We start from the raw sequence: 57,248 nt of genomic DNA, 5'->3' as shown, positions 1-57,248 counted from the left end.
GCTGTTAATACTGCTGGCTTCACCGCCGGGAACGGGAACCTCAGTACCAATCACGTAGGTTAGCGCCGCTTTTTGTTCTTCAGTGGCTGTCTCTTCTGCGGCTTTGCACAGTCGGGCGGCACGCTGTGCCACCACCCCTGGCGGGAGTGGGACAGGATCGTCTGCACAGGACATTGAGGCGTCCAGGTGGATCTTGCTAAACCCCGCCGCGATATAGGCTTTGATCAATGCGATGGATTTCTCCATCGCCGCGTCTGCCGGTTCGTTTTGCCAGCAGTTTGGCCCCAGATGATCGCCACCCAGGATCAAACGTTCATGCGGAAAGCCCACCTCTTTAGCGATCTTCAGAACAAAATCACGGAAATCAGCGGGTTTCATACCGGTGTAACCGCCGAACTGGTTCACCTGATTTGAGGTAGCTTCAATCAGTACCTTGTTGTCGGTATGCAAATCGAACCGCAATGCGGCTTCGATTACTAGCGGGTGCGCTGAGCAAACAGAGCAAATACCGAGATCTTCTCCCGCTTTATGGCGGGTAATAATATCTTTCACGTTTCCTCCTGGTCAGGACTTCAGGCTTTCGTATTTAGAGCTTTCCTTCACAACCACAATCGTTAATAACTTTACGTACCACCTCTTTCATGGCGCGTTTGGCGGGCACCATGTAATGACGCGGGTCACTGGTTTCGGGATGTGAAGCGAGATAGGTTTTCAGGGCATTCGAGAAGGCGATTTTGAGTTCTGTGGCAACGTTGACCTTGCAGATACCGAGGCGAATGGCCTGAAGGATATCGGCCGTAGATAAACCGGAAGCGCCGTGCAGCACCAGCGGGATATCGACCTGATTGCGGATCTCTGCCAGACGTTCAAAATCAAGTTTCGGCGTGGCAGTGTAGAGGCCGTGCGCGGTACCGATGGCGACGGCCAATGAGTCGATACCCGATAATTCAACAAACTCGCGTGCCTGTTGCGGGTTGGTGTAAAGCGCATCTTTGCTTTCGACCACCAGGTCATCTTCCTGCCCGCCAAGACGGCCAAGTTCAGCCTCCACGCTCACATCGTAACGGTGGCAGTAGTCTGTCACTTTCTTCACCAGGGCGACGTTTTCAGTGAACGGATGATGAGATCCGTCGATCATCGCCGAGCGGATCCCGCTCTGGACTTTCAGCGCGATATCGTCGAAATCTTCGTGATGATCGAGGTGGATCGCCAGCGGTTGGTTGTACGTTTTGGCCAGATCGCTGGCGATGGCGACCACGTTACCGGTTCCTGCATAGCTGAATGTGCCGGGCGTACCCGCCACGATCAGCGGAGATCGCATCTCAGAGGCCGTTTCAACGACCACCTGCAGCGTTTCGAGATTATGAATATTGAATGCCGGTACGGCGTAACCTTCGCGCTGTGCTTTTAGCAGCATCGCTTTCGATGAGATGATGAACATCTTTCCTCCGAAACCTTTCGTTTTATTTATGCGAAAGACAATATAGGGTTTCGGAATGTTGTTTTGTGATTGATATCTTAAAAATGAAAGAATCGAAATGAAAGGTAAGGATGCGAAAGAAATGAAAGCAAAAAAAAGCATGGCCGAAGCCATGCTAAGCGAGGTTTACAGCAAACTCACGTCACCGGTGCCGGGTTAAACACCGCCAGTTGGTTGTGCAACCCCCACTGATCCGAAAAGGTTTTTTTCCGCCCGCTGGCGACATCCAGAATAAAATGGAACAGCTTCCAGCCCACGTCCTCAATACTCTCTTCCCCGGTGGCGATGGTGCCCGCGTTGATATCCATTAAGTCATACCAGCGGTTTGCCAGCTCGGTGCGGGTCGCCATTTTGATCACCGGGACCGCCATCAGCCCGTACGGCGTGCCGCGCCCGGTGGTAAAGACCTGCACTGTAATACCGGAGGCCACCTGCTGGGTGCCGCACACAAAATCGCTGGCAGGTGTTGCCGCATAAATAAGGCCGCGCCTGGTTGGCCGCTGGCCCGGAGAGAGCACTTCCACAATCGCGCTCTGACCGGATTTGGCAATCGAACCGAGGGCTTTTTCCACCACGTTCGCCAGGCCGCCTTTCTTGTTACCCGGCGAAGGGTTGGCGCTGCGGTCGGTTTTGCCCATATCAAGATAATTATCGTACCAGGCCATCTCCTCCAGCAGGCGTTTGCCCACCTCTTCGTTGACTGCGCGCGGCGTCAGCAGATGGATGGCGTCACGCACTTCGGTTACCTCGGAGAACATCACCGTGGCGCCGCAGCGAACCAGCAGATCGGACGCATAGCCCACTGCCGGGTTGGCCGTCACGCCGGAAAACGCATCGCTGCCGCCGCATTGTGTTCCCACCACCAGTTCCGATGCCGGGCACGTTTCACGCTGGCGGCGGTTGAGTTTGTCCAGATGATGCTCTGCTACCTGCAAAATATCGTCGACCATTGAACGAAAACCAACGTGGCGCTCGTCCTGCAGGCGCACGATGCTGGCCCCGTCTGCCGGGATGGCTTTGGCATCCTCGGTACCCTGCAGCAGACGTTCTGGCTGCAATTTTTCACAGCCGAGACCGATTACCATCACCTCGCCGCCAAAGTTCGGATTCAGGGCGATATTGTGGATAGTACGGATCGGCACGACCGCCGCGGGCGCGTTGATCGCTACGCCGCAGCCGTACAGGTGGTTAAGACCCACCACGCCGTCGACGTTCGGGTACTTGGGCAGCAGATCGCGTTCAATGATTTTCACCACGTAATCCACCACGCCCGCCACGCAGTGCACGCTGGTGGTAATGCCGAGCAGGTTTTTGGTGCCGACGCTACCGTCCGCATTGCGGTAGCCTTCAAAGGTATAGCCCTCCAGCGGCGGCAAAGCTTCAGGAACGCGGGTCGCCAGCGGAAGCGTATTCAGCGGCGGTGCTTCTGGCAGCGCCACCAGCGACTCCTCAATCCAGCTACCCTGCGGAATAGCGCTTACCGCATAGCCGATGACTTCGCCGTAGCGTACGATTTCACCGTGGGCAGGAATATCGACCAACGCGACCTTGTGCCCCTGCGGAATATGCTCAATCAGCTCCAGCCCGTCCGGGAAGCGGGTGCCTGCTTTTAAGCCATTGTCGTTGACAATAATCGCCACGTTATCCGTATCGTGAACCTTAATATAAAACGCCGTCGGGGGTGCCTCTCTAATTGCAATATCGGTCATTATTCACTCTTCTCCGGCAAAGTTTCAGCTATGAAAAATAACTCGTTGGATAATCGTTTTCTTAACGTAGAAATAAAGCATGTCAGGAGAAGAAAAGTGAAAATGTGATCGCGATCGTTTCAGGCGGACTAATCCTTGATTCTGTGCATTAGCGCCCACTGCTTTGTGCATATGCTCAAAATAGCATTGAGATGTAACGCAATACTTGAGCATCAAAACAATGTGCTGACGTGTAGAGCCGATTATACTGAATGACGATTTTATAACGCCACCATTCAGTCAGAGAAATAAATATAAAGAATCTGTTCTGGAATAAATATTACTGGCTAAAACTGCGGAATTAAAAAAAGGGTTAAGTGATGAATAACGATATCTTCCCGAATAAGTTTAAAGCTGCCCTCGCGGCGCACCAGATTCAGATTGGCTGTTGGTCCGCGCTGGCAAACCCTATCAGCACCGAAGTGTTAGGCCTGGCCGGATTCGACTGGCTGGTGCTGGACGGCGAACACGCGCCGAACGATATCAGCACCTTTATTCCGCAGCTGATGGCGCTGAAAGGTAGCCCCAGCACTCCGGTGGTGCGCGTGCCAACTAACGAGCCGGTGATTATCAAGCGTCTGCTGGATATCGGTTTCTACAATTTCCTGATCCCGTTTGTGGAAACGGAAGAACAGGCGGCGCTGGCCGTGGCCTCAACGCGCTATCCGCCGGAAGGGATCCGCGGCGTCTCGGTATCGCACCGCGCCAACATGTTTGGCACCGTGCCGGACTATTTCGCCCAGTCCAATAGCAACATCACTATTCTGGTTCAGATTGAAAGCCAGCAGGGTGTTGATAACGTCGATGCGATTGCAGCCACAGACGGCGTGGACGGTATCTTCGTCGGTCCAAGCGATCTGGCTGCGGCGTTTGGGCATCTGGGCAACGCCAGCCACCCGGACGTACAGCGCGCAATACAGCACATCTTTGCCCGCGCCAAAGCGCACGGCAAACCGTGCGGCATTCTGGCGCCGGTTGAAGCCGATGCTCGCCGCTACCTGGAGTGGGGAGCCACGTTCGTTGCCGTCGGCAGCGACCTCGGCGTGTTCCGCTCAGCGACGCAGAAATTAGCGGACGCTTTTAAAAAATAACCATCATTGAGGAAACAGATTATGACGCTGAAAGTGGGTTTTATTGGTCTTGGGATCATGGGTAAACCAATGAGTAAGAACCTGATTAAAGCAGGTTACTCACTGGTGGTATCCGATCACAATCCACAGTCTGTGGCTGAGGTGATGGCGGCGGGCGCGGAAACAGCTACTACCCCTAAAGCCATTGCTGAGCAGTGCGATGTCATCATCACCATGCTGCCAAATTCCCCTCACGTCAAAGAGGTCGCGCTTGGGGAGAACGGCATCATCGAGGGTGCGAAGCCGGGCCTGGTGCTGATTGATATGAGCTCTATCGCCCCGCTCGCGAGCCGTGAAATCAGCGAGGCGTTAAAAGCGAAGGGCGTAGAGATGCTGGATGCGCCCGTCAGCGGCGGCGAGCCGAAAGCCATCGACGGTACCCTGTCGGTGATGGTGGGCGGCGATAAGGCCGTGTTCGATAAATACTATGACCTGATGAAAGCGATGGCAGGCTCCGTAGTGCATACCGGAGACATTGGCGCGGGCAACGTTACCAAGCTCGCGAACCAGGTGATTGTGGCGCTGAACATTGCCGCCATGTCTGAGGCGCTGACGCTGGCAACCAAGGCGGGCGTCAATCCGGACCTGGTTTATCAGGCAATCCGTGGCGGTCTGGCGGGCAGTACGGTGCTGGATGCCAAAGCGCCGATGGTGATGGATCGTAATTTCAAACCCGGTTTCCGCATTGATCTGCACATCAAAGATCTGGCGAACGCGCTGGATACGTCTCACGGCGTGGGTGCACAGCTGCCGCTGACCGCTGCGGTTATGGAGATGATGCAGGCGCTGCGGGCGGATGGCCTGGGTACGGCCGATCACAGCGCGATTGCGTGCTACTACGAAAAACTGGCGAAGGTGGAAGTGGCGCGTTAATAGCATCTTGCCCGCACCTGAGGGTGACAGCGGCGCGCAAACCCTCTATACTGCGCGCCGAAGCTGACCAGACAGTCGCCGCTTCGTCGTCGTCCCTTTCGGGGGAGACGGGCGGAGGGGAGGAAAGTCCGGGCTCCATAGGGCAGGGTGCCAGGTAACGCCTGGGGGGGAAACCCACGACCAGTGCAACAGAGAGCAAACCGCCGATGGCCCGCGCAAGCGGGATCAGGTAAGGGTGAAAGGGTGCGGTAAGAGCGCACCGCGCGGCTGGTAACAGTCCGTGGCACGGTAAACTCCACCCGGAGCAAGGCCAAATAGGGGTTCACATGGTACGGCCCGTACTGAACCCGGGTAGGCTGCTTGAGCCAGTGAGCGATTGCTGGCCTAGATGAATGACTGTCCACGACAGAACCCGGCTTATCGGTCAGCTTCAACTTCTTCCAGAACCCCGCTTCGGCGGGGTTTTTGCTTTTAGGGTTTCGTAGCCCAGGTATGCGCATCGCTACCCGGCAACTCGCACAAACGACATCAATTCTCATATTTGCGACATTAAGCACATTTCACTGTATGACCCTTTCAGGCATCGCTATGCCTACCGCAAACGATCACTATCACAAAATTTCACCCTAAAAAATGGTGAATTTACAGTATTGTTAATTTGTTGCGAATGTTAACTGAACGATCGCAAATATTTTCTTATTTGATATAAACATATTGAAATTAAAAACGTTCAGGCTATGAATGTGTGACGTATTCCACTGTTTATAAAAAGCTGTCCAAAAATCCTCTGCAAAATTTGATAATTTGAAAGAATGTTTAAAAGGAATAACGGTTATTTATTGGTCTTTAATTGTCTGAAAGTTCGTCTTTATTGATTTATTTAACGTAGAGAAATTTATCAAGGTTATCGCCATAAAATAAATTTATTACTGCTGATTTTATTGATCGATATCAGCGTAATGGTGTGCTTTTAATTTCGTATCATATTGATTGTAAAGTGTTTTTTAGGTTATTGTTGTGCCCGTAAAATGCGCGGGGAAGCAAATTGTGAGTAACAGCACATACCCCCTGAAACATTATTGGGTAGAATCCGCTGCGTCATAGGGAAATAATCGCAGAATATTATGAACACTATTATTCTACCGAAAACACAGCACCTCGTGGTATTTCAGGAAGTCATTAAAAGTGGCTCCATAGGTTCTGCCGCAAGACAACTAGGCCTGACGCAACCCGCCGTCAGCAAAATCATCAGCGACATCGAATCCTACTTCGGGGTGGAAGTGATGGTGCGTAAAAACACCGGCGTAAAACTCACTGCCGCTGGTCAGGTGCTGCTGTCATACGCTGAGTCGATCACCCGCGAAATGAAAAACATGGTGAGCGAAATCAACAGCCTAAGTTTCAGTACCGTCATGGACGTCTCCTTTGGCTATCCGTCGCTGATTGGCTTCACCTTCCTGTCTGAGATGATCAAAAAATTCAGGGAAGTGTTCCCGAAAGCGCGCGTCTCCATGTATGAAGCGCAGCTCTCTTCATTCCTGCCCGCCATTCGCGACGGTCGGCTGGATTTTGCCATCGGCACGCTGAGCGACGGAATGTTGCTTCAGGACCTTCACGTTGAGCCACTGTTTGAATCTGAGTTTGTGCTGGTGGCGAGTAAATCACGAACGTGCACCGGCCCGACCAGACTGGCATCACTTACGCATGAGCAGTGGGTGATGCCGCAAACCGATATGGGCTACTACAACGAACTCCTGACCACCCTGCAAGACAACCGCATCAGCATTGAAAACATCGTCCAGACCGATTCCGTCGTCACTATCTATAACCTTGTCCTGAATGCTGATTACCTGACGGTGATCCCCCGCGACATGATTGCGCCGTTCGGCTCAGACCAGTTTATTGTGCTGCCCGTGGAAGATGAATTACCCGTGGCGCGCTATGCCGCCGTGTGGTCGAAAAATTACAGTATGAAAAAATCGGCGTCAGTATTAGTTGAACTGGCAAAACAATATTCGTCGATGGATATCGATAAACGACGATAGAAATAATTAAGTTTTAAAACACCCGGAGCGACGCTTTTTAACGCTCTGATACCCTGACTTTGCCTGAAAACAATGAATTATTATAACGAGGATATTATGCACATTACTTACGATCTCCCGGTGACCATTGAAGATATTCAGGACGCCAGAAAACGCCTGGCGGGAAAAATTTATAAAACCGGCATGCCGCGCTCAAATTATCTCAGCGAACGCTGTAAGGGTGAGATATTCCTGAAATTTGAAAATATGCAGCGTACCGGTTCGTTTAAAATACGCGGGGCGTTTAATAAGTTAAGTTCATTGACGGACGCAGAAAAACGCAAAGGGGTAGTGGCCTGCTCCGCAGGAAACCACGCTCAGGGGGTGTCGCTCTCCTGCGCCATGCTCGGTATCGACGGCAAAGTGGTGATGCCGATGGGCGCGCCAAAATCCAAGGTCGCCGCTACCCGCGACTACTCCGCCGAAGTGGTGCTGCACGGCGAGAACTTCAACGACACCATCGCTAAGGTGAGCGAAATCGTCGAGATGGAGGGGCGCATTTTTATCCCGCCTTATGACGATGCGAAAGTCATTGCCGGCCAGGGCACCATCGGCCTCGAAATTCTCGAAGATCTTTACGACGTGGATAATGTGATTGTCCCTATCGGCGGCGGCGGCTTAATTGCGGGGATTGCGACAGCAATTAAATCCATCAACCCGACAATCAATATTATCGGCGTACAGTCTGAAAACGTTCACGGCATGGCGGCTTCCTGGCAGGCCGGAGAAATAACCAACCATCGCGTTACCGGCACATTAGCCGACGGCTGCGACGTGTCTCGTCCGGGTAAATTAACCTTCGAAATTGTTCGTGAACTGGTCGATGACATTGTGCTGGTGAGTGAAGACGATATTCGCAACAGCATGATTGCCCTTATTCAGCGAAATAAAGTGGTGACGGAAGGCGCGGGCGCGATGGCCTGCGCGGCGTTATTAAGCGGCAAGCTTGACCACTATATTCAGGGCCGTAAAACCGTCTGCATTATTTCCGGCGGCAATATCGATCTCTCCCGTGTTTCCCAAATTACCGGCTTCGTTGACGCATAAAGGTGACCTATGAGCAACACAGAAAGCATTATCGTTGGCCAGACAAAAACGTCCTCCTGGCGTAAGTCTGACACCACATGGACGCTCGGCCTGTTTGGTACCGCCATTGGCGCAGGCGTGCTGTTCTTCCCCATTCGCGCAGGCTTTGGCGGACTGATCCCCATCCTGCTGATGCTGGTACTTGCCTTCCCGATTGCGTTTTACTGCCACCGCGCGCTGGCGCGCCTCTGTTTGTCCGGCAGCAACGTCTCCGGCAACATCACCGAAACGGTGGAAGAGCACTTCGGGAAAACCGGTGGGGTGGTGATCACCTTCCTCTACTTCTTCGCCATTTGCCCGCTGCTGTGGATTTACGGCGTCACCATTACTAACACCTTTATGACCTTCTGGGAAAACCAACTCCAGATGCCTGCGCTGAACCGCGGCGTGGTGGCGCTGTTCCTGCTGCTGCTGATGGCCTTTGTGATCTGGTTCGGGAAAGACCTGATGGTGAAGGTGATGAGCTACCTGGTGTTCCCGTTCATTGCCAGCCTGGTGCTGATTTCCCTGTCGCTGATCCCGTACTGGAACTCGGCGGTGATCGACCAGGTCAACCTGAGCGATATCGCTTTTACCGGTCATGACGGCATTCTGGTCACGGTGTGGCTGGGGATCTCCATCATGGTCTTCTCCTTTAACTTCTCGCCCATCGTCTCCTCGTTCGTGGTCTCCAAACGCGAAGAGTACGAGCCGGAGTTCGGGAAAGCATTCACCGAGCAGAAATGTTCCAAAATCATCGGTCGCGCCAGCCTGCTGATGGTGGCGGTGGTGATGTTCTTCGCCTTTAGCTGCCTGTTTACGCTCTCTCCGCAGAACATGGCGGATGCCAAAGCGCAGAACATTCCGGTGCTCTCTTACCTGGCGAACCACTTTGCCTCGATGTCGGGCAGTAAATCCACGTTCGCCACGGTGCTGGAATACGGCGCCTCCATCATCGCGCTGGTCGCTATCTTTAAATCCTTCTTCGGCCACTACCTGGGCACGCTGGAGGGGCTGAACGGCCTGATCCTCAAGTTCGGCTACAAGGGCGATAAGAAGAACGTCTCCGTCGGTAAGCTGAACACCATCAGCATGATTTTCATCATGGGCTCCACCTGGATTGTGGCCTACGCCAACCCGAACATTCTCGACCTTATTGAAGCCATGGGGGCGCCAATTATCGCTTCTCTGCTGTGTCTGCTGCCGATGTACGCCATTCGTAAAGCGCCCGCGCTGGCGAAATACAAAGGCCGGACCGAGAACATCTTCGTGACCGTGGTCGGCCTGCTGACCATTCTGAATATCGTTTACAAACTGTTCTAACCCAAAGCTCAGGAAGAGCGGAGTAACACATGACTGAATTTCCGGTAGTACTGGTTATTAACTGCGGATCGTCCTCCGTTAAGTTTTCGGTGCTGGACGCAGCAGGCTGCGATGCCCTGCTGACGGGCATTGCGGACGGCATCAACACTGAAAAAGCCTTTATTTCCGTGAACGGGGGTGAGCCGGTCAGACTGGCTCACCAGGACTACGAAGGGGCGCTGGCCGCCATCGCCCTCGAGCTGGAGAAACGCGACCTGATGAGCAGCGTGGCCCTGATTGGCCACCGCATCGCTCACGGCGGCGATCTCTTCAGCGAGTCGACCCTCATCACGGAAGAGGTTATTGAGCAGATCCGTCTGGTTTCCCCGCTGGCGCCGCTGCATAACTACGCCAACCTGAGCGGCGTGGAAGCCGCAGAGCGCCTGTTCCCCGGCGTGCAGCAGGTGGCGGTATTTGACACCAGCTTCCACCAGACCATGGCGCCGCAGGCGTATCTGTACGGTCTGCCGTACCGCTATTTTGAAGAGCTGGGCGTGCGCCGCTACGGCTTCCACGGCACCTCTCACCGCTACGTGTCCGGTCAGGCGCACGCGCTCCTCGGGCTGTCCCCCGAGGACAGCGGCCTGGTGATTGCCCATCTCGGCAACGGGGCGTCCATCTGCGCGGTGCGCAACGGTGAAAGCGTCGATACCTCAATGGGGATGACGCCGCTGGAAGGGCTGGTGATGGGCACGCGCTGCGGCGACGTGGACTTCGGCGCAATGGCGTGGATTGCCCAGCAGACCGGTCAGTCGTTCGAGGATCTGGAGCGCGTGGTCAACAAAGAGTCCGGGTTGCTTGGCATCTCCGGTATCTCCTCCGATTTACGTGCGCTGGAGAAAGCCTGGCATGACGGCAATGACCGGGCGCAGCTGGCGATAAAAACCTTTGTCCACCGCATAGCGCGGCATATCGCCGGTCACGCCGCGTCTCTGCACCGTCTGGATGGCGTGATCTTCACTGGCGGCATCGGTGAAAACTCCACGCTGATCCGCGCGCTGGTGGCGGAACACCTGAAGGTGTTTGGCATCGCGCTCGACGAGGCGAAAAACGCTCTGCCGGGCAGCGCGGGTGCGCGCGTCATCTCCACCGAGTCGTCCCGCGTGACCTGCGCGGTTATCCCTACCAACGAAGAAAAAATGATCGCGCTGGACGCCCTCCGTCTTGGGAAGGTCACCCCGGCTGCGGCTTACGCCTGATAAAGCGAGAATCACATGAAAGTAACAATCGATACGGGCGTCGCGCCCTACAGCGACGCATGGGCCGGGTTTCGCGGTGAAGAATGGAAAAACGCCGTTAACGTCCGCGATTTTATTCAGCATAACTACACCCCTTATGAAGGCGATGAAGCTTTCCTCGCGCAGGCGACGCCAGCAACGACGGCGCTGTGGCAGAAGGTGATGGTCGGCATTCGCCAGGAGAATGCCACCCACGCCCCGGTGGATTTCGACACCAACATTGCCACCACCATTACCGCCCACGGACCGGGCTATATCGACCAGGATCTTGAGACGATCGTCGGCCTGCAAACCGACAAGCCGCTCAAGCGCGCCCTGCATCCGTACGGCGGGATCAACATGATCCGCAGCTCGTTCGAAGCCTACGGGCGGGAAATGGATCCGCAGTTCGAATACCTGTTTACCGACCTGCGTAAAACCCACAACCAGGGCGTGTTTGACGTTTACTCCCCGGAGATGATGCGCTGCCGTAAATCTGGCGTGCTGACCGGTCTGCCGGACGGCTACGGGCGCGGGCGCATTATCGGCGATTACCGCCGCGTGGCGCTGTACGGCATCAGCTATCTGGTGCGCGAGCGTGAACTGCAGTTTGCCGATCTGCAGGGCAGGCTGGAGCGCGGCGAAGATCTGGAGGCGACGATCCGCCTGCGCGAAGAGCTGGCGGAGCACAGGCGTGCGTTGCTGCAGATCCAGCAGATGGCGGCGAACTATGGCTTTGATATTTCACGTCCGGCGATGAACGCGCAGGAAGCGGTGCAGTGGGTCTATTTTGCCTACCTTGCCGCAGTGAAATCCCAGAACGGCGGGGCGATGTCGCTGGGGCGCACGGCCTCGTTCCTTGATATCTACATTGAACGCGACATGCAGGCGGGGCGGCTTAACGAGGTGCAGGCCCAGGAGCTGATCGACCACTTCATCATGAAGATCCGCATGGTGCGCTTCCTGCGCACGCCGGAGTTCGACACGCTCTTCTCCGGCGATCCGATCTGGGCCACGGAAGTGATCGGCGGCATGGGGCTGGATGGCCGTACGCTGGTGACCAAAAACAGCTTCCGCTACCTGCATACCCTGCACACCATGGGGCCCGCGCCGGAGCCGAACCTGACGATCCTCTGGTCTGAACAGCTGCCGATCGCGTTTAAGAAATACGCCGCGCAGGTGTCGATCGTCACCTCGTCGCTGCAGTATGAGAACGACGATCTTATGCGCGCCGACTTCAACAGCGACGACTACGCGATTGCCTGCTGCGTCAGCCCGATGGTGATCGGCAAGCAGATGCAGTTCTTCGGCGCTCGCGCCAACCTCGCCAAAACGCTGCTGTACGCGATCAACGGCGGGGTGGACGAGAAGCTGAAGATCCAGGTCGGCCCGAAAACCGAGCCGCTGCTGGACGACGTGCTGGATTACGACACCGTGATGGCGAGCCTCGACCACTTTATGGACTGGCTGGCGGTGCAGTACATCAGCGCGCTGAATCTCATTCACTACATGCATGATAAGTACAGTTACGAAGCCTCGCTGATGGCGCTGCACGATCGTGACGTCTATCGCACCATGGCCTGCGGCATTGCCGGGCTGTCGGTGGCGGCGGATTCCCTGTCGGCGATTAAGTACGCCACGGTGAAACCAGTGCGCGACCACAGCGGCCTGGCGGTGGACTTCGTCATCGAAGGGGACTATCCGCAGTACGGCAATAATGACGATCGCGTGGACAGCATCGCCTGCGACCTGGTGGAGCGATTTATGAAGAAGATCCAGGCGCTGCCGACGTATCGCAACGCGGTGCCGACTCAGTCGATCCTGACTATCACCTCCAACGTGGTCTACGGCCAGAAAACGGGCAACACGCCAGACGGACGCCGCGGCGGCACGCCGTTTGCGCCTGGCGCCAACCCGATGCACGGTCGCGACAGGAAAGGGGCGGTGGCTTCGCTAACGTCGGTCGCCAAGCTGCCGTTTACCTACGCGAAAGACGGGATCTCCTATACCTTCTCCATTGTGCCGCAGGCGCTGGGCAAGGATGAACTGGTGCGCAAAACCAACCTGGTGGGGCTGCTGGATGGGTACTTCCATCACGAAGCGTCTATTGAGGGCGGGCAGCACCTGAACGTCAACGTCATGAACCGGGAGATGCTGCTGGATGCCATTGCCCATCCGGAGACCTACCCGAACCTGACAATTCGCGTATCCGGCTATGCGGTACGGTTTAACGCTCTGACGCGCGAGCAGCAGCAGGACGTGATTTCGAGGACGTTTACGCAGGCGATGTGACGCAGGCCAAATAATCCGCCCCCTTCAGATAAGGGGGCTTTTTTGTCTGCTAAAAATCATGCAGATGTTCGTTCATTCCATGCATCAGAAAATTGAATATTGCCATCGCAGTAAGTCCAGATTGCTTTTTCGTATCTCAACTGAATGGATTCAAGATGGCCCGTACCGGGACAGTTACGTGTATCGTTAACAATAGGGGAGATTGATACGACCTTTACACCTTCCAGTTCAGTTCTGAAGTATTCAACTTCCCTTCCCGCATCGTTAATTCGATAATATCTTATCTCAACTTTTTTTAGGTTTTGCCCTGTAGCCACAGCCTTATAAAGATACGGAGATGAACTATCTATCTCCTTCTCGAACAAGAAAGGGGCATGTTTGCGCGTTCCGGTTAATCTCCCGGAAAGAGGATCTGTTGGAATACTTAAATTATGGGTTAACCCTCTAATTTCAACACTCCCTTCCCGATCCTGTACATCACTTGAACCCTTAATAAGTGAGCCGCCATCGTCAAAAAACCAAATATGAACCGGTACAGCCATAAATCATGCTCCTTTCGAAAATCAGTGGTGGATCCATGTGCCTGCTTTTACCGCCTCAGCAAACATTCTTACGGTTAATGGCTTCGATATTTGTTTAACGGGTTCTTGCGTAAACCATTTTCTGAAAAACCAAGTTTGAGTCCAGGGGAAATAGTTTTGCGTGGGCACATTGATAAGATACTTTTTCTCAAACTTCTCAATGACATAAACGATATCATCCAGATCGGTGTAATCCTGTAAAACATCGTCTAACTCGAGCGGGATCCTCTTGCCCGTAAATGTTCCCTGTTCTGGTAAATTTTCCCTGAAGAACTTCAAAACATCATTTTCACTATTCATATTCACCAAATCCGATCTTTAGGGTGAGCAATCGTATTATATCGTGAGAGTGTTTTGTAACTTATCGTTGCGAGATCAGCAGCAAGTATGGTTATCCCCAATGCAGGGATCCATCGACCAATGAATGCACCTAAGTTTTTGGTATAGATTGGTTTTCGGTATTTAAAGCTTGCGAGGGTAATCGTAGGTAATCGGTGTGGTAGCTGTACATTCAGAAGATCACGAAGATACTTAGAAGCCACGGAAGTACCTATAGTAGCCGTTTCTGGCTTTGTTCTGGTCTCAAGTATAGGTAAACCAAGGATCATAGTAGCCATCATTACTGCATCTTTTTATCCACCGAACTGTTCATCGGTAGTATCAAGGAAAATCCAAAAAAATAACTCAGACGCCGAGATATTACATACACCTTTATAGAAGTATGTTCCATTGAGCTCTTCAACGGTATCCATATCATAGCCATAATAATAGAGTGGTTTCAGTGATGCTATCGTATAAAAATTTGAAGGCATAAAGTAGAACAATCATCTTTATAAATTCCTAAAAAAGATCCATTTCTTAAATATATTGATTCTGTGAAATGCGTCACTTTTAGAATTTTTTACCAAACATCATTAAAAATGAGGCGTTTTTTTCTCTAAATTTAGGAAGTCCGCATAAAGATTGTGACTTTTTTCTCCCGCGCTACGGATATGATCTTCCCATACCAACAACACACACCTGCACTCTCTGACTCGCAATCGCTGGCGATCGGAACCTAATAAAAACAATTGTTTACCCTACAAAATAAGCGAGTGCCCAATGAATATGGCAACAAACAGCAGTGTGATTGTGAGTGATTCCCCTGCGGCAAGGCGGGCGGGAATGAGCGAAAGCGAATGGCGAGAGGCGATCAAATTCGACAGCACCGACACGGGCTGGGTCATCATGAGTATCGGGATGGCTATCGGCGCGGGTATCGTTTTTCTTCCGGTGCAGGTTGGATTGATGGGGCTGTGGGTCTTTTTGCTCTCATCGATAATTGGCTATCCGGCCATGTACCTCTTCCAGCGATTATTTATTAATACGCTGGCGGAATCCCCGGAATGTAAAGACTACCCGAGCGTGATTAGCGGTTATTTAGGTAAAAACTGGGGCATCTTATTAGGTGCGCTCTATTTCGTGATGCTGGTCATCTGGATGTTTGTCTATTCCACGGCTATCACCAACGACAGCGCATCCTATTTGCACACCTTCGGGGTCACCGAGGGGTTGCTGTCGGAAAATCCCTTCTACGGCTTATTCCTGATCTGTATTCTGGTCGCCATCTCTTCGCGCGGTGAAAAGCTGCTGTTTAAAGTCTCCAGCCTGATGGTGCTGACCAAATTATTTGTGGTGGCGGCGCTGGGGCTTTCAATGATCGGCCTCTGGCATTTAGCCAACGTGGGCATGCTGCCGCCGATGGGGTTGCTGATAAAAAATGCCATTATTACGCTGCCCTTTACCTTAACCTCCATTCTGTTTATCCAGACATTAAGCCCGATGGTGATTTCCTATCGTTCACGGGAAAAATCCGTTGAGGTGGCGCGTCATAAGGCGCTGCGGGCGATGAATATCGCCTTTGGCATACTGTTTGTCACGGTCTTCTTCTACGCCGTCTCTTTCACCCTGGCGATGGGACACGACGAAGCGGTGAAAGCCTACGAGCAGAACATTTCCGCCCTGGCGATTGCGGCGCAGTTTATCAGCGGCGACGGCGCGGGCTGGGTCAAAATCGTCAGCGTGATCCTCAATATTTTTGCCGTGATGACCGCCTTCTTCGGCGTCTATCTCGGCTTCCGCGAAGCCACGCAGGGGATCGTGATGAATATCCTGCGCCGTAAAATGCCGGCTGAACGTATTAATGAAAGCATCGTCCAGCGCGGGATCATGCTGTTCGCTATCCTGCTGGCCTGGAGCGCGATCGTGTTAAACGCGCCGGTACTGAGCTTCACCTCTATCTGTAGCCCCATCTTCGGCATGGTGGGCTGCCTGATCCCTGCGTGGCTGGTCTACAAGGTACCGGCGCTGCATAAATATAAGGGCGTATCGCTGGTGATTATTGTCATCACCGGGCTGCTGCTTTGTGTTTCTCCTTTCCTCGCATTTTCCTGAGGGCAAATAAGGTCGTAACGATGTCTGAGCAAACTCATCCTTTATGGAATCAATTTATTCGCGTAGTGCAGGAAGAAGTTAAGCCTGCGCTGGGGTGCACCGAGCCCGTTTCTCTGGCCCTTGCCTGTGCGATTGCCGCAGAGCAACTGCCTGGCGACGTCACGAAGATTGAGGCGTGGGTATCGCCGAATCTGATGAAGAACGGGCTTGGCGTAACGGTGCCGGGCACCGGCATGGTCGGGCTGCCCATTGCGGCGGCGCTGGGTGCCATCGGTGGCAATGCGCAGGCGGGGCTGGAGGTGCTGAAAGATGTCACCGCCGATGCGCTGGCGCGGGCCAAAACAATGCTTAACGCCGGTCTGGTGCAGGTGAAATTGCAGGAGCCGTGCGATGAGATCCTCTATTCACGTGCCTGCGTCTACGCCGGTGAGGCCTCGGCCATGGTGACCATTGCGGGCGGACATACCCGCGTGGTGGAGGTGGTTTGTCACGGCGAAACGCGCTTCAGTCTTGACGAGCGGCAGGCCGAGGTAAGTAACGATCCGCTGGCGGTACTGTCAAATACCACGCTCTCGCAGATCCTGGAGTTTGTCGAACAGGTACCGTTCGAGGCGATCCGCTTTATCCTGGAAGCAGGGCAACTGAACGACGCGCTCTCTCGTGAAGGGCTTAGCGGGAAGTGGGGGCTACACATTGGCGCCACCCTCAATAAGCAGCGCGCACGCGGATGGATGGCGCAGGATCTGGGTTCAGACATCGTTATCCGCACCAGCGCGGCCTCGGATGCCCGCATGGGCGGCGCGACGCTGCCGGCGATGAGTAACTCGGGCTCCGGGAATCAGGGGATTACAGCCACCATGCCGGTTGTCGTGGTCGCTGAACATGTTCAGGCCGATGACCAACGGCTGGCGCGGGCGCTGATGCTCTCGCATCTGTCGGCTATCTACATCCATTACCAGCTTCCGCGTTTGTCCGCGCTGTGTGCGGCGACAACGGCCGGTATGGGGGCCGCCGCAGGGATGGCGTGGCTGATGGGCGGAAGCTATCAGACGATTGCAATGGCCATCGGCAGTATGATCGGTGACGTCAGCGGGATGATCTGCGACGGGGCGTCTAACAGCTGCGCCATGAAAGTCTCGACCAGCGTCACCAGCGCCTGGAAAGCCGTGATGATGGCGCTGGATGAGTCGGGCGTGACGGGCTACGAGGGGATTGTAGCGCACGACGTGGAACAGTCTATCTCTAACCTGTGCGCCCTGGCGTGCCGCTCAATGCAGGCAACGGACCGGCAGATTATTGAGATTATGGCGAGTAAGGTGTAGCGATTGGCATTCGTCCCTCTTCCCAAAGGGAAGAGGGACCGATCGAGCAACTCTTACACCGGCAAATCAATCAGCAGCGCGCGCAGCGGCGTATCTGCCACCAGGGTGATATTCGCTTCGTCACGAATAAACGCCCCGTCGCCGCAGGTGAGCGCTTCTTTCTCTTCCGCGTGCGTTACCGCATGCACCGTACCGTGAATGGACTGCAAATAGGCGCGCGGGCCGTGCAGCTGGAAGCTTGCCTGTTCACCTTTTTTCAGTTCGATATGGTGCAGCCATACCTGCTGTCGCAGCTGCAAGCTGTCCTTGCTGCCGTCAGGCGAGGCAATCAGCTGCTGTTTATCGCCCTTCAGATCTATTTTCTGCACCAGCGGGTTTTCTCGCTCAGGGCAGGCGTCGAGCCACAGCTGCATGCGCGTCAGCGTTTTGTCTTTGCTGAGGTTATGCTCGCTGTAGCTGATGCCCGGCTGCGTGGAAATTAACAACGCTTCGCCAGCCTTTGCCTGGACATGATTGCCCTCGCTATCGCGGTATTCTGCCTCGCCTTCCAGGATCAGGTTCAGGATATCGACTTTCGGATACGTACGCGGCTGGAAGGAGGCGCCCGGGGCGAGCACTTCCTGGTTCAACACGCGCAGTGAAGCGTAACCGAGGAGTTTAGGGTCAAAGTAGTGTCCAAAGGAAAAGGTGTAGCGGGCCTGCAGCCAACCGAAATCGGCTTGTCCGCACTGTTTCGCTGTTCTTGTCGTAATCATAAACTTGACCTCTCTTTACACTAAAACAATGGTAAAGGTATGGACGCTGCATTGTTAGCCAGATATTCTGCCCGGTATGTTCAAATTTCCTGAATGAGAACGAGATGGCTAAAGAGAGAGCATTGACGCTTGAGGCGCTTCGCGTCATGGACGCGATTGACCGGCGCGGCAGCTTTGCCGCGGCGGCAGATGAACTGGGGCGCGTTCCGTCTGCGCTAAGCTACACCATGCAAAAACTGGAGGAAGAGCTGGACGTCGTGCTCTTCGATCGCTCCGGTCATCGAACAAAATTCACCAACGTGGGGCGGATGCTGCTGGAGCGAGGTCGCGTGCTGCTGGAAGCGGCGGACAAGCTCACCACGGACGCCGAAGCGCTGGCGCGAGGCTGGGAAACCCACCTGACGTTAGTCACCGAAGCGCTGGTGCCGACCGAAGCGCTGTTCCCTCTGGTAGACCGCCTGGCGGCGAAGGCCAATACGCAGCTGTCGATCATCACCGAGGTGCTGGCCGGGGCGTGGGAGCGTCTGGAGACGGGCAGGGCGGATATCGTCATTGCGCCTGACATGCATTTCCGCTCATCGTCAGAAATCAACTCGCGCAAGCTCTACAGCGTCATGAACGTCTACGTCGCCGCGCCGGATCACCCGATTCACCAGGAGCCGGAGCCGCTCTCTGAAGTGACGCGCGTGAAGTACCGCGGCGTGGCGGTGGCGGATACCGCGCGCGAGCGTCCGGTGCTGACGGTTCAGCTGCTGGATAAACAGCCTCGTCTGACGGTCACGTCACTGGAAAACAAGCGGCAGGCGCTGCTGGCCGGTTTGGGCGTGGCGACGATGCCCTACCCGTTTGTGGAAAAAGATATTGCGGAAGGGCGACTAAGGGTGGTGAGCCCGGAGTACACCAGCGAAGTGGACATTATTATGGCGTGGCGCCGCGACAGCATGGGCGAAGCCAAATCGTGGTGCCTGCGCGAAATTCCAAAGCTCTTTGCGCATCACAACAAATAAGCGAGCAGGCCCGGTAAGCGTAAGCGCCACCGGGCAGTAATTTACGCGCCGATCTTAGGATCCGGACCAAAGCGGTTTTCGCCCGGCGTCCCGCTCTGACAGTTGAAAATTAAAATCACGATCCAGCCGACAAGCGGGATTAACAGCAACAGCAGCCACCACGCCGAACGATCGGTGTCGTGGAGACGACGAAACAGCACGGCCCATGAAGGCAGCAAAACCAGCAAGCCATAAATCGTAGTGAGTACGCCTTCACCGCCAGCGCGCTCCCAGCCGAGGATTTTATCCACGATGCCCAGCACCATAATCAGGACGAAGTTCACCAGAACGAACATCCAGTACTCTTTGCGGCGGGCGCGGCCACCAAATCCAACGTAGTTGCGCAGTACTTTTAAATACCAGTCCATTTTCCTTGCCTCTTAATCAGTCAATCACTTGTTTTCTAAGCGATCGAGGTAAGGATAGATGTATGCTGTGAATTAAAAAAGGGAATCAATTGATTCCCTAAATAATTATCCGAAACGCACGTCGCGCCCGTGCGGTTCATCCAGATCCTGCCACGGGCCAATGGAGATGATGCCCGTCGGGTTGATGGTCTTGTGGCTGCGGAAATAGTGGGTGCGAATATGGTCAAAATCGACCGTCTCCGCGATCCCCGGCATCTGGTAGATGTCTCGCAGGAAACCATACAGGTTCAGGTAGTCGCTGATGCGGTGTTTATCGCACTTAAAGTGGGTGACATAGACCGGGTCAAAGCGAACCAGCGTGGTCCACAGGCGAATGTCCGCTTCCGTCAGGCGATCGCCCGTCAGGTAGCGATGCTGGCCCAGGATCTGCTCCAGGCGCTCCAGCGATTCAAACACCTTTCCGACCGCTTCGTCATAGGCTTCCTGGCTGGTGGCGAAACCGGCCTTATAGACACCGTTGTTGACGTTGTCGTAAATCCAGCTGTTCAGCTCGTCAATCTTATCGCGCAGTTCAACCGGGTAGTAATCCCCGGCGCGGGCGCCGTGCGCATCAAACGCGGTATTGAACATGCGGATGATTTCCGCGGACTCATTGCTGACGATCGTCTGGTTTTTCTTGTCCCACAGCACCGGCACGGTCACGCGTCCGGTGTAGTGCGGATCGGCACGTAGATAGAGCTGGTAGAGGAAATCGTGGTGATACAGGTCATCACCGGTCGCAGCGGGGAAATCACTGTCGAACGTCCAGCCGTTTTCCAGCATCAACGGGTTGACGACTGAAACCGGAATGAAGGATTCGAGGCCTTTTAGCTTGCGCACGATCAGCGTGCGGTGCGCCCACGGGCAGGCGAGGGAAACATAAAGATGATAGCGATCTTTCTCCGCCGCGAAGCCCCCTTCGCCACTCGGGCCGGGTGCGCCGTCGGCGGTCAGCCAGTTACGGAAGGCCGAAACAGAGCGCTTAAAGCGTCCACCGGTGGATTTGGTGTCATACCAGACATCCTGCCAGACGCCGTCTACGAGTTGTCCCATTTTTTACTCCTCCGTCAGATAGCAAAAGCGAGGAGATGTCTCCTCGCTTTGTGTTTATTCAGTATAGCGTGCTTACCATTTCTTATTCAGAACGCGGTCGATGCTGTATGCGCCTGGGCCGGTAATCGCAAGCAGCAGGAAGCCACCCGCGATGGTCAGGTTTTTCATAAACATCAGTGAGTTCACGCCTTCAGCAAAGTTGCTGTGGAACAGGAACGCGGTCAGCAGGGTGAAGCCTGCGGTAAACAGCGCGGTGGTGCGGGTCAGGAAGCCGAACAGAACCGCCAGGCCGCCGCCAAACTCAAGCAGAATGGTCAGCGGCAGCAGGAACCCCGGAACGCCCATGGCTTCCATATACTGCTGGGTACCCGCATATCCGGTGATTTTGCCCCAGCCTGCCACGATAAACAGAATTGGCATCAGAATACGCGCGACCAGTACACCAACATCTTCTAATTTTTTCATTTTACTCTCCAGGAAACCACATAAGCGGCTGAACATTATTTGTCTGCAATTCCGGGTAGATACCGCGGCTCTGCTGTCGATGGAGAGGAGTGTAAACGGGGCGGGTAGCAATTGTTAGCAAGGAAAACTGTCAATCTTCTTCAAAGATATTGAGTAAGGGCAGGTGCGCGCTGGTGCCCTCAGCCCACGGGGAGAAGGGCAAAAACAAAAAACGGTAACCTAAGTTACCGTTTTGCGTTTATCACCGCAGCTGTTGTTGCCGCAGCGTTGCTTTGACCAGACGCCAGGCGCTCCAGGCACCAAAACCGCGTCGGGCCCAGCGGATGAGCATATTCGGATGACGAACCGTCCAGATAGCCATCACGCTGCTGCCGACCAGCGCCCACGAACGCAGGCTCAGGAAGGTATTCCAGCCACGGTCAAACCGTCGCGTCGCGTCGATCCAGTCACGGCGGCTGGCAGACAGATCCAGCCGCTGCTGCTGGATCTGACTTAACAGGTACGCTTTTCGCTTCTGACGTTCCGCTTTATCGCTCACGGCTTGTCATCCTCCAGCAGGGCGCGATCGTTAGCCAGTTCCTGGCGCGTGTGGCGCAGGAAAGTGGACCTGCGCGCTTTACGCATCGTCCATATGCCGCCAATCAGCGCCGCGACCAGCAGAACGACGGTCGTGGCAATCATCGCGTTAAGTCGATACTGCGGGTCAATGGCCCAGATGATTAACACCATCAGGCTCATCAGACCAAACGCGGCGAAGAGCATGGTCAGCCCGAGCATCAGCAGCATCTGGAAGAGGTTCGCTTTCTCCTCTTCCAGTTCGACCACTGCCAGCCGGACGCGCGTTTCGGCAATCCCAACCAGCGTCGTTAAAATACGCTGGCCGATGCCGAGGACGTTATTAGCAGGCCCTTGTGCGTGACGAGGATCTTCCATATCAACGACGCGTCAGCAGGACACCCAGTACCACACCCACTGCGGCACCAATACCAACTCCCGTCCATGGATTGTCGCGCACATATTCATCTGCACGCGCAGCCGCTTCACGGGTCTGTTTCGCCAGTGCATCACCGGTTTCACCCAGGCGGTAGCGGCTCTCTTTCAGCGCCTGCTCCGCTTTGCTGCGCAGCTTGCTTACTTCTTCTTTCGACTTATCGGCAGAGGAGTTCAGCACCTCTTCAAGGGTATCGGCCAGGGATTTCAGTTCAGCGCGCAGATGTTCAGACGTCGTATCTTTTGACATGATTCTCTCCTGTTGAGATTTCCGTTAACTCAATAATCGCGAGCTTCCAGCGCTTTCAGGTCGTCCTGCGCCTCTTTCAACTTCTTCTCGCGCTTAGCAATTTTTTCCGCATCCCCTTTCTCTTTCGCTTCCTGCAGGTCTTGACGGCGCTCGGCTATCTCGTCCTTCTGTTCAGCGATTTTCTTTTGGTGATCGGCACGCAGCTTGCTGTCTGAACAGTTCGCTTTCACTTCGCTCAGCGCTTTTTTGAGACCATCAACACGGTGCTGATTGTTATGCTTTTCGGCATAACCGATCTCACGCTGAATATCCTGTTCTTTCTCCTGACAGAGAGAGTTTGCGAAGGTCGTTGTGCTTAAAGAAAAAAGGGCCAGAGCCAGGGTCATGCGGAATTTCATTATCGAAACCTTCCATTGTGCTGCGGGGTTAGCCGCTATCCAAAATGATGCGGAGTACATTCGAGGGGTGCTCCGCGTACTTAAGCATAGTAAGTAAACGGGGGATTCACCAAAGTGAGTGAAAAGATTCGGAATCCAGGAAGTTATCCAAACCGATGCGACGTATCGCGAATCAATGATAACCACGCGGCTGGCGGGTTGTCATCTTCCTGCTGGGCAATGATATAGCCGTGCGGCAGCGTACGGTCAAGAACCGCTTTCGCTGCAGCGCTCTGCGCACGGGAATCAAACTTAATCAGTAAAACATCGTCCTGCGGGGTGATGCTTTTAAAGCGGATGCCGTTTGCATCCAGATGATGCCAGACAGAAAAACCGTCAGGCACACCGCCCCCCTGGTTTACCGGGCGAATGGCCAGCGTAGCGTCCTGATGTGAAAGCGTGTTCCAGGCCAGCAGTACGACGCTGAGCATCACCAGTGCAATAAAGGCACAGGCAAAGCGGCGCATGGCGAGCGGTGAGATAACCATCGTTAACCTCGCGCTCCGTATTTTTTCTTCCACAGGACAACCAGCGAGCCGATCAGGCCGAAGACCAGCAGAACAACAGGTAGCAGCATCAGGCAGGACATCAGCTGATCTTCATATTTCATGAAGACCGGCGTCTTACCCAGCGCATAGCCCAGCGTCGTCAGGATCAGAACCCATAACAGGCCGCTCATCCAGTTGAAGAACTGGAAGCGTGCGCTGCTCAACCCGGACAGCCCGGCAATGGTGGGCAGCAGGGTGCGCACAAAGGCGATAAAGCGGCCAATCAGCAGCGCGGAAAGCCCATGCTTATGGAACAGGTGGTGTGCCCGCTGGTGATAGTGCGCAGGCAGATGGGAAAGCCAGTTCTGTACTATTCGGGTATTGCCCAGCCATCTTCCCTGGATATAGCTCACCCAGCAGCCAAGGCTGGCCGCGACGGTCAGTAATAAAATGGTTTGCGGGAACGCCATTGCGCCTTTAGCACACAGCACGCCGACAAGCACCAGCAAACTGTCACCCGGCAAGAAGGCTGCAGGCAGCAAACCATTCTCAAGGAACAGAATCATAAACAAGACAAAATAGAGCATGCCAATCATGGAAGGGTTGGCCAGCGTTTCAAAATCCTGCGCCCAAAGGGCATGCAGCAGTTGGGTCAAAAGTTCCATTCAGTGTTCCTGGAAATCGGTTAACGTCTCGCCTGTTATCCGGGACAAACAGCACGGCGACATTGTTGTGATTTCATTATGGTCGCTCGCGGACACATTGCGGTGTGGCCAACACTGTTCCCTGTTAATTGGCTGGTTAGCAAGCACTAACTTTCAAAATAACGAAGTGAATCCAATTGTAACAAAGCCCAACGTTCTGCGTCACAGAATTTGCAGGGTGAGGTGATTTTGGCGTAAGCCCTGAAAGTGAGCGAGGGATTTTACAAAGGCTGACACTATATATGTTTTGCTTACCCATTCAGGCGGGGAGGCGCAGCGAAGCGCCTGCCGGTAGAAAGGTCGCCTATTTTGCGCCGCTCGGGGCCGTATCGAGATGAACGACAGGATTATCGGCAAAAAGATAGCGGTCAGCGTTAAATTCGAAGTCGTCGCTGGTTTCATTGAAGAGCATCTGCTTGGTGTTTTCCAGGTGCTGCCACATGGCGAGCTTCGCGGCGTGGGGATCTTTACGAATCAGCGCCTTAAGAATTTGATCGTGGTCGTCACACCAGTTGTCCACGGTACGCGAATCAATATGATCGTGCAGTTTTTTCCAGTACGGGTTATGAACGCGCTGAGTCCACATTTTCTCAACGATTGCCGCCAGCGCTGTATTTTGGGTTGCCAGGGCGACCTGAACGTGAAACTGCAGGTCCCACTCGGAATCACGGAAACATTTTTCCTTGCGAGCGTTCTCCTGGATCTCCATCAGCTTCATGATGTCCTGCTTGGTCACCTGTGTGGCGGCAAATTCGGCAATATTGCTTTCGATCAGCTGGCGAGCCTGGAGCAGCTCAAACGGACCGTAGCTGGCGAATTCTAGACTTTCATCCGCCACCGGAGAGTGTTTAGGCTGATTAGAAATAACGTGAATGCCGGAACCTTTGCGTACCTCAACGTAGCCTTCCACTTCCAGCATGATAATCGCTTCGCGCACCACGGTTCGGCTTACGCTTTTTTCATCCGCGATAAAGCGCTCGGCGGGAAGTTTATCACCGACAAGATAGACTCCTTGCTCGATGCGATCTTTCAGCTCGGCAGCAAGTTGTTGATATAAACGACGTGGTTCGGTGATTTCCATATGCGCTCCAGGCAGGGTACGGCAGATGATTTGTTATACCACTTTCACGGAATACTCTCCAGATTTTGCCATTAAAAAAGCCGCCCGGGGGCGGCTTCGGTGAAACGCATTTTCGCTAACTCTGCGTAGCCGGTCGCCCGAGGGACTCTTTCGCCAGCTCCTCTGCGGATTTGCTTTTCAGCACCGTCCAGATAACCACCGCGCCCATCAGGTCGAAGATTGCCAGCACCGCGAACAGCGGGCTGAAGCCGATGGTATCCGCCAGCGCGCCGACGACCAGCGCGAACATCGTACTCGCGGTCCACGCGGCCATCCCGGTCAGGCCGTTGGCGGTGGCCACTTCGTTGCGACCGAAGACGTCAGACGAGAGCGTAATCAGCGCGCCGGAGAGCGACTGGTGCGCAAAACCACCGATGCACAGCAGCGCGATAGCGACGTAGGGGCTGGTGAACAGACCAATCATGCCCGGGCCAATCATCAGCAGGGCGCCCATGGTTACCACCATCTTACGGGAAACAATCAGGTTCACCCCAAACCAGCGCTGGAACAGCGGCGGCAGGTAGCCGCCTACGATACAGCCCAGGTCAGCGAACAGCATCGGCATCCAGGCGAACATCGCGATCTCTTTCAGGTTAAAGCCGTAGACTTTAAACATAAACAGTGGGATCCACGCATTGAAGGTACCCCAGGCCGGTTCAGCCAGGAAGCGCGGCAGGGCGATACCCCAGAACTGACGGGTGCCCAGGATCTGCCAGACGGACATCTTCTTGCCATTGTTGGTCTGATGCTGCGCTTCCTGACCACCAATAATGTATTCGCGTTCTTCCTCGGAGAGTTTTTTCTGATCGCGCGGGTGTTTATAGAAAACCAGCCACGCCATTGCCCAGGCGAAGCTCAGCACGCCAGAGATAATGAATGCCATCTGCCAGCTGTGCATCACGATGGCCCACACCACCAGCGGCGGCGCAATCATTGCGCCGATGGACGAGCCCACGTTGAAGTAACCCACCGCAATGGAACGCTCTTTTGCCGGGAACCACTCAGAGCTGGCTTTCAGCCCCGCCGGGATCATTGCGGCTTCTGCCGCACCGACCGCGCCACGAGCCAGCGCCAGACCGCCCCAGCTGCCTGCCAGTGCGGTTGCACCGCAGAATACCGCCCAGGCGATGGCGAAGAAGGCATAGCCGATTTTGGTACCCAGAATATCGAGAACATACCCAGCAACAGGCTGCATGACGGTGTAAGCGGCAGAATAGGCCGCGATGATGTAAGAGTATTGCTGCGTGGAGATATGCAGCTCTTCCATCAACGTCGGCGCTGCCGCTGCCACGGTGTTACGTGTCAGGTAGCCCAGCACGGTGCCCAGCGTCACCAGTGCGATCATATACCAACGTAACCCTTTAATTTTACGCATCTAAAACCTCATCGTTATGTTATTTCCGCGCCAGAGCACGGCAACCTCTCAACCGTTGCCGGGAGCAGTTGTGTAACGGGAGGGGCGTAGCCGGGAGAATGTCCCGGAACGGCCCGAACCTTGCCATAAGTAAGCGTGCATAAGTCGGTATCCGTACCGTTAAATCCGATGTGTCTCACACCGGTAACGCATTCCGTCGGCTTAGTGTTTGCGACGGCGAAACGATAACTTGTCATACAACTTTAAAAGGTGAGTGACATCACAAATGTATGATTCTTTGTAGGGACATTAATCGCTGCGCGCAAAGCCAGAAACGGCGCGGCCTGCAGAAGGGTTTACTCCATTGAGGGTAATTTATTTGTTAGCGTTTATTGATCTCACTCACGAAAAAAGCTTCGGTGGGTGGAAATTGGTGTGATAACTTTGCAGCATATGAACATACGCTTTCTGACGCTCCCGTAATGAGGAAGACGATAATGACGCCGTTTATGACCGACGATTTTCTGTTAGATACCGAATTTGCCCGCCGCCTGTACCACGACTACGCTAAAGACCAGCCGATTTTCGACTACCACTGCCACTTACCCCCGCAGCAGGTTGCCGAAAATTATCGTTTCAAAAACCTGTATGATATCTGGCTAAAAGGTGACCACTATAAATGGCGCGCAATGCGCACCAACGGCGTGGCCGAGCGACTGTGTACCGGCGACGCGACCGATCGCGAGAAGTTTGACGCCTGGGCGGCGACCGTTCCGCACACTATCGGCAACCCGCTATACCACTGGACGCACCTCGAACTACGCCGTCCGTTTGGCATCACCGGCAAGCTGCTTTCTCCCGCTACGGCGGATGAGATCTGGGACCAGTGCAATGCGCTGCTGGCGCAGGATAACTTCTCCGCGCGCGGCATCATGAAGCAGATGAACGTGAAGATGGTGGGCACCACCGACGATCCGATTGACTCCCTGGAGCATCATGCCGTTGTCGCCAAAGACGCCTCTTTTGACATTAAAGTGCTGCCAAGCTGGCGCCCGGACAAAGCCTTCAACATTGAGCAGGCCACGTTCAACGACTACATGGCGAAGCTGGCGGAAGTGTCCGATACCGACATCCGTCGTTTCGCTGACCTGCAAACCGCGCTGACCAAACGCCTGGACCACTTCGCGGCGCACGGCTGTAAAGTCTCTGACCACGCGCTGGACGTGGTGCTGTTCGCGGAATCAAACGAAGCCGAACTGGACAGCATCCTGGCGCGTCGCCTCTCCGGTGAATCGCTTAGCGAGCACGAAGTGGCGCAGTTCAAAACTGCGGTGCTGGTGTTCCTCGGCGCGGAATACGCCCGTCGCGGCTGGGTACAGCAGTACCACATCGGCGCGCTGCGCAATAACAACCAGCGCCAGTTCAAACTGCTGGGCGCGGACGTGGGCTTTGACTCCATCAACGACCGCCCGCTGGCGGAAGAGCTGTCAAAACTGCTGAGCAAACAGAACGAACAAAACCTGCTGCCGAAAACCATTCTCTACTGCCTGAACCCGCGCGATAACGAAGTGCTGGGCACCATGGTGGGCAACTTCCAGGGCGAAGGTATGCCGGGCAAGATGCAGTTCGGATCCGGCTGGTGGTTCAACGATCAGAAAGACGGCATGGAGCGTCAGATGACGCAGCTGGCGCAGCTCGGTCTGTTAAGCCGCTTCGTGGGTATGCTGACCGACAGCCGCAGCTTCCTGTCCTATACCCGTCATGAATATTTCCGCCGCATCCTGTGCCAGATGATTGGCCGCTGGGTGCATGCGGGTGAAGCGCCAGCGGATATCCAGCTGCTGGGCGACATGGTGAAAAACATCTGCTTTAACAATGCGCGTGACTACTTCGCCATTGAACTGAACTAAGGCCGTCTGAGGTTGATATGCAATACATCAAAATCCATTCGCTGGATAACGTGGCCGTCGCGCTGGCAGATTTAACCGAAGGCACGGAAGTGGCCTTCGATAACCAGTCGGTCACGTTGTGCCAGGCCATTGGACGTGGACACAAGTTTGCCCTGATCCCCATTGCAAAAGGGGAGAACGTGGTGAAGTACGGTTTGCCCATCGGCCATGCGCTGGCGGATATTGCGCCGGGTGAATATATTCATTCCCACAATACCCGCACCAATCTCAGCGATCTGGACGAGTACAGCTATCAGCCTGAACTACCGAAGGCAGGCGTGCAGGCGGGGGATCGTGAGGTGCAAATCTACCGTCGCGCAAACGGTGATGTGGGGATCCGCAACGAGCTGTGGATCCTGCCGACCGTCGGCTGCGTGAACGGCATTGCGCGTCAGATCCAGACCCGCTTTCTGAAGGAGACCCACGATGCCGAGGGCATCGACGGGGTACATCTGTTCAGCCACACCTACGGCTGCTCCCAGCTGGGTGACGACCACATTAACACCCGCACCATGCTGCAAAACATGGTGCGCCACCCGAATGCGGGCGCGGTGCTGGTGATCGGCCTCGGCTGCGAGAACAACCAGGTCGACGCCTTCCGCGACACGCTGGGAGAATTCGACCCTGAGCGCGTTCACTTCATGGTGTGCCAGCATCAGGACGACGAAGTGGAAGCGGGCGTTGAGCAGCTGCATCAGCTGTACGAGGTGATGCGCCACGACAGGCGCGAGCCGGGCAGGCTGAGCGAGCTGAAGTTTGGCCTGGAGTGCGGCGGGTCTGACGGTCTTTCCGGCATTACCGCTAACCCAATGCTGGGCCGCTTCTCGGATTACGTGATTGCCAACGGTGGCACCACGGTGCTGACCGAAGTGCCGGAAATGTTTGGCGCGGAGCGCATTCTGATGAGCCACTGCCGTGACGAAGAGACGTTTGAGAAGACCGTCACCATGGTGAACGACTTCAAACAGTACTTCATTGCCCACAATCAGCCGATTTACGAGAACCCGTCGCCGGGGAACAAGGCGGGCGGAATCACCACGCTGGAGGAGAAATCCCTCGGCTGCACCCAGAAAGCGGGGGCCAGCCAGGTGGTGGACGTTCTGCGCTACGGCGAACGCCTGAAAACCCACGGCCTGAACCTGCTGAGCGCACCGGGTAACGATGCGGTCGCCACCAGCGCGCTGGCGGGGGCGGGCTGTCACATGGTGTTGTTCAGCACCGGTCGCGGTACGCCGTACGGCGGTTTTGTGCCGACGGTGAAAATCGCCACCAACAGCGAGCTGGCGGCGAAGAAAAAGCACTGGATCGATTTCGACGCAGGCCAGCTGATCCACGGCAAAGCGATGCCGCAGCTGCTGACGGAGTTCGTGGACACTATCGTGGAGTTTGCTAACGGCAGGCAGACCTGTAACGAGAAGAACGACTTCCGCGAGCTGGCGATCTTTAAGAGTGGTGTGACGCTTTAAGTGTTTTGTCGGGTGGCGCTAGCGCTTACCCGACCTACTGAACTTTAATCGGTGCGGCCTGATGCCCTCACCCTGACCCTCTCCCTGTGGGAGAGGGTACAAACACTAAAAACGGCAACCTCAGGGGTGCCGTTTTGCTGTTAACCTCGCAGCGCGTTCTTCGCTAAACGCGCGTCTTCCGCCTGACAGGCCGCTGCGGTGAACAGCACGTCGGTAGAGGAGTTCAGCGCGGTTTCGCAGGAGTCCTGCAGCACGCCGATGATGAAGCCGACGGCCACAACCTGCATGGCGATCTCGTTCGGGATGCCGAACATATTGCACGCCAGCGGGATCAGCAGCAGCGAACCGCCCGCCACGCCGGATGCGCCACAGGCACACAGCGACGCCACCACGCTCAGCAGCAGCGCCGTTGGCAGATCCACAGGAATACCCAGCGTATGCACTGCCGCCAGGGTCAGCACGGTGATGGTGATCGCCGCACCCGCCATGTTCACGGTCGCACCCAGCGGGATCGACACGGAATAGGTATCGCGGTCCAGGTTCAGCTTCTCTGCCAGCGCCATGTTGACCGGAATGTTTGCCGCCGAGCTGCGGGTAAAGAAGGCGTATACGCCGCTCTCGCGCAGGCAGGTGAGCACCAGCGGATACGGGTTACGGCGGATCTGCCAGAACACCAGCAGCGGGTTGATCACCAGCGCCACCAGCAGCATACAGCCGACCAGCACCATCAGCAGCTGCGCGTAGCCCCACAGCGCGTCAAAGCCGGTTGTGGCCAGGGTAGATGACACCAGGCCGAAGATACCGATGGGCGCAAAGCGAATCACGACCTTAACGATAAAGGTCACGGCGTTGGACATGTCGTTGACCAGGTTTTTCGTCGTTTCGTTGCCGTGACGCAGGGCGAAGCCCAGGCCGATCGCCCACACCAGAATGCCAATGTAGTTGGCATTCAGCAGGGCATCAATGGGGTTTGTAACCATGCTCATCAGCAGGCCGCGCAGCACTTCCACAATGCCTGAAGGCGGCGTGACGTCGCCCGCCGCAGAGGTCAGATGTAGCGTGGAGGGGAAGAGGAAGCTAAAAACCACTGCGGTCAGCGCAGCAGAAAACGTGCCCAGCAGATATAAAAAGAGAATCGGGCGAATGTTGGTTTTTTGTCCGTGTTGGTGATTGGCGATAGAAGCCATGACCAGCATCAGTACCAGCACCGGCGCAACGGCCTTCAGCGCGCCCACGAAAAGCGTTCCGAGAAGCCCCGTCGCTTCCGCGGCAGGTTTTGACACCAGCGCCAGCAGAATACCCAGAACCAGACCTACCAGGATTTGTTTAACCAGGCTACCCTGCGTCAGACGCGCAAGCAGGCCCTTAGATTGTGTGCTCATACTAAATTCCTAAGTGAAATTGTGTTCCATCCTGGATGTGCTCTAAGTCACATTTATTTCAGGATGTAAATATTTGTTTGCCTGGTTGAGTATCAAGGAAAGCGGGGAAAGGCGGAAGAGTAAAATGCTGGATTTTACGTGTCACATCATATTTTTTAACTATTGAGTCACAAAAGTGTGTTAACCCTCTCCCCTTTGAGGAGAGGGTTAGGGTGAGGGGATTACTCCACCTGCTGCTTCTTATCGTGCTGGCGGTTAACCCAGGTATTGATAACCAGCGTCACCAGCAGAATGCCGAACACCACGCCAAGCGAAATGGCGATCGGGATATGATAGAAATCGACAATCAGCATCTTGATACCGATAAACACCAGAATCACCGACAGACCGTACTTCAGCATCGAGAAGCGCTCTGCCGCACCCGCCAGCAGGAAATACATGGCGCGCAGACCGAGGATCGCAAACAGGTTAGAGGTCAGCACGATGAACGGATCAGTCGTCACCGCGAAGATTGCCGGGATGCTGTCTACCGCGAAAATCACGTCGCTCAGCTCGACCAGAATCAGCACCAGCAGCAGCGGGGTAGCAAACAGCAGGCCGTTCTTACGCACGAAGAAGTGCTCGCTCTCGATCTTGTCCGTCATGCGCAGATGACCGCGGATCCACTTCACCAGCGGCTTATCACCGATACCGGTATCGTCTTCTTTCGCCAGCGCCATTTTGACCCCGGTGAACAGCAGGAACGCGCCGAACACGTACAGCAGCCATTCGAACTGGGTAATCAGCCAGCTGCCGGCGAAGATCATGATGGTACGCAGGACAATGGCACCCAGCACGCCGTAGACCAGCACGCGGCGCTGCAATGCTGCAGGCACAGCAAAGTAGCTGAACAGCATCAGCCAGACGAAGACGTTATCAACCGCCAGGGCTTTTTCAATCAGATAACCGGTGAGGAAGGCGAGCGCCTGAGGATCGGCCACCGCACGGCCTTCAGTCGAGGCCAGGTACCACCAGAAGGCGGCGCAAAAGAGGAGCGAGAGGGTAACCCAGACCAGCGACCAGACGGCGGCCTGCTTAACGCTCATGCCGTGCTCGCCGCGACGACCCTGCAAAAAGAGGTCGATCGCCAGCATGATGAGCACGACAACCGCGAATCCGCCCCACAGCATTGGAGTGCCGACAGAATGCATACTATTTTCCTTACACATAAAAAACAAAAACGGCCATGGTCAGAAGACGATAGCCGTTAGCTTTTTATGCATAGACCTCGCCTTCCGGCAAGGTCTCACTTACAACCACGAAGGTTGCCCGGCGACCGGATGCATATTTTACGCATCGTAATGACGATCCACCGGCGAAGAAGTTACTCCCCTTTGCAGGTAACAAAATATGTCAGACCATCGGTTTCGTCAATGGCCTGCGCCGTTTCATTACACAGCTTTACGCGATCGCTTCCGCGCCTATGCCGTCTGCCGGGAACACCACGCCGGTCTGGCGGCGGATCTCGGTTTGCAGCTTCGCCGTGGTGCGGCTTACCGCAAGGCCTGGGTGATTCACTTCGTTGTCTTCCACCAGACGGGCGAAGACCTCTGCCTCATAGAGCATAGTGTTAATATGCTGAGGCTGCGTCAGTTCCTGCGCTTTGCCGCCGCGCGGCACGAAGCTCACCTTCTGGCATTCGGAGATCTTCTCGATGACCAGCGACCCGGCTTCGCCCTGAATTTCGCTCGGCAACACGGAATCGCTCACCTTGGAGTGCTGCAGCGTGACGCTAAAATCACCGTAGTCCAGCACCACCAAACCGTGTGCATCCACGCCGCTCTCCAGCAGGCTGGCGGTGGCCGTAACGCCGTGCGGCTCGCCCCACAGCGCTACGGCAGAGGCCAGGCAGTAAAAACCGATATCCATAATCGAGCCGTTTGAGAAGGCCGGGTTAAAGGTATTCGGATTCTCGCCGTCCAGATAGCGCTGATAGCGCGACGAATACTGGCAGTAGTTGATAAAGGCTTTGCGCACTTTGCCAATTTTCGGCAGGGACTGCTGCAGCAGAAGGAAATTCGGCAGGCTGGCGGTTTTGAACGCTTCGAACAGCACCACCTGGTTTTCGCGGGCAAGCGCAATGGCCGCTTCCACTTCCTCAATATTCGAGGCCAGCGGCTTCTCGCAAATCACGTGCTTTTTGTGGCCGAGAAACAGCGCCGTTTGCGGGAAGTGCAGGGAGTTCGGGCTGGCGATATAGACCGCGTCAATGGCGTCGCTTTGCGCCATTTCATCCAGGGAGGTGAAGAGATGCTCGACGAGGTAGTCGTTAGCAAAACTCTGCGCCTGCTCAAGGCTGCGGGAATAGACTGCGGTGAGTTTAAGTTTGCCGGTTTCGTGGGCGGCGTCGACGAACTGGCGCGTGATCCAGTTCGTTCCAATGACTGCGAAACGTATCATAAACGTTTACGTACTCCGTAGCGGGGAACCTTTAGCCACTGTAGCACGGGATTATTGCAAAACCAGTGCGCTATTCCGCATTACCATTTAACGATAAATGCGTAAGCCACAGGCGGGTATCAAACTCCAGCTGGTGATACTGCGGCTCCATGTGGCAGCACAGGGAATAGAACGCTTTGTCGTGCTCTTTCTCTTTCAGGTGCGCCAGCTCATGGACTACGATCATCCGCAGAAAGGCTTCCGGCGCGTTACGAAACACCGTCGCCACGCGGATCTCCGCCTTAGCCTTCAGCTTGCCGCCCTGCACGCGGGAGATGGCGGTGTGCAGGCCGAGCGCGTTTTTCAGCACGTGGATCTTGTTGTCGTACATCACCTTGTTGATCGGCGGCGCGCTCTTCAGATATCGGCTTTTCAGATCCTGCGTATACTGCCAGAGGGCCTTATCGGTCGCGAAATCGTGCGTGCCGGGGTAGCGTTTTTCCAGCACCGCGCCGAGCTTCTGCTCGGCAATCAGGCTGCGAACCTGAGTCAGTAAATGCTCCGGGTAGCCCTGGAGATAAGTAAGTTGGTTCATCAAAAGCCCAAATTAATGCGAAAACGGGTATACTCACGCACCCTTTTCAGGGATACGCCAAATTTTACCATTCAGGAGGGCCGATGAGCCACTTAGACAACGGTTTCCGTTCACTCAACCTTAAACGTTTCCCGGAAACGGACGACGTTAACCCGCTTCAGGCGTGGGAAGCGGCGGATGAATATCTGCTGCAGCAGTTGGATGAGACTGAAATCCGCGGCCCGGTTCTGATCCTGAATGACGCGTTTGGTGCCCTGGGCTGCGCCCTGGCAGAGCACACGCCGTACAGCATCGGCGATTCCTACCTGAGCGAACTGGCGACGCGTGAAAACCTGCGCCATAACGACATCGACGAGTCCAGCGTGAAGTTCCTCGACAGCACCGCGGACTACCCGCAGGCGCCGGGCGTGGTATTGATCAAGGTGCCAAAAACCATGGCACTGCTGGAGCAACAGCTTCGCGCGCTGCGCAAAGTCGTCACGCCGGAAACCCGCATTATTGCGGGTGCCAAAGCGCGCGATATTCACACCTCAACGCTGGAGCTGTTCGAGAAAGTGCTCGGCCCGACCACTACCACGCTTGCCTGGAAAAAAGCGCGCCTGATCAACTGCACCTTCAGCGCACCGGAGCTGGCCGACGCGCCGGAGACGCTGAGCTGGAAACTGGAAGGCACCGACTGGACCATCCATAACCATGCGAACGTTTTCTCCCGCACCGGGCTGGATATTGGGGCGCGTTTCTTTATGGAGCATCTGCCGGAAAACCTGGAAGGGGAGATTGTCGATCTGGGCTGCGGCAATGGCGTGATTGGCCTGACGCTGCTGGCGAAGAATCCGGAAGCCAGCGTGGTGTTCAGCGACGAGTCGCCGATGGCGGTGGCCTCCAGCCGTCTGAACGTAGAAACCAACATGCCGGAAGCGGTGGATCGCTGCGAATTTATGATCAACAACGCGCTCTCCGGCGTTGAGCCTTTCCGCTTCAACGCCGTGTTCTGCAACCCGCCGTTCCACCAGAAGCACGCCCTGACGGATAACGTCGCATGGGAGATGTTCCACCACGCGCGCCGCTGCCTGAAAATCAACGGCGAGCTGTATATCGTGGCGAACCGCCACCTGGACTACTTCCACAAGCTGAAGAAGATTTTCGGCAACTGCGTCACCATTGCGACCAATAACAAGTTTGTGGTGCTGAAAGCGGTGAAGCTGGGGCGTCGTCGCTAAATAACCAGTGCAAGCTGGGTGCCCTGCGCAATCGCCCGCCGCGCATCCAGCTCCATCGCCACGTCGCACCCGCCGATCAAATGCACCGTTTTACCCGCTTCGCGCAGCGGGTCCGCCAGATCGCGCTTCGGCTCCTGTCCGGCGCACAAAATCACATGATCCACGCGCAGCAGCTGCGGTTCACCACCGATCAGCACATGCAGCCCATCGTCGTCGATCTTCTGGTAGCTCACCGCCGGGATCATCTTCACCCCGCGCGAGAGCAGGGTGGCGCGGTGGATCCAGCCCGTGGTTTTGCCCAGCCCTTCACCCGGCTTGCTGGCCTTACGCTGGAGCATCACGATCTGGCGCGGGCTTTTCGGCAGCTGCGGCCCTTCCGGCCGTAATCCGCCGGACTGGCTCAGGCTGGTATCAATGCCCCATTCTACGCAAAACTCGGCGATGTTCTGGCTGGTGGCCTCGCCCGGCTGGCTTAAATACATCGCGGTATCAAAGCCGATCCCGCCGCAGCCGATAATCGCCACCTTCTCGCCAACGGGCGCTTTGTCACGCAATACGTCCAGATAGCTCAACACCTTCGGATGATCGATACCCTCGATTGCAGGCGTGCGCGGTGCGATCCCGCTCGCCAGGATCACCTCGTCGAAACCGATCAGATCCGCCGCGCTGACAAGCTGGTTAAGCCGCAGATCAACACCCGTCAGATCGATCATCCGGCGGTAGTAGCGCAGGGTTTCATAGAACTCCTCTTTGCCGGGGATCTGTTTGGCGATATTAAACTGCCCGCCAATTTCACCGGCGGCATCAAACAGCGTCACGCTGTGCCCGCGCGAGGCGGCATTCACCGCAAACGCCAGCCCAGCGGGGCCAGCGCCCACCACGGCCAGGCGTTTTTTATTGACCGTCGCAACCACCGGCATTTTGGTTTCATGGCAGGCGCGGGGGTTCACCAGGCATGAGGTGACTTTGCCGGCGAAGATCTGATCCAGACAGGCCTGGTTACAGCCGATGCAGGTGTTGATCTCATCCGCACGGCCGCTTTGCGCTTTAGAGAGCAGTTCGGCATCCGCGAGGAACGGACGCGCCATCGATACCATATCGGCGTCGCCGCGTGAGATCACATCGTCCGCCACCTGCGGGTCGTTAATGCGGTTAGTGGTGACCAGCGGAACGGAGACTTTGCCTTTCAGCTTGCGCGTTACCCAACTGAACGCCGCGCGCGGCACCGGCGTGGCGATGGTCGGGATGCGCGCTTCGTGCCAGCCAATCCCGGTGTTGATAATCGTGGCACCTGCGGCTTCAATCGCCTGCGCCAGCTGCACGGTTTCGTCGAAGGTGCCGCCGCCCTCCACCAGGTCGAGCATCGACAGGCGGAAGATAATAATAAAGTCCGCGCCCGCACGTTCGCGCACCGCGCGCACCACCTCCACGGCAAAGCGCATCCGGCGGGCATAGTCACCGCCCCATTCGTCGTCGCGCTGGTTGGTGCGTGCGGCGAGGAATTCGTTAATCAGATAGCCTTCAGAGCCCATCACCTCCACGCCGTCGTAGCCCGCCTCACGCGCCAGCGCGGCGCAGCGGGCAAAATCGTCGATCAGCGCCAGGATCTCGTCGTGGCTGAGGGCGTGAGGGGTAAAGCGGTTAATCGGCGCCTGAATAGCCGATGGCGCAACCAGCTTTGGCTGATAGCTGTAGCGCCCGGTATGCAGAATTTGCAGGGCGATTTTGCCGCCTTCGTTATGCACCGCGTCCGTGACAATGCGGTGATGCGGCAGCTGTGTCGCATCATTCAGGACTGCGCCGCCCTCCATCGTCACGCCTGAAGGGGCAGGGGCTACGCCGCCGGTGACAATCAGCGCCACCCCGTGGCGCGCGCGCTCGGCGTAGAAGGCCGCCAGGCGCTCGGCTCCGTCCGGACGCTCCTCCAGCCCGGTGTGCATCGAGCCCATTAACACGCGGTTTTTAAGGGTGGTAAACCCCAGATCGAGGGGGGCGAATAGCGACGGGTAGCGGCTCATAGTCTCTTCCAGTGTAAAATTATTGTTATGTGGTCGGATGAGTTACTAATTTAGCCAGCGACAGCAGAAAGGTAAAAGCGGGATCGAATGATTGTGATAGATCTCAAAGAACTTCCCCAGTGGCGCTACGCTTACCGGGGCTACAAAACCCCAGGACGGATAAGCGCAGCGCCATCCGGCGTTATTTACGGCGTCGCTGCCCGCGCTAACCCCGGCGCCTGCCACATCGACGTGGTCAGCCCGCTGTCCACCAGCCCGAGCTGATCCGCGTACACCGCCTGCCACTTCTCCATCATGCCGTCGTACAGCTCCCGGTGCTGCGGGTTTGGCGTAAACTCGCGGCTCCACTTCACCAGCCGCTCGCCCGTCGAGGCCATATCCGCAAACAGCCCCGCACCCGTTCCGGCGGCAATGGCGCAGCCGAGCGCCGTTGCCTCTTTGACTTCCGGCACGCGCACCGGCAGGCCGGTGACGTCGCTTAAAATCTGGCTCCACAGGGCGCCCTTTGCGCCGCCGCCCGCAAACACCAGGCTATCAAACGTCACGCCGGAGAAGCGCGAAATCTGCGTCAGGTTACAGGCCGAGACGATTGCCGCGTTCTCCTCCAGGGCGCGGAACAGCGTCGCTTTGTTGCACTTTTCCGGGTCGATAGAGAGGTTAATAAACGACGGCGCGGCGTGGTACCACTGCTTAAAATGCATCGCGTCGGAGAAGATTGGCATTACGCCGTGGGAGCCAGCGGGTACGCGGCCCGCCATCTCTTCCAGCAGGGAATAGGTGTCCATCCCCATCCGCTCGGCAATCAGCTTCTCTTCGGCACAAAAGGCGTCGCGGAACCAGCGCATGGTCAGCCCGGTAAAGAAGCTGATCGACTCCGCCTGCGCCATGCCGGGGATAACGTGCGGGTTCACGCGGATGTTCATCTCAGGGTCGGTGCGCACCTGCGGCAGGTTAACCACCTGCTGCCAGAAGGTGCCGCCCAGCACCGCCGTTTGTCCGGCGCGGACAACGCCCAGCCCCAGGCAGCCCAGCTGCACGTCGCCGCCGCCCATCACTACCGGCGTGCCCTCGCGTAAACCGCTCTGCTGTGCGGCTTCTTTCGTGATGGCCCCCAGCACGGTGCCGGTCTCTTTCACCGGCGAGAGAATATCGGCGCGCAGCCCGGCCATGTCGAGCAGCGCCGGACGCCAGTCGCGTGAAAAGAGATCCAGCATGCCGGTGGTGCCCGCATTAGACGGATCGACCGCCAGCTCGCCGGAGAGCTTTGCCGCCAGCCAGTCGCTGATCATGGTGATGGTCGCGGCCTTGCGGTAGATGTCCGGACGGTGATGCGCCAGCCAGAGCAGGCGCGGCATGGCGCTAAGGGCAAGCGTCTGGCCGGAAACGTCATACACTTCGGATTCAAAACGGTAGTCGTGGATCTCTTTGAGTTCAGCCACCTCGCGGCTGGCGCGGGCGTCAACGTTGGCGCAGGCCCAGATGGCCTCGCCGCTGCGGTCGTACAGCACGATCCCTTCGCGCATCGAACAGCAGGCGACGGACTGAATATCCGCCGCGCTCAGGCGCGCGCGCTCCAGCGCCTGCTGAATGCACCGGCAGGCCAGCTGCCAGTTGGTGTCGAGATCGAACTCCATCGACCCCGGCACGTTCTCCACGCTCAGGTGCTTCCATTCGGCCTGGCCGACGGCAATCTGGTTGCCCTGTAAATCGAAAATCACGGCGCGAACGCTGCCTGTCCCTGCATCTAACGCTAAAAGGTAACTCATGAGCTTGCCTCGCTATTAGCGCAGGGCGACTCTTATTCGGCCAGAGCCAGCACCGCGCGGGCTGTCGTCTCTTCCGTCACCAGGCCATTAATACGGCGACCTTTCAGTGCGGCATAAATCGCATCGGCTTTCTCTTCCCCTCCGGCCACGCCGACGATTGTTGGCAGTTGCGCCAGTTCATCGAGCGAGACGCCGAGTAATTCTTTGTGGATCTCCAGCTCCTCGACGCATTCCCCTTCGGCGTTAAGGAAATAGCCGAGGATATCGCCCACCGCCCCTTTACGGGCGTACATCAGCTGTTCACCTTCGCTGATATAGCCGGAGCGCAGTATGGTCGCGTCACGGCGCTGGTTCACGGAACCAATGCCGACCACCGCCACGTCAGCGGCGGTCGCGGCGAGGATCACGTCCCGAACGCTGGTTTCGCGCTTTAAGATCCCGGCGACTTCCGCAGATGAGACGCGAAGCGGGGCGGGGATCATGCTGACGCTGCAGGCAGCGTCCAGCTGGCCGATACCGGTCATATACGGCCCCACGCCGCCGGAAAGCGTCACGAGGCGGATCTGCTGCGAGCTGATAAAGCCGCTTAAGTGTTGCAGGCTGCTCATGGTGGTTTCACCGAACCCCACCGCCAGCAGCTGGCCGGGCTCCAGCACGCCCATCAGCGACTGCGCCGCGCCAATGCCCAGCCGCACGTTCATCGGCGGGGTATTTAGGGCAGGCATCACGCGCACCAGCTTCAGCCCAAAGCGCTGCTGTAGCTCGGTTTCCAGCGACAGGCAGCCCTCGTAGCGGGAGTTGATCTGCACGCGGATCACCCCCGACTGGCGGCCTTTCTCCAGCAGGCGGGAGATCTTCAGGCGCGGCAGACCGAGCCGTTCGCCGATATCATTCTGGGTCAGCCCGTCGTGGTAGTAGCACCAGGCGACGCGCGCCACCAGCTCCTCTTCCGCCAGCGCCAGCCCGGCAAACCGTCCTTCTTCCGCAGTGCGTTTATCGCTCATAATTGAACTCTTATAAAAATTTAGATCATATGTTCGTGATGGCGCGGCGTGAAAATGTGAGCCACGCGGCAAAACGGATCTTTTAGATCGTTTCTGGTTAATCTGAATCTCAATCGATAAAACTGTGATCCCTGCACGGTTGTAAATATAGTTCACCGTCTACGCTTTTGAACATTATTAAATCTAAAAATCATTTGTTCAATAGCGGAGCGATGATGACACCACTTCTCAACGCGCGAAATATCAGCAAGCAGTTCTCAGGCGTGCCGGTCTTAAAAGGCATTGATTTCACGCTGCTTGCGGGGCAGGTGCATGCGCTGATGGGCGGTAACGGCGCGGGAAAATCGACGCTAATGAAGATCGTCGCTGGGGTGGAAATGCCGGATAGCGGTGAACTTTCGGTTGCGGGCGAGTCTTTTGCACGGCTTACCCCGGCGCAGGCGCACCGGTTAGGCATTTATCTGGTGCCGCAGGAGCCTCTGCTTTTTCCCAACCTGACGGTGCGGGAAAACATCCTGTTCCGCCTGCCGCGAGAGCGCGATCGGGAAAAACGCCTGGCGGAGAAACTCCAGCAGCTGCAATGTCAGCTTAATCTCGACGCAACGGCCAGCACCCTGGAAGTGGCGGACCAGCAGATGGTGGAGATCCTGCGCGGGCTGATGCGCAACGCCAGAATTCTGATCCTCGACGAACCCACGGCCTCGCTGACGCCCGGCGAAACCGAACGGCTGTTTCGCCAGATCCGCGCCTTACAGGCGCTCGGCGTCGGGATTGTCTTTATCTCGCATAAGCTGCCGGAAATCCGCACGCTGTCGAGCCACGTTTCGGTGATGCGCGACGGCGCGGTGGTGCTCAGCGGCGAAACCGCCCAGTTTGACGACAGCGCCCTGATCGCCGCCATGACGCCGGTCAGCCGCGAGAAAGGCTTAAGCGATGCGCAAAAGCTGTGGCTGGCGCTGCCGGGAAACCGCCGCACCCAGCCGCAGGATTTTCCGGTGCTGCGCGTGGAAGATCTCACCGGAGAGGGCTTTATCGATCTCAGCCTGGAGATTTACGCCGGGGAGATCGTCGGCCTTGCCGGACTGGTCGGATCCGGGCGCACCGAGTTTGCCGAAACGCTCTACGGCCTGCGTCCCGTACGCGGCGGGCGGGTGTGGCTGGAGAGCCGGGAGATCACCTCCGATCCGGTGGGTTTACGTCTGGAAAAAGGGCTGGTTTATCTGCCGGAAGACAGGCAGGTGTCCGGCCTGTTTCTCGACGCGCCTGTCCGCTGGAACACGGTGGCGCTGAACGAGCCGTCGCTCTGGCAGCAGCGAAAGCGGGAGTCTGCGGTGGTGGAGCGCTATCACCGTGCGCTGGGGATCAAGCTCAATCATGCGGATCAAACCGTGCGCACGCTCTCCGGCGGCAACCAGCAGAAGGTGCTGCTGGCGCGCTGTCTGGAGGCCAATCCTTTATTGCTGATCGTCGATGAGCCGACGCGCGGCGTGGACGTGTCGGCGCGCGCCGATATCTACCAGCTCATTAAAAGCGTGGCGGCGCAGAATGTTGCGGTGCTGATGATCTCAAGCGATCTCGATGAATTCCCCGGCCTCGCGGACCGCGTGCTGGTGATGCATCAGGGCGTACTCAGCGGCGAGCTGCCGCGCCACGCCGTCAGCCTCGACCGGATGATGGCGCTGGCGTTTGGAGGACAATCATGAAGATCTTACTCAAAAACCGCGAGCTGAGCGCGTTTCTTGCCATTCTGGCGCTGTTCGCCGTGCTGGTGGCGCTGAATCCGTCCTACTTCAGCCTGCAAACGCTGGGGATGATCTTCGCCAGCGCGCAGATCCTGATCCTGCTGGCCATCGGCGCGGCGCTGGTGATGCTGACCCGCAATATCGACGTCTCCGTGGGCTCGACCGTCGGGCTGTCCGCGATTGCCGTCGGCGTGGCGCTCAACGGTGGCTACAGCCTGCCGGTATCGATACTTTTTGCGCTGTCGATTGGCGCGCTGGCGGGGGCGTTTAACGGTTTTCTGGTGGTGGGGCTGCGCATTCCGGCGATTGTCGCCACCCTCGGTACGCTGGGGCTGTACCGCGGAGCGATGCTGCTCTGGACGGGCGGAAAGTGGATTGAAGGGCTGCCGCCGGGGCTTAAATCTCTCTCCGAGCCTGCCGCCATCGGTATTTCACCGCTCGGCGTGGGAGTGTTGATTCTCGTTGTCGTTGGCGCGTGGGGGCTATCGCGCACCTCGTTCGGGCGTGATTTTTACGCGGTGGGGGATAATCTCGCCGCCGCGCGCCAGCTGGGCGTGGCGGTGAACCGCACGCGCATGATCGCCTTCACCCTCAACGGCATGCTGGCAGCCTGCGCCGGGATTGTTTTTGCCGCGCAGATCGGCTTTGTGCCCAACCAGACCGGCAGCGGGCTGGAGATGAAGGCCATTGCCGCCTGCGTGCTCGGCGGCATTTCGCTGCTGGGCGGCACCGGCACGCTGGTCGGTGCGTTCCTCGGCGCGTTCTTCCTTACCCAAATCGACACCGTGCTGGTGCTGTTCAGGCTACCGGCGTGGTGGAACGACTTCATCGCCGGGCTGGTGCTGCTGGGCGTGCTGGTGCTCGACGGGCGGCTGCGCCAGGCGCTGTCACGCCATCAGCGGGCGCTGAAGTACGGCCGGTTCCAGCCTGGCAACAGAGGGGGAAAGCACGTCACCCCCTTTCCCAAACGCAACAAAGAGGTGGCGTAAATGAGGCTCAACTGGGAAATCGCGCTGCTGATATTGCTGGTGCTGGAGATCCTGCTCTTCGGCGCCATTAACCCGCGCATGCTCGACGTTAATATGCTGCTGTTCAGCACCAGCGATTTCATCTGCATCGGCATCGTGGCGCTGCCGCTGACGCTGGTGATTATCAGCGGCGGGATCGACATTTCGCTGGGCTCCACCATCGGCCTGTGCGCCATCGCGCTGGGGGTGATGATGCAGGCGGGGTGGCCCATGACGATCGCCGTTCCGCTGACGCTGCTGCTTGGCCTGCTGTGTGGGCTGGTGAATGCGGCGCTGATCCACTACACCGGCATTAGCCCTTTAGTCATTACCCTCGGCACGCTCTACCTCTACGGCGGCGGCGCGCTGCTGCTCTCCGGCATGGCGGGGGCGACGGGCTACGAGGGCATCGGCGGCTTCCCGGACGGTTTTACCGCGTTCGCTAACCTCACGGTGCTGGGGCTGCCGATCCCGCTGGTGCTGTTCGCGGTGATTACCGCCTTCTTCTGGCTGATTACCCATCGCGGGCGCTTTGGCCGCCATCTATTTTTAATCGGCCAGAATCCGCGCGCGGCGCGCTATGCGGCGCTGTCGGTGAACGGCATGCCCTACGCGCTGTACGGTCTGGTCGGCGTGGCGTCGGCGGTGGCAGCGCTGGTGATGGTCTCCTATTTCGGCTCTGCGCGTTCGGATCTGGGGCGTGATTTGCTGATGCCCGCACTCACCGCCGCCGTACTCGGCGGGGCAAATATTTACGGGGGTTCAGGGTCGGTGCTGGGTACGGCGCTGGCGGCGCTGCTGGTGGGGTATCTCCAGCAGGGATTACAGATGGTCGGCATCCCCAACCAGGTGTCGAGCGCGCTGTCGGGGGCGCTGCTGGTTGTGGTGGTGATGGGACGTTCGCTAAGTCTGCACCGCGAATGGGTGCGATCTCTCTTCAGAAAACTATCCGGAGCGTAAGATGAAAACAAAACTGCTCGTCCTGGCAATGGCCCTCAGCTTCGCTTCGGCGCAGGCGGCGGACCGCATTGCCTTTATCCCCAAGCTGGTGGGCGTGGGTTTCTTCACCAGCGGCGGCAACGGCGCGAAAGAGGCGGGGAAAGATCTTGGCGTGGACGTGACCTACGACGGCCCGACAGAGCCGAGCGTTTCCGGCCAGGTGCAGCTCATCAATAACTTCGTCAACCAGGGCTACAACGCCATTATCGTCTCCGCCGTGTCGCCGGACGGCCTCTGCCCGGCGCTGAAGCGCGCGATGCAGCGCGGCGTGAAGGTGCTGACCTGGGATTCCGACACCAAACCGGAGTGTCGCAGCATTTATATCAACCAGGGGACGCCGGAACAGCTCGGCGGCCTGCTGGTAGAGATGGCGGGCAAGCAGGTCACCAAGCCGAATGCCAAAGTGGCGTTCTTCTACTCCAGCCCCACCGTCACCGACCAGAACCAGTGGGTGAAAGAGGCGAAGGCCAAAATCGAGAAAGATCACCCCCAGTGGCAGATCGTGACCACCCAGTTTGGCTATAACGACGCCACCAAATCTCTGCAGACCGCCGAGGGGATCTTAAAAGCGTATCCGGATCTGGACGCGATAATCGCGCCGGACGCCAACGCCCTGCCGGCGGCGGCGCAGGCGGCGGAAAACCTGAAGCGGGAAGGGGTGGCGATTGTCGGCTTCAGCACGCCGAACGTCATGCGTCCATACGTTGAGCGCGGGACGGTGAAAGCCTTCGGCCTGTGGGATGTCGTACAACAGGGCAAAATTGCGGTCAATGTCGCCGATCGTCTGCTGAAAAAAGGCGATCTTAACCCTGGCGACAGCGTGGACGTAAAAGGTATCGGCGCGCTGAAGGTGGAGCCGAACAGCGTGCAGGGCTATCAGTATGAGGCGAAGGGCAACGGCATCGTGCTGCTGCCGGAGCGGGTGGTGTTCACCAAAGAGAACATCAGCAAATACGATTTCTGACGGGGGAGCAAATGGCTGATTTAGACGACATCAAAGACGGCAAGGATTTTGGTATCGGCACGCCGCAGCAGAATGTGCCGTTCACGCTGAAGGGCTGCGGCTCGCTGGACTGGGGCATGCAGTCCCGCCTGGCGCGTATCTTCAACCCGAAGAGCAACCGCACGGTGATGCTGGCCTTTGACCACGGCTACTTTCAGGGGCCGACCACCGGCCTTGAGCGTATCGATCTCTCCATCGCCCCGCTGTTTGGCGAAACTGACGTGCTGATGTGTACCCGTGGCATTCTGCGAAGCCAGGTGCCCGCCGCGACTAACAAACCGGTGGTGCTGCGCGCCTCCGGCGGTAACTCCATTCTGGGCGAGCTGTCGAACGAGTGCGTGGCGGTGGCAATGGAGGATGCCCTGCGCCTGAACGTCTGCGCGGTGGCGGCGCAGGTGTATATCGGAAGCGAGTTTGAGCATCAGTCGATTAACAACATCATTAAGCTGGTGGACGCGGGCGCACGCTACGGCATGCCAACGCTGGCGGTAACGGGCGTCGGCAAGGAGATGGCACGTGACGCGCGCTACTTCTCGCTCGCCAGCCGCATCGCCGCCGAAATGGGGGCGCAGTTCGTCAAAACCTACTACGTGGACGAGGGCTTTGAAAAAGTGACCGCCAGCTGCCCGGTGCCGATCGTTATCGCCGGGGGCAAAAAGCTGCCGGAGCTCGAGGCGCTGGAGATGTGCTGGCGGGCGATTGATCAGGGGGCGTCCGGCGTGGACATGGGGCGCAATATCTTCCAGTCCAGCGCGCCGCTCGCCATGCTGAAGGCGGTGAAGAAAGTGGTACACGAGAACTGGAAAGCCCGTGATGCGTTCCAGTTCTGGCAGGACGAGAAACAGGGAGAAGCAAAATGAACGTGACTCTGGTTGAGATTAACATCAAGCCCGAGCGGGTGGACGAGTTCCTGGAGGTGTTTCGCGCCAACCACGAGGGAGCAATCAAGGAGCCGGGAAACCTGCGCTTTGACGTGTTGCAGGACCCGAGGGTGAAAACCCGGTTCTTTATCTACGAGGCCTACAAAGACGAAGAGGCGGTGCTGGCGCATAAGCAAACCCCGCACTATCTGGCGTGCGTGGATAAGCTTGAGGAGTTGATGTCGGAGCCGCGTAAGAAACGCAGTTTTGTGGGGCTGTTGCCGGAGTAATTCGATGCCCGATGACGCACTCATGCGCGTCATCGGGCATCCTGGCTTATCCTTTGGCTTTCTGGATCGCCATGATTAATGCATCGGAAGAGACGTTTCCTGACATGACGCTAATGCGCTGAATGACCGGATCTTTTTCCTGAGGTAAAACCACAAACGCCGGCGCGTTGGCAAAACCGATCTGCTTCACGAGCTTCACATTGTCCTGTAACACTTTGTTTGCCGACCCGGCCGAAGGCAATTTTTTAAAGATAAAACGGATATCCGGGTTGGCATGGATAAGCGTTTCTGTGACGTTGCAGTTCACGCATTGCTCATCCACAAAAGACACCACGGCGACTTTTGCGTTGGCGGGCCCGACAACAGGATCGCCGCCAGCAAGCAGCTGCTCGCGATGGAGGATGACATTTTGCACCATGGCCTGTTGCTGCGCTATCTCCTGACGCTGGCGAAGGCTTTCCCCTGCCGCAACTAAAAATTCAGGATGTTCAGCGAGATAGGTAGAGACAATTTCACCCATTTTTTCAGGATGGGCGGCGAAATATGCTTCGGCGGCTTTTCCTGTTTGTTCAATCTGCTGTGGCGTCGCTTGCTCTGCCTGCGCTGCGGCTGAGAAAGTCAGGGTCGCGGCCAGCAGAAGCGAAAGGCGACGAAGAGAGGTTGAAACTTCCATTGATGTTATTCCGTAAAAGAGAGAGACGGGACTAGGACGCCAGTGCCTGTGTACGAACAGGCATAATGCGTCCATAGTCATTAATCGCTTGCCAGCGCACCTGGCATACCCCTGGGTCTGGACAACCCTCGAGCGCTCGCTCGCTAAAAGGGGCGACAAGGCCGCCATCAGCGATGCGCTTACCGCCGAGGCTGAGCTGATAAAGCGTGATGTAGTAAGGCGTCGGATTATTCACAACGACGTTATTTTTGTTTCGTGACCAGCGTAAGGCCTGATAAGCATCATCAGGATTGCCGGTGAGCCCGGTGGGCCGATAAAAAAGTTTAAAGCGTGAACGTACCGCCGTTTGCACACCCGTGGTGTGCGGGTTAGCGGAAGGGATAGCCGCAACGTTTAACGTGAACAGCGTTTCCCGGTTCTCGGGTAACTTTCCTCCCGTAAATATCAGCCGAATCGTGTTTTCGCGTTGCGGACGCAATGAGAACAGCTGCGGCGTGGCCACAAATGCGGATTGAACCCCGTGTGGGGCATCCGCCCCAGTCCACAGGCCGCCCGGCTCGACTTTGGTGTAGATCAGATACGATTCGTCAGAAGGGTTACGCACGGAAAAGCTGATCGATTTCTCACGTTCCGGATAGACAAACCGCGTTCCGCCGATCACCACGCCAGCTTGCGCCTGAAGCATGATGGTGGAGAGAAAAAAGAGAAGCAGGATCTTCGCCGGATAAACACACTTACGCATAATTGAGAATAAAGGTTGTCGTCGCATTTGCCGTTCCCGTGGTGACCTTGTTTGCGGTGGCAACATAGCGGGCGTAAAACTGGAGAGTCGCGTCGCTTTGATTAGGAATAATCATCGTCTTCTGGCTTTTACTTCCCATAGAGATGAGCGACTTGTCCTGGTTGTAAATTCCTACGCCGATACCGGTTGCGTAGCCTTCACCGCCGATGAGCGTCAGTAAATCCGGGTTTGCTGTATCGGGTGTGCCGTCAAAGGTAATACTGACTGAGCCTTCTGTTCCGGCACAGTTTTCCACATTAATAGCAAACGGATGATAATCAGCGCCCATACCTGACTGGGTGAAATATTTACTTTGCACGCTATCCATTGTGACGGTCAGGTTCTGAGAATCAGGCGCGATACTGCACGTCTTTTTATGGATCACGCCAGTGATATAAATTGTACCGTCGTGCGCCAGTGTACGTGCTGAAAAAAATGGCACCAGAAAAAGCGCGGTGAATATTATTGTGAAAAACTTTTTCATTTCCGCATCCTACTGATAGAGCAGATCAAAATACATGATGGCCGTAGCATTCCCTGTCGTAACCTCGGGCAGGGTCGATTTGTACCGTAAATTAAACGTCAGGCTATTATCTCCCTGCTTTAAGGGATAAATTTCGGATTCCGTATTATTTATTTTAATCGGATTCATTCCGGCATTGAGAAGCTCTACGCCAATGCCCGTCGCCATTTCGCCAGCCGTTCCTTTACCCGTGTCGCTGAGCGCCAGCAGGTCCGAGTTATTGGTATCCGGCATACCGCTGAACCAGATTTTTGTCCCCTGAATGGCGCGTGAACAATTTTTAAGATCGATCGTGAACGCTTTTTCCGGCGTCGTTGTTCCGGTTGCGGGAAATTCAGATATATCGAATGCGCCTAAATCAACCGTTTGTTCTTTACTGTTCACATCAACTTCACACGATTCGCCGATAATTGTGCCGTATATCTGGAGGTTAACTGTAAAACCCTCATCGGCGTACGTTGTTGCTATGCCAGAGAACAGCGTCGCCAGGGCGACAAAATACAAGACTCTCATTTTTCACCCTTACGCAAAATCGATACGTAAACAGGCCAACGCAGTAAACAAACCTTCTGCCGGGGCCTTCCCTGTCGTGCTGATGGGGTAGGTTTTTAACGTGACATCAGCATGGCCCGAACTATCAGTAATAAAATCAGCGGTGCTGGAGGCGTCGTTAGGTATCATGACGGTGCCATTTTCGTTGGTTACCACCACGCCGACATCTTTATTATCCGTAGCGATCGCCTGGCCGACGTTGCTGTCTGCGTTGGCGACCAGTCGAAGCGTAAGATGCGCAGGCGAAATCACGTCCGCATTACACTCGATGGGAACATTAAAGGTTTTTACCGGCGCATTAGAAGGTTTCTCACCCGCTTTCGTGAATGAAGAACTGTTGAGTTTTCCCAGGTCAACCGTAATGATTTGCCCCGCATTAATGATGCAGTTTTGCGGCACCGTGACCGCGCCGCTGTATGTTATTTGATAAACAATATCATTCAACGGGTCGGTATTTTCGGTGGTGATATAAACATTAAACATCACTTTACTGGGGATAATGACCGTGCCGATAAAAGGTTTGATAATTTTTAACCGGAATACCAGGTTGGAGTCATATACCGGGAAAGGTATGTTCATATCCTCTTTATCCACCCTGTAATCTTTACCCATATGGATATAGTCTCCAGGCGGAAAATATTCACCAATTTCGGAATCGGTTATCCGCATCGCCCCTGCAATATAGATCGGGTCAAGATTCATATACTGCCACTGGTCTTCCGTGAAAATCACCGGGTAGGTATTCCTGTATGAGCGATAGGTACGAGAATCGCCATCTGGATGATAGTCACATATGGCGTTTACGCCCACATCCTGTGATTTAACCAGTTCAACTGCCTGCCCCAGCTGGTTTTGTTCTTTTGTCAGCGTGGCCGTCAGATCGTAATTCACATTCGTAATGCTGTGATCAAAGTTATGGCAGACCGCTGCCAGACTTTGCGTAGAAGCCGTAAGGCTGAGTAATAAAAAAATAATGCGTACTTTCACTTATCGGCACTCCGCTTTTAAACGCACGAGGGACTGCTTTGTTTCACTTAGCTTGTAAACGGCAACACATTTTTTATCATCTGTGTCGCCCCATTGCGCTGTCAGACTCCCTGTCTCGCCCAGCCCAGACAGATACGCTTCGCCGTTATCGCCTACGATGGTGTCCCCACCTTCATCGCTGCGCGTAACAACCGCGCCAAAGGGCACAGGGCGCCCGTTATGCATAAGTGCAATCATCGCGCGCGTTCCTGAGCGCGCCTTAAAGGTGGCGCGAACCAGGGCGCCCTGGGTTGGAACAACGTGGGTTACAGCCTCGTCAATGTCCAGATCGTCGCTGAGCGAGTTGGTGTTCAGCGCCATGCGGTTACGGTGGTATGCGCTGGCATACGGCACAATCGCATAACCACGCCAGTCGGTATGGATCCCTGGGCCGTCTTCGACCTTCACGTTGCTTGCGCCCGGCGCGGCGATCAGGACATTGGTATCCCCCAACGGCTGGCTTAAGGTGATGCCGTTGCGATGCGCGACGATACCGCCGCTGAGGCCGTAGTTGATCTGTTGATAATCGCCATTGTTACTGTAGTTGTACCCCAGGCTCGCATTACCGTAGGCGCTATCATATTCCGTGCTGATGCTTCCACTGGCACCGGTATGTTGGTTCTGGTATCCCTGCTGAACGCTGTAGCTGAGGTTATTGTCTTCAAGCAGCGTTCCGTTGATGCCGGCAGTATTATTGACCCTGCCGTCGTTATCGGTGCTCATGCCGTATGTGGCGTAAATGCTGTTTAAACGTTTGGTCACATCTCCACCTGGATGAAGCCACAGATTGAGCGGGAAGGAGAGCGTTAAAGAATAAATACGATCGCTTTCACTCATGCCAGGGGATTTATTGTAGTTGTAGGTCAGGTTATAGGTTACGCCCGCAACCGTTCCGCTATAACCCAGCTGAATAAGCGTATTTTTTTCATCGGTATGCCAGTACGTTTGCTGGCTGCCGTTGAGGAAAATCGACCCGGCAGTGCCCAGCTGTTGGGAAATATTGGCCTGCAGCTTGCCGCGTTTGGTGTAGTACAAATTGTAATAATCGGTCCACACGGGCTGATTGTCGTCGGTGTGGTCGTTGGGATCGTCCTGACCGACATAACCTTTCATTTGCTTATAGGTGGTTTCATCCAGGGTATAAAAACCGGATGTGGAATAGCGATAGCCTAACAGCTGGAAATTGGTGCCCATGCCGTTCAACGATTTTGCATATAAGAAACGTATTGACTGCCCGTTATGTGAGCTACCGTCGCTCAGTTCGCTTTGTGCGGAGGTGAGATCGGCCGATACGGCGCCAAAATTCCCCAGGTTCACCCCGGTACCCAACGCAAAGGCAGAGTATTTTTCCGTCAGCTGCGTACCACCGTAGACGGTAAAGCCTTTTGGTAACCCCCAGATAAGCGTTCCCTGGACAAAGTTTGTGTCCTCCTGCTGATCGCTGTTACTGCGATAGCGGGCCGCGGTGGCGGCATATTTTACGGTGCCTTCACGCTGCAAAACCGGAACCGCGGAATAGGGCACAGAGTAGCTGCTGATCGTTCCGTCAGATTCTTTGACCTCTACATTCAGGTCACCGCTGGAGGAGGTGGGGTACAGATCGTTAATGGCAAACGCCCCGGGCGGCACATAGCTTTGATAAATGGTGTAACCGTTTTGTTTGATGGTGACCTGGGCGTTGGATTTAGCGATCCCATGAATGGTTGGCGCAAAACCTTTCATACTATCAGGCAGCATGTTGTCATCAGAATTGATCTGCACCCCGCGGAATGGCAGGCTGTCGAAGACATCCGAAGTGGTATAGTTCTCGCCGATTGTTAGCTTGCTTTTTAGCGGGATAACGGCACGTTCAACATAGGTTTTAATGTGTTCCCAGTTGGTGTAGGTCTCTGAGCCGCTGCTGTTGTAGCTCCATGTAGAGAAATCCCGCAGCCGCCACGGCCCCAGGTTTAATCCACTGTTAAGTCCCAGAAAATAGTTGTCTGTCGTCGAACCGTAATCACCGCTATTGTGACTATGCGAACCCGAAAAGTCATAATTCAGCATCAGGGCGTTAATGCCTTCGTCCCATTGCTCAGGGGGAATGTACCCGCGCGCGTTATTACGCAGCGCCGCTTGCGGAATACTGATATTCAGGCGCTGGTGTTCAAAATCAAAAAATGTGGTGGCAGCGGGAATGGCTGCCGGCAAATCGACACAGTTGCCCGCTTTTTCGTCCTTAAGACCGGGTAAGACATCGACATTTACCCCCATCGCATCAAGTGACTTACGCGAGAGGCAGGGCGTCAGCCCCGTATCGTCATCCGTAGGTGTTGAATTTTTGCGCACGTTAAACGTGACGTCGCGCGTGGCTAAAAAATTGTCATTCAGCCATACGTCCACGCGATAGACCCCTGGCGCCTGACCAGCATTACTAAAACGTGATAAATCAGCAACCGCCGCAGGATCGCTTGAAAGAAAGGCAGGGTTGAAATAATAGCCCGCATCCGCATTAACGGATGCGAATGCGCCGAGCATGGCCAGCGTGAGAGGGGCCAAACGATGATTGACTATCCTTGTCTGATACTTGCGAAACTTCATTTTTCTCTGCCTGCTTCAACGCGCTATGTTCGGTATTTTTCCGGGAAAATTATGCTCCAGGGCATGTCTGAACAGGGGTGGTAGCACCGAAATCGTTAACGGTCTGGAACGTCACCTGGCTCCCGCTACCGGCAGGTAGATCAACGACCAGGCTGTTCATTGGCGGAACCATGTTATTGGTTAACTTTGCGTTTCCCGCTTTGAATTGCACCAGCGACACGTAATAAGGCGACGCGTTTTTGATGGTCAACTTGCCGTTACTGACCGTGCAGCGCAGCGCCTTTGGCGCGTCAATTGACGGGGTAGGCAATTTTTTTGGGCGAATAAAAAGCTTAATGACGCTCTGCGTCGCAATCTGCAATGTATTTCCCTGCAGCTTACTTTTATCCACGGCCGGGATAGCTTTGCTGTTGAAATAAAAAACGCTTTCTCTGTCTTTCGGCAAATCTGGGCCAGCGTACATAATCCTGATGGTGTTTTCTTTTTTAGGATGCATAACAAAAAGTGGAGGCGTGACAATAAAGTCTGTGGACTTCGATTGATCGGCGTTCGCAACCCACGATTGCACCAGGAAAGCATTGCTTTGAGACGAGTTCGTAATAGGTAACGAAATCTGTTTATCACCCTGAGGGTAAATAATACGCGTTGCGCCCAGGCCTATCCCCCCAGCGTGAGCCGTAGTCAGCACCGTAGCTGCGAATAAAAAAGAATGCGTAATCAGCTTCGTTATCAAAGATACAGTATTAATTCGTTTCATTTATATATCACTTCATTGAATACATAATCAAATACATAGAATAAAACATGCCGTTTAAGCCTATGTATTTAATCTATATAAAACGGTCGGTTATATTAAAAATCCCTCCTTCGTACAGGCGTACGAAGGAGGGATGACAGCATCCTAATTCGATTAGGAATAAACCATCTGGAAGGTAGCGGTGGATGCTACGTTACCTGGTGTTGCTGCGCCTGTAGCGATGTAGTCAACGCTCAGTGGGATAATGTTTTCACCGTTGATCAGGCCGATTGCAGAAGAGGTGGTACCCAGATCCAGGTTTTTACCGTCCGGTCCAAACAGCTGCAGAGCCACGTTCTGTGCGGAACCTGCACCTGCGGTATTCGCCATAGCGCCCGGCTGAGTTGCATCCTGCTGCGCGTTGAAAATAACCGCTGCGTTCTGGCTGACAGTGGTGTCGCAATCTTCCAGTTTAATGTTGAAATCTTCTTTCTGATTCGCCAGCATTCCGCTTTGAGTCAGCTTCACGGTACGAACCTGGCTCAGGATAACGGTCTGGTCAACAGAATCGGCAGCAACTGAACAGGCAGCGTTAACAACCTGACCGACGAAATTAACGGTACCGCCGCTTACTGTGGTGGTGTCTGCCTGTGCGTTCATCATCACGCCGCTTGCCATAGATGCAGCAACAACCATTGCTAAAACATGCTTTTTCATACAAATCCTTTTAAATAAACAGTTTTCTGTCAAGTTGAAACAAAATTAAAGGTGACTTAATACAAGACTATTCAGATTAAAAATCATGAATATACAGAATCATACAGTACGCTGTGTTTTGCACATTCTCGTGATGTTCCGAAAGCGTATTTTATGAGGCGAGACATATTATATCAATCTATTGCTGGTTGATTTTTGCTTAGAAATTCTTAAATGGGTTTTAATTAAAAATTTATTAGTTTTTAGAATGGGAGGGTATGTTTGATGCGCTATTTAGCCTGATTCAGTAAGGTGCAATCGCCGAGAGTGATATTTCTGCATTGTTATTGAACGCTATCCTTTTATTAAAATTAAATATTAATTTAAAACGGGAATTGTTCTTTAGGGCAATGTAAGAGTGATTTTCAATATGCCATGTTTAATTACAAATTGAAATAAAATTAGAGTGGATATAACTCCCTCCTCCATAAGAGGAGGGATTAAATCATACTTCTTCTACTCTTACCCGCAGCGCTGCCAGCGCCTTGCGCGCCGCCTTCAGCACCTGCTCACACTGCTCAATGGTCAGCGTCAGCGGTGGCTCAATGCGGATGGTTTTCGAGTTGTTGAGCGTGCCGGCTACCAGCACCCGCTGGCGGAACATCTCGCTCGCGAAGCTGTAGCCGATTTCATTGTCGACAAACTCAATTGCCATCAGCATCCCTTTGCCGCGCGCCTCCTGCACCAGATCCGGGTACTCACGCCCCAACTGGCGGAAGCCGTCCAGCAGCATGTCGCCTTTCTGCTCCGCCTGCGCAGGCAGGTTTTGCTCCAGCAGCACGTTGATGGTGGCCAGCGCCGCCGCACAGGCCAGCGGGTTACCGCCAAAGGTGGTGGTGTGCAGGAACGGATTGTCGAACAGCACCGAGAACACCTCCTCGGTGGCAACCGTTGCACCAATCGGCATCACGCCGCCGCCGAGCGCCTTCGCAAGACACAGTATGTCCGGCTGAACGTTCTCGTGCTCGCAGGCAAACATCCTGCCGGTGCGCCCCATCCCGGTCTGCACTTCGTCGAGGATCATCAGCGCGCCAAACTCATCGCACAGCTGACGCACGGCGGGCAGGTAGCCCTGTGGAGGCAAAATCACGCCGCCTTCACCCTGAATCGGCTCGAGGATCACCGCCGCCACGTCATCGCCGGTTTTACGGCATTCGCTCAGCACGGTGCGCATGGCGTTAATGTCGCCAAACGGCACGTGGCGGAAGCCCGGCAGCAGCGGCATAAACGGTTTGCGGAAAGTGGATTTGGCGGTCGCAGACAGTGCCCCCAGGGATTTCCCGTGGAACGCGCCGCTGGTGGCGATAAAGGTGAATTTCCCGCGTGGCGACTGGTACGCCTTGGCGAGCTTGATCGCCGCCTCGACCGACTCGGTGCCGCTGTTGCTGAAGAAGCTGTATTTCAGCTTGCCGGGCGTTAAGGCCGCCAGCGTTTTCGCGAGCATGGCGCGAAGAGGGTCGAGCAGTTCCTGACTATGGAGAGGTTGTTTCGCAAGTTGATTCTGTACGGCGGAAACCACTACTGGATTACGGTGCCCCACGTTAAAGATACCGAAACCACCCAGGCAATCTATAAACTCCTGTCCCTGGGTGTCGACAAGCGTGTTGAGACTTCCCGCTTGCCACTCTACGGCTCCGTAATCCCCGCCGGCGGTAACAGATTTGCGATACTCCAGAAAACCAGGATTCACATGCTCTTTAAAATAATCGATGACCTCTCGGTTAAGTTGTTTCATCTCCTCATGATCGAGCGTTCGCTTCTCAATGAGATTCAGTGCGTGCGCGGTACAGGCAAGAGCCGAGGCGCTGGAAGGTAACCTGTTCAAAATATGCTCCCGGGGATCGCGTATCACATGATACTGAGTTAAGTATTGCAGGGATTACGCCACTTCAGATGACTTAACGAAAATCGGGATAAACGCCAGGTTAAAATTATGTTGCGCAATATTTAATCATGCCGGAGCAATCGAAACGGGATTTAGGGGGGACAGGGCAACCCGCATTCTCAGGTGCACAAAAAGGCAATTGCACTAAAGGAGTGCATGGTTTGCGGCTTAAGTGGGCGTTAACAGGTCATGCTTTATAGGTAATTTCTTTGCGAAAGTATTTGGAATCAATGAATTATAAAATCTCACAAAAAGTGCGGTTTAAGTGAAATCTGCGATCTCCATCAAGTTTAACAACTAAAGATAAATTGTTTACCGCCGAAAAAACAATAAACCACAAAATTAACATTCGAATAACCTGCAAGGAATGCCCGTCATGTCTTCTCCTTCCTGTGTCACCCAGAATAATTATCCTCTGGACGATGACACCACCTTAATGTCGACCACCGACGTCCACAGCTATATGACCCATGCAAACGACACCTTTGTGCAGGTGAGCGGCTATCAGCTTGATGAGCTGATGGGCCAGCCGCACAATCTGGTGCGCCATCCCGACATGCCAAAAGCGGCGTTTGCCGATATGTGGTACACCCTGCAGCAGGGTGAGCCGTGGAGCGGCATTGTCAAAAACCGGCGTAAAAATGGCGATCATTACTGGGTGCGCGCGAATGCGGTACCGATGGTGCGGAATGGGCAGGTGACGGGGTATATGTCGATCCGCACCAAAGCCACGGAGGAAGAGATCGCTGCCGTAGAGCCGCTCTACCGGGCGCTGAATAACGGGAGCTGTAAAAAACGCATCCAAAAAGGACTGGTGGTGCGTAAGGGCTGGTTGGGTAAACTTCCTTCCATGCCGCTACGCTGGCGCGTACGCAGCGTGATGGCGGTGCTCTTTGCCGCGCTTGCCGCTATCCTGGTGACCACCTCCGCAGGCTGGGTGCCGCTCGCCGCGGCCGCCGTGGTAACGCTACTGGGAACGCTGCTGTTTGAGCAGCAAATTGTCCGCCCGATCGAAAACGTCGCGCATCAGGCGCTGAAGGTGGCGACCGGCGAGCGCAACAGCGTGCAGCATCTGAACCGCAGCGACGAGCTGGGGTTGACCCTGCGCGCGGTAGGACAGCTGGGGCTGATGTGCCGCTGGCTCATCAATGACGTCTCAAGCCAGGTGATGAGCGTCCGTGACGGCAGCGACAGGCTGGCGCAGGGGAACGAAGCGCTGAACGATCGTACGCGTCAGACCGTGGCGAACGTGCAGCAGACCGTCGCAACGATGAACCAGATGGCCGCTTCCGTTCAGAGCAACTCAGAAACCGCCGCCGAAGTGGACAAACTCCTGTCTCTTATACACATCTCCGAGCCCA

53 protein-coding genes, 1 other RNA gene and 1 pseudogene (1 of these 55 running past the window's edge) are annotated in these 57,248 nt (G+C 55.6%); 21 read left to right on the top strand and 34 right to left on the bottom strand.

Annotated features, from left to right (window positions below):
• From gatZ to garD, 3 genes are all read right to left on the bottom strand, one after another.
• Positions 1-552: the 5' end (the start) of a tagatose-bisphosphate aldolase subunit GatZ gene (gene gatZ, locus HBA26_RS11580; protein ID WP_126345811.1), read on the bottom strand. The gene continues 720 nt to the left of window position 1, outside the view; 552 of the gene's 1,272 nt are visible here — the first part of the coding sequence; its start codon is at positions 550-552; the stop codon falls past the left edge of the window.
• Positions 553-586: 34 nt separating this feature from the next.
• Complete coding sequence (locus HBA26_RS11575) at positions 587-1,441, bottom strand: tagatose bisphosphate family class II aldolase (protein ID WP_126345812.1); 855 nt, start codon at positions 1,439-1,441, stop codon at positions 587-589.
• Positions 1,442-1,617: 176 nt separating this feature from the next.
• Positions 1,618-3,189, bottom strand: a complete 1,572-nt coding sequence (gene garD, locus HBA26_RS11570) for a galactarate dehydratase (RefSeq protein WP_063438536.1) — start codon at positions 3,187-3,189, stop codon at positions 1,618-1,620.
• Positions 3,190-3,548: 359 nt separating this feature from the next.
• Here garD and garL point away from each other — a divergent pair, with 359 nt between their 5' ends.
• From garL to pflB, 8 genes are all read left to right on the top strand, one after another.
• On the top strand, positions 3,549-4,319 hold the full coding sequence (gene garL / locus HBA26_RS11565) for a 2-dehydro-3-deoxyglucarate aldolase (protein WP_028014520.1): 771 nt from the start codon (positions 3,549-3,551) through the stop codon (positions 4,317-4,319).
• Between the two features lie 21 nt (positions 4,320-4,340).
• Positions 4,341-5,231, top strand: a complete 891-nt coding sequence (garR, locus tag HBA26_RS11560) for a 2-hydroxy-3-oxopropionate reductase (RefSeq protein WP_041907938.1) — start codon at positions 4,341-4,343, stop codon at positions 5,229-5,231.
• Between the two features lie 59 nt (positions 5,232-5,290).
• Positions 5,291-5,667: RNase P RNA component class A (rnpB, locus tag HBA26_RS11555), an RNA gene on the top strand.
• A gap of 688 nt (positions 5,668-6,355) precedes the next feature.
• On the top strand, positions 6,356-7,276 hold the full coding sequence (gene tdcA / locus HBA26_RS11550) for a transcriptional regulator TdcA (RefSeq protein WP_166720908.1): 921 nt from the start codon (positions 6,356-6,358) through the stop codon (positions 7,274-7,276).
• Positions 7,277-7,372: 96 nt separating this feature from the next.
• The gene (tdcB, locus tag HBA26_RS11545) at positions 7,373-8,362 is read left to right on the top strand and encodes a bifunctional threonine ammonia-lyase/L-serine ammonia-lyase TdcB (RefSeq protein ID WP_166720907.1); all 990 of its coding nucleotides are present in this window, start codon (positions 7,373-7,375) and stop codon (positions 8,360-8,362) included.
• A 9-nt stretch (positions 8,363-8,371) separates the two neighbouring features.
• Positions 8,372-9,703, top strand: a complete 1,332-nt coding sequence (gene tdcC / locus HBA26_RS11540; RefSeq protein WP_047367071.1) for a threonine/serine transporter TdcC — start codon at positions 8,372-8,374, stop codon at positions 9,701-9,703.
• A 29-nt stretch (positions 9,704-9,732) separates the two neighbouring features.
• Positions 9,733-10,941 carry a propionate kinase gene (gene tdcD, locus HBA26_RS11535; protein WP_126345814.1) on the top strand — a complete coding sequence of 403 codons (1,209 nt, stop codon included), beginning with the start codon at positions 9,733-9,735 and terminating at the stop codon, positions 10,939-10,941.
• Positions 10,942-10,956: 15 nt separating this feature from the next.
• The gene (gene pflB / locus HBA26_RS11530) at positions 10,957-13,251 is read left to right on the top strand and encodes a formate C-acetyltransferase (RefSeq protein WP_126345815.1); all 2,295 of its coding nucleotides are present in this window, start codon (positions 10,957-10,959) and stop codon (positions 13,249-13,251) included.
• A gap of 56 nt (positions 13,252-13,307) precedes the next feature.
• Here the strand turns inward: pflB and tssD are convergent, their stop codons facing one another.
• From tssD to HBA26_RS22915, 3 genes and pseudogenes are all read right to left on the bottom strand, one after another.
• A complete protein-coding gene (gene tssD, locus HBA26_RS11525) occupies positions 13,308-13,793 on the bottom strand; it encodes a type VI secretion system tube protein TssD (RefSeq protein ID WP_048338835.1) in 486 nt (161 codons plus the stop codon).
• 21 nt (positions 13,794-13,814) lie between these two features.
• Positions 13,815-14,132, bottom strand: a complete 318-nt coding sequence (locus HBA26_RS11520) for a DUF1493 family protein (RefSeq protein WP_045260103.1) — start codon at positions 14,130-14,132, stop codon at positions 13,815-13,817.
• A 2-nt stretch (positions 14,133-14,134) separates the two neighbouring features.
• Positions 14,135-14,584 (bottom strand): annotated as a pseudogene (locus tag HBA26_RS22915) (STM2901 family protein).
• Positions 14,585-14,933: 349 nt separating this feature from the next.
• Between HBA26_RS22915 and HBA26_RS11515 the strand changes: the two are divergent.
• Complete coding sequence (locus tag HBA26_RS11515; protein ID WP_041907950.1) at positions 14,934-16,265, top strand: amino acid permease; 1,332 nt, start codon at positions 14,934-14,936, stop codon at positions 16,263-16,265.
• Between the two features lie 20 nt (positions 16,266-16,285).
• The gene (locus tag HBA26_RS11510; protein WP_126345817.1) at positions 16,286-17,587 is read left to right on the top strand and encodes a serine dehydratase subunit alpha family protein; all 1,302 of its coding nucleotides are present in this window, start codon (positions 16,286-16,288) and stop codon (positions 17,585-17,587) included.
• 53 nt (positions 17,588-17,640) lie between these two features.
• Here HBA26_RS11510 and HBA26_RS11505 read toward each other — a convergent pair whose 3' ends face one another.
• Positions 17,641-18,342: a pirin family protein gene (locus HBA26_RS11505; protein ID WP_028014512.1), complete on the bottom strand. Its 702-nt coding sequence runs from the start codon at positions 18,340-18,342 to the stop codon at positions 17,641-17,643.
• A 104-nt stretch (positions 18,343-18,446) separates the two neighbouring features.
• Here HBA26_RS11505 and yhaJ point away from each other — a divergent pair, with 104 nt between their 5' ends.
• Positions 18,447-19,349, top strand: coding sequence for a DNA-binding transcriptional regulator YhaJ (gene yhaJ, locus HBA26_RS11500; RefSeq protein ID WP_041907956.1), 903 nt, complete (start codon positions 18,447-18,449; stop codon positions 19,347-19,349).
• Between the two features lie 41 nt (positions 19,350-19,390).
• On the opposite strand, the gene HBA26_RS11495 is transcribed toward yhaJ, so the two are convergent.
• The 11 genes from HBA26_RS11495 to HBA26_RS11445 all read right to left on the bottom strand — a co-directional run bounded on the left by HBA26_RS11495 (position 19,391) and on the right by HBA26_RS11445 (position 26,677).
• Positions 19,391-19,756 (bottom strand): DUF805 domain-containing protein, encoded by a 366-nt coding sequence (locus HBA26_RS11495; protein ID WP_028014511.1) that lies wholly within the window; start codon positions 19,754-19,756, stop codon positions 19,391-19,393.
• A gap of 105 nt (positions 19,757-19,861) precedes the next feature.
• A complete protein-coding gene (locus tag HBA26_RS11490; protein ID WP_048999509.1) occupies positions 19,862-20,848 on the bottom strand; it encodes a glutathione S-transferase family protein in 987 nt (328 codons plus the stop codon).
• Between the two features lie 72 nt (positions 20,849-20,920).
• Positions 20,921-21,313 (bottom strand): DoxX family protein, encoded by a 393-nt coding sequence (locus HBA26_RS11485; protein ID WP_042716298.1) that lies wholly within the window; start codon positions 21,311-21,313, stop codon positions 20,921-20,923.
• 241 nt (positions 21,314-21,554) lie between these two features.
• Positions 21,555-21,851, bottom strand: a complete 297-nt coding sequence (locus HBA26_RS11480) for a YqjK-like family protein (protein ID WP_014885330.1) — start codon at positions 21,849-21,851, stop codon at positions 21,555-21,557.
• Complete coding sequence (locus tag HBA26_RS11475) at positions 21,848-22,246, bottom strand: phage holin family protein (protein ID WP_041907961.1); 399 nt, start codon at positions 22,244-22,246, stop codon at positions 21,848-21,850. Before HBA26_RS11475 ends, HBA26_RS11480 begins: the two co-directional genes overlap by 4 nt.
• A gap of 1 nt (position 22,247) precedes the next feature.
• A complete protein-coding gene (locus tag HBA26_RS11470) occupies positions 22,248-22,553 on the bottom strand; it encodes a YqjD family protein (RefSeq protein WP_008503141.1) in 306 nt (101 codons plus the stop codon).
• Between the two features lie 29 nt (positions 22,554-22,582).
• A complete protein-coding gene (locus tag HBA26_RS11465; RefSeq protein WP_028014508.1) occupies positions 22,583-22,951 on the bottom strand; it encodes a DUF1090 domain-containing protein in 369 nt (122 codons plus the stop codon).
• 143 nt (positions 22,952-23,094) lie between these two features.
• Positions 23,095-23,478 (bottom strand): EnvZ/OmpR regulon moderator MzrA, encoded by a 384-nt coding sequence (gene mzrA, locus HBA26_RS11460; RefSeq protein ID WP_047364677.1) that lies wholly within the window; start codon positions 23,476-23,478, stop codon positions 23,095-23,097.
• Positions 23,479-23,480: 2 nt separating this feature from the next.
• Positions 23,481-24,143: a DedA family general envelope maintenance protein YqjA gene (gene yqjA / locus HBA26_RS11455; protein WP_008503144.1), complete on the bottom strand. Its 663-nt coding sequence runs from the start codon at positions 24,141-24,143 to the stop codon at positions 23,481-23,483.
• Between the two features lie 343 nt (positions 24,144-24,486).
• A complete protein-coding gene (exuR, locus tag HBA26_RS11450) occupies positions 24,487-25,263 on the bottom strand; it encodes a transcriptional regulator ExuR (RefSeq protein ID WP_028014506.1) in 777 nt (258 codons plus the stop codon).
• 115 nt (positions 25,264-25,378) lie between these two features.
• On the bottom strand, positions 25,379-26,677 hold the full coding sequence (locus HBA26_RS11445) for an MFS transporter (protein WP_028014505.1): 1,299 nt from the start codon (positions 26,675-26,677) through the stop codon (positions 25,379-25,381).
• Between the two features lie 476 nt (positions 26,678-27,153).
• On the opposite strand from HBA26_RS11445, the gene uxaC reads away from it, so the two are divergent.
• Together uxaC and HBA26_RS11435 are read left to right on the top strand one after the other, a co-directional pair.
• Entirely contained in the window at positions 27,154-28,566 is a 1,413-nt protein-coding gene (uxaC, locus tag HBA26_RS11440) for a glucuronate isomerase (RefSeq protein ID WP_126345818.1), read from the top strand.
• A 17-nt stretch (positions 28,567-28,583) separates the two neighbouring features.
• Positions 28,584-30,071 carry an altronate dehydratase family protein gene (locus HBA26_RS11435; protein ID WP_126345819.1) on the top strand — a complete coding sequence of 496 codons (1,488 nt, stop codon included), beginning with the start codon at positions 28,584-28,586 and terminating at the stop codon, positions 30,069-30,071.
• Between the two features lie 140 nt (positions 30,072-30,211).
• On the opposite strand, the gene sstT is transcribed toward HBA26_RS11435, so the two are convergent.
• The 4 genes from sstT to HBA26_RS11415 all read right to left on the bottom strand — a co-directional run bounded on the left by sstT (position 30,212) and on the right by HBA26_RS11415 (position 34,466).
• The gene (gene sstT, locus HBA26_RS11430; protein ID WP_063867639.1) at positions 30,212-31,453 is read right to left on the bottom strand and encodes a serine/threonine transporter SstT; all 1,242 of its coding nucleotides are present in this window, start codon (positions 31,451-31,453) and stop codon (positions 30,212-30,214) included.
• 221 nt (positions 31,454-31,674) lie between these two features.
• A complete protein-coding gene (locus tag HBA26_RS11425) occupies positions 31,675-32,643 on the bottom strand; it encodes a TerC family protein (RefSeq protein ID WP_047364670.1) in 969 nt (322 codons plus the stop codon).
• A gap of 250 nt (positions 32,644-32,893) precedes the next feature.
• Positions 32,894-33,892 (bottom strand): Gfo/Idh/MocA family oxidoreductase, encoded by a 999-nt coding sequence (locus HBA26_RS11420; protein WP_028014500.1) that lies wholly within the window; start codon positions 33,890-33,892, stop codon positions 32,894-32,896.
• Between the two features lie 70 nt (positions 33,893-33,962).
• Complete coding sequence (locus HBA26_RS11415; protein WP_023333531.1) at positions 33,963-34,466, bottom strand: M48 family metallopeptidase; 504 nt, start codon at positions 34,464-34,466, stop codon at positions 33,963-33,965.
• Positions 34,467-34,549: 83 nt separating this feature from the next.
• On the opposite strand from HBA26_RS11415, the gene rlmG reads away from it, so the two are divergent.
• Positions 34,550-35,686 carry a 23S rRNA (guanine(1835)-N(2))-methyltransferase RlmG gene (rlmG, locus tag HBA26_RS11410; RefSeq protein WP_028014499.1) on the top strand — a complete coding sequence of 379 codons (1,137 nt, stop codon included), beginning with the start codon at positions 34,550-34,552 and terminating at the stop codon, positions 35,684-35,686.
• Here rlmG and HBA26_RS11405 read toward each other — a convergent pair.
• The 3 genes from HBA26_RS11405 to lsrR all read right to left on the bottom strand — a co-directional run bounded on the left by HBA26_RS11405 (position 35,683) and on the right by lsrR (position 40,474).
• Positions 35,683-37,704, bottom strand: a complete 2,022-nt coding sequence (locus HBA26_RS11405; protein WP_049000040.1) for an NADPH-dependent 2,4-dienoyl-CoA reductase — start codon at positions 37,702-37,704, stop codon at positions 35,683-35,685. The genes rlmG and HBA26_RS11405 overlap by 4 nt on opposite strands.
• Before the next feature lie 185 nt (positions 37,705-37,889).
• The gene (lsrK, locus tag HBA26_RS11400) at positions 37,890-39,470 is read right to left on the bottom strand and encodes an autoinducer-2 kinase (protein ID WP_047367084.1); all 1,581 of its coding nucleotides are present in this window, start codon (positions 39,468-39,470) and stop codon (positions 37,890-37,892) included.
• A gap of 32 nt (positions 39,471-39,502) precedes the next feature.
• A complete protein-coding gene (gene lsrR, locus HBA26_RS11395; protein WP_028014496.1) occupies positions 39,503-40,474 on the bottom strand; it encodes a transcriptional regulator LsrR in 972 nt (323 codons plus the stop codon).
• Positions 40,475-40,689: 215 nt separating this feature from the next.
• Between lsrR and lsrA the strand changes: the two genes are divergently transcribed.
• From lsrA to lsrG, 6 genes are read left to right on the top strand one after another with little or no spacing between them, the layout of a single operon-like run.
• A complete protein-coding gene (gene lsrA / locus HBA26_RS11390) occupies positions 40,690-42,177 on the top strand; it encodes an autoinducer 2 ABC transporter ATP-binding protein LsrA (RefSeq protein ID WP_063155306.1) in 1,488 nt (495 codons plus the stop codon).
• Positions 42,174-43,205 carry an autoinducer 2 ABC transporter permease LsrC gene (lsrC, locus tag HBA26_RS11385; RefSeq protein ID WP_063155307.1) on the top strand — a complete coding sequence of 344 codons (1,032 nt, stop codon included), beginning with the start codon at positions 42,174-42,176 and terminating at the stop codon, positions 43,203-43,205. The genes lsrA and lsrC overlap by 4 nt, the downstream gene beginning before the upstream one ends.
• The gene (gene lsrD, locus HBA26_RS11380; RefSeq protein ID WP_063155308.1) at positions 43,206-44,183 is read left to right on the top strand and encodes an autoinducer 2 ABC transporter permease LsrD; all 978 of its coding nucleotides are present in this window, start codon (positions 43,206-43,208) and stop codon (positions 44,181-44,183) included.
• A gap of 1 nt (position 44,184) precedes the next feature.
• A complete protein-coding gene (lsrB, locus tag HBA26_RS11375; RefSeq protein ID WP_047367089.1) occupies positions 44,185-45,186 on the top strand; it encodes an autoinducer 2 ABC transporter substrate-binding protein LsrB in 1,002 nt (333 codons plus the stop codon).
• Between the two features lie 11 nt (positions 45,187-45,197).
• Complete coding sequence (lsrF, locus tag HBA26_RS11370; RefSeq protein ID WP_063155309.1) at positions 45,198-46,085, top strand: 3-hydroxy-5-phosphonooxypentane-2,4-dione thiolase; 888 nt, start codon at positions 45,198-45,200, stop codon at positions 46,083-46,085.
• Positions 46,082-46,375, top strand: a complete 294-nt coding sequence (gene lsrG / locus HBA26_RS11365) for a (4S)-4-hydroxy-5-phosphonooxypentane-2,3-dione isomerase (RefSeq protein WP_003862606.1) — start codon at positions 46,082-46,084, stop codon at positions 46,373-46,375. The genes lsrF and lsrG overlap by 4 nt, the downstream gene beginning before the upstream one ends.
• Positions 46,376-46,421: 46 nt before the next feature.
• Here the strand turns inward: lsrG and HBA26_RS11360 are convergent, their stop codons facing one another.
• The 9 genes from HBA26_RS11360 to ygjG form a co-directional block, all read right to left on the bottom strand.
• On the bottom strand, positions 46,422-47,129 hold the full coding sequence (locus HBA26_RS11360) for a hypothetical protein (RefSeq protein WP_223824781.1): 708 nt from the start codon (positions 47,127-47,129) through the stop codon (positions 46,422-46,424).
• Positions 47,080-47,817, bottom strand: coding sequence for a molecular chaperone (locus HBA26_RS11355; RefSeq protein ID WP_074171846.1), 738 nt, complete (start codon positions 47,815-47,817; stop codon positions 47,080-47,082). Before HBA26_RS11355 ends, HBA26_RS11360 begins: the two co-directional genes overlap by 50 nt.
• Positions 47,783-48,313, bottom strand: a complete 531-nt coding sequence (locus HBA26_RS11350) for a fimbrial protein (RefSeq protein ID WP_028014487.1) — start codon at positions 48,311-48,313, stop codon at positions 47,783-47,785. The genes HBA26_RS11355 and HBA26_RS11350 overlap by 35 nt, the downstream gene beginning before the upstream one ends.
• Before the next feature lie 9 nt (positions 48,314-48,322).
• Positions 48,323-48,865, bottom strand: a complete 543-nt coding sequence (locus HBA26_RS11345) for a fimbrial protein (protein ID WP_049137051.1) — start codon at positions 48,863-48,865, stop codon at positions 48,323-48,325.
• 9 nt (positions 48,866-48,874) lie between these two features.
• Positions 48,875-49,891 carry a fimbrial protein gene (locus HBA26_RS11340; protein ID WP_047367092.1) on the bottom strand — a complete coding sequence of 339 codons (1,017 nt, stop codon included), beginning with the start codon at positions 49,889-49,891 and terminating at the stop codon, positions 48,875-48,877.
• Positions 49,892-52,510, bottom strand: coding sequence for a fimbrial biogenesis usher protein (locus tag HBA26_RS11335; RefSeq protein ID WP_126345820.1), 2,619 nt, complete (start codon positions 52,508-52,510; stop codon positions 49,892-49,894).
• A 49-nt stretch (positions 52,511-52,559) separates the two neighbouring features.
• Entirely contained in the window at positions 52,560-53,267 is a 708-nt protein-coding gene (locus HBA26_RS11330; protein WP_028014483.1) for a fimbria/pilus periplasmic chaperone, read from the bottom strand.
• A gap of 153 nt (positions 53,268-53,420) precedes the next feature.
• Positions 53,421-53,963, bottom strand: a complete 543-nt coding sequence (locus tag HBA26_RS11325) for a fimbrial protein BcfA (protein ID WP_028014482.1) — start codon at positions 53,961-53,963, stop codon at positions 53,421-53,423.
• 484 nt (positions 53,964-54,447) lie between these two features.
• On the bottom strand, positions 54,448-55,827 hold the full coding sequence (gene ygjG, locus HBA26_RS11320; protein WP_049000022.1) for a putrescine aminotransferase: 1,380 nt from the start codon (positions 55,825-55,827) through the stop codon (positions 54,448-54,450).
• A 436-nt stretch (positions 55,828-56,263) separates the two neighbouring features.
• Between ygjG and HBA26_RS11315 the strand changes: the two genes are divergently transcribed.
• Positions 56,264-57,248: PAS domain-containing methyl-accepting chemotaxis protein (locus HBA26_RS11315; protein ID WP_166720906.1), on the top strand; the 985-nt coding region annotated here is incomplete at its 3' end.

Origin of the sequence: Enterobacter sp. 725m/11 (assembly GCF_011683705.1) — a bacterium.
In the GTDB taxonomy this organism is placed as follows: domain Bacteria; phylum Pseudomonadota; class Gammaproteobacteria; order Enterobacterales; family Enterobacteriaceae; genus Enterobacter; species Enterobacter bugandensis.
The sequence above is the reverse complement of the archived record's forward strand: the minus strand, read 5'-3'. Positions and strand labels throughout refer to the sequence as shown.

Excerpts from the sequence above, each read along its gene's own strand:
- HBA26_RS11575 (WP_126345812.1), bottom strand. The coding sequence starts at position 1,441 with ATGTTCATCATCTCATCGAAAGCGATGCTGCTAAAAGCACAGCGCGAA.
- garD (WP_063438536.1), bottom strand. The coding sequence starts at position 3,189 with ATGACCGATATTGCAATTAGAGAGGCACCCCCGACGGCGTTTTATATT.
- garL (WP_028014520.1), top strand. The coding sequence starts at position 3,549 with ATGAATAACGATATCTTCCCGAATAAGTTTAAAGCTGCCCTCGCGGCG.
- garR (WP_041907938.1), top strand. The coding sequence starts at position 4,341 with ATGACGCTGAAAGTGGGTTTTATTGGTCTTGGGATCATGGGTAAACCA.
- tdcA (WP_166720908.1), top strand. The coding sequence starts at position 6,356 with ATGAACACTATTATTCTACCGAAAACACAGCACCTCGTGGTATTTCAG.
- tdcB (WP_166720907.1), top strand. The coding sequence starts at position 7,373 with ATGCACATTACTTACGATCTCCCGGTGACCATTGAAGATATTCAGGAC.
- tdcC (WP_047367071.1), top strand. The coding sequence starts at position 8,372 with ATGAGCAACACAGAAAGCATTATCGTTGGCCAGACAAAAACGTCCTCC.
- tdcD (WP_126345814.1), top strand. The coding sequence starts at position 9,733 with ATGACTGAATTTCCGGTAGTACTGGTTATTAACTGCGGATCGTCCTCC.
- pflB (WP_126345815.1), top strand. The coding sequence starts at position 10,957 with ATGAAAGTAACAATCGATACGGGCGTCGCGCCCTACAGCGACGCATGG.
- tssD (WP_048338835.1), bottom strand. The coding sequence starts at position 13,793 with ATGGCTGTACCGGTTCATATTTGGTTTTTTGACGATGGCGGCTCACTT.
- HBA26_RS11520 (WP_045260103.1), bottom strand. The coding sequence starts at position 14,132 with ATGAATAGTGAAAATGATGTTTTGAAGTTCTTCAGGGAAAATTTACCA.
- HBA26_RS11515 (WP_041907950.1), top strand. The coding sequence starts at position 14,934 with ATGAATATGGCAACAAACAGCAGTGTGATTGTGAGTGATTCCCCTGCG.
- HBA26_RS11510 (WP_126345817.1), top strand. The coding sequence starts at position 16,286 with ATGTCTGAGCAAACTCATCCTTTATGGAATCAATTTATTCGCGTAGTG.
- HBA26_RS11505 (WP_028014512.1), bottom strand. The coding sequence starts at position 18,342 with ATGATTACGACAAGAACAGCGAAACAGTGCGGACAAGCCGATTTCGGT.
- yhaJ (WP_041907956.1), top strand. The coding sequence starts at position 18,447 with ATGGCTAAAGAGAGAGCATTGACGCTTGAGGCGCTTCGCGTCATGGAC.
- HBA26_RS11495 (WP_028014511.1), bottom strand. The coding sequence starts at position 19,756 with ATGGACTGGTATTTAAAAGTACTGCGCAACTACGTTGGATTTGGTGGC.
- HBA26_RS11490 (WP_048999509.1), bottom strand. The coding sequence starts at position 20,848 with ATGGGACAACTCGTAGACGGCGTCTGGCAGGATGTCTGGTATGACACC.
- HBA26_RS11485 (WP_042716298.1), bottom strand. The coding sequence starts at position 21,313 with ATGAAAAAATTAGAAGATGTTGGTGTACTGGTCGCGCGTATTCTGATG.
- HBA26_RS11475 (WP_041907961.1), bottom strand. The coding sequence starts at position 22,246 with ATGGAAGATCCTCGTCACGCACAAGGGCCTGCTAATAACGTCCTCGGC.
- HBA26_RS11470 (WP_008503141.1), bottom strand. The coding sequence starts at position 22,553 with ATGTCAAAAGATACGACGTCTGAACATCTGCGCGCTGAACTGAAATCC.
- HBA26_RS11465 (WP_028014508.1), bottom strand. The coding sequence starts at position 22,951 with ATGAAATTCCGCATGACCCTGGCTCTGGCCCTTTTTTCTTTAAGCACA.
- mzrA (WP_047364677.1), bottom strand. The coding sequence starts at position 23,478 with ATGGTTATCTCACCGCTCGCCATGCGCCGCTTTGCCTGTGCCTTTATT.
- yqjA (WP_008503144.1), bottom strand. The coding sequence starts at position 24,143 with ATGGAACTTTTGACCCAACTGCTGCATGCCCTTTGGGCGCAGGATTTT.
- exuR (WP_028014506.1), bottom strand. The coding sequence starts at position 25,263 with ATGGAAATCACCGAACCACGTCGTTTATATCAACAACTTGCTGCCGAG.
- HBA26_RS11445 (WP_028014505.1), bottom strand. The coding sequence starts at position 26,677 with ATGCGTAAAATTAAAGGGTTACGTTGGTATATGATCGCACTGGTGACG.
- uxaC (WP_126345818.1), top strand. The coding sequence starts at position 27,154 with ATGACGCCGTTTATGACCGACGATTTTCTGTTAGATACCGAATTTGCC.
- HBA26_RS11435 (WP_126345819.1), top strand. The coding sequence starts at position 28,584 with ATGCAATACATCAAAATCCATTCGCTGGATAACGTGGCCGTCGCGCTG.
- sstT (WP_063867639.1), bottom strand. The coding sequence starts at position 31,453 with ATGAGCACACAATCTAAGGGCCTGCTTGCGCGTCTGACGCAGGGTAGC.
- HBA26_RS11425 (WP_047364670.1), bottom strand. The coding sequence starts at position 32,643 with ATGCATTCTGTCGGCACTCCAATGCTGTGGGGCGGATTCGCGGTTGTC.
- HBA26_RS11420 (WP_028014500.1), bottom strand. The coding sequence starts at position 33,892 with ATGATACGTTTCGCAGTCATTGGAACGAACTGGATCACGCGCCAGTTC.
- HBA26_RS11415 (WP_023333531.1), bottom strand. The coding sequence starts at position 34,466 with ATGAACCAACTTACTTATCTCCAGGGCTACCCGGAGCATTTACTGACT.
- rlmG (WP_028014499.1), top strand. The coding sequence starts at position 34,550 with ATGAGCCACTTAGACAACGGTTTCCGTTCACTCAACCTTAAACGTTTC.
- HBA26_RS11405 (WP_049000040.1), bottom strand. The coding sequence starts at position 37,704 with ATGAGCCGCTACCCGTCGCTATTCGCCCCCCTCGATCTGGGGTTTACC.
- lsrK (WP_047367084.1), bottom strand. The coding sequence starts at position 39,470 with ATGAGTTACCTTTTAGCGTTAGATGCAGGGACAGGCAGCGTTCGCGCC.
- lsrR (WP_028014496.1), bottom strand. The coding sequence starts at position 40,474 with ATGAGCGATAAACGCACTGCGGAAGAAGGACGGTTTGCCGGGCTGGCG.
- lsrA (WP_063155306.1), top strand. The coding sequence starts at position 40,690 with ATGACACCACTTCTCAACGCGCGAAATATCAGCAAGCAGTTCTCAGGC.
- lsrC (WP_063155307.1), top strand. The coding sequence starts at position 42,174 with ATGAAGATCTTACTCAAAAACCGCGAGCTGAGCGCGTTTCTTGCCATT.
- lsrD (WP_063155308.1), top strand. The coding sequence starts at position 43,206 with ATGAGGCTCAACTGGGAAATCGCGCTGCTGATATTGCTGGTGCTGGAG.
- lsrB (WP_047367089.1), top strand. The coding sequence starts at position 44,185 with ATGAAAACAAAACTGCTCGTCCTGGCAATGGCCCTCAGCTTCGCTTCG.
- lsrF (WP_063155309.1), top strand. The coding sequence starts at position 45,198 with ATGGCTGATTTAGACGACATCAAAGACGGCAAGGATTTTGGTATCGGC.
- lsrG (WP_003862606.1), top strand. The coding sequence starts at position 46,082 with ATGAACGTGACTCTGGTTGAGATTAACATCAAGCCCGAGCGGGTGGAC.
- HBA26_RS11360 (WP_223824781.1), bottom strand. The coding sequence starts at position 47,129 with ATGACTATGGACGCATTATGCCTGTTCGTACACAGGCACTGGCGTCCT.
- HBA26_RS11355 (WP_074171846.1), bottom strand. The coding sequence starts at position 47,817 with ATGCGACGACAACCTTTATTCTCAATTATGCGTAAGTGTGTTTATCCG.
- HBA26_RS11350 (WP_028014487.1), bottom strand. The coding sequence starts at position 48,313 with ATGAAAAAGTTTTTCACAATAATATTCACCGCGCTTTTTCTGGTGCCA.
- HBA26_RS11345 (WP_049137051.1), bottom strand. The coding sequence starts at position 48,865 with ATGAGAGTCTTGTATTTTGTCGCCCTGGCGACGCTGTTCTCTGGCATA.
- HBA26_RS11335 (WP_126345820.1), bottom strand. The coding sequence starts at position 52,510 with ATGAAGTTTCGCAAGTATCAGACAAGGATAGTCAATCATCGTTTGGCC.
- HBA26_RS11330 (WP_028014483.1), bottom strand. The coding sequence starts at position 53,267 with ATGAAACGAATTAATACTGTATCTTTGATAACGAAGCTGATTACGCAT.
- HBA26_RS11325 (WP_028014482.1), bottom strand. The coding sequence starts at position 53,963 with ATGAAAAAGCATGTTTTAGCAATGGTTGTTGCTGCATCTATGGCAAGC.